The organism is Mesorhizobium sp. LMG 17147, assembly GCF_024297145.1.
In the GTDB taxonomy this organism is placed as follows: domain Bacteria; phylum Pseudomonadota; class Alphaproteobacteria; order Rhizobiales; family Rhizobiaceae; genus Mesorhizobium.
Map to the genome: position 1 here is coordinate 1 of NZ_JANCTC010000008.1, position 57,671 is coordinate 57,671.

A 57,671-nucleotide genomic window follows, 5' to 3' on the forward strand; every position below is an offset into this window, starting at 1 on the left:
TAGCTCTCAAGGCAGGAAATGGCAGTCGCTCCTTCGCTCAACTGCCTCTCCAAAGAATCCTTTCTCAGCCTAAACTCAACCCCAAAATCGCCATATGCGATTCCCCTGCCCTTGAGGGGGAGATGTCCGGCAGGACAGAGGGGGGCGAACCGCGATGACGCATAATCCAGTACCCGCCAACAATCGCCGCAATGCGCGAAGGATGCGCAAGGTGATGACCGATGCCGAACCGAAGCTCTGGAACGAGATCAGGGCGCACAGGCTGATGGGACTGGGGTTTCGGCGCCAGATGCCTATCGCCGGCTATATCGTCGACTTTGCATGCCCGAACAAAAAGCTGATCGTCGAGCTCGACGGTTCCCAGCACGCGGAGGCCGAAGCGTCGGAATTAGACGCTGCAAGAACCGCAAGGCTCGAAGCGCTGGGCTGGACCAGCCTTCGCTTCTGGAATGATGACGTTGTCCGCGATATCGACAATGTCTGCCAGCATATCGTGATTGTGGCTGGTCTGGCTGGCGCACCGTGAGTCTCGCCCAAGCGATGGGCTGACATAACGGCAAGGCCGGCGCTCCACGGCGCCCCCCTCTGCCCTGCCGGGCATCTCCCCCTCTTCGGGGGAGATTGGCAGCTTGAATGGGCAGCGCCAACATCAGCAGGAAAAAACTCAATCCGGCCCAAAGCCTGGGCTTGTAGGGCTGCCATCATCCAATTTCGACAGCCATTCGACCAAGGTCGGCCGATAACGCGTCAGGCCCTTGTAATTGGCGAGTTCGTCGGGCAGGTCGCGGATGACGCGGTGCAGGCGGCGTGCCCATTTCGGCTGCGTCACCAGTTCGTCCATCTTGATCAGGTAACAGCGGATCGGAAAGACGATCGCATTCGAGCGCGGCAGCCGCCAGAAACTCTGCAGTTCGACGCGCAGATGCACTTTTTCGCCAACGTTTTCCGGCGTCACCGTGGCGCGGTCCGGACCCCATTTGTGGTAATTTTCCGGGCTGGTGTCGAGGCGCGGATTGATGGTCATCGTCCAGTTCAGCCGGCGCGCCGGCTTACCCTGCTGGATGTTGGTGAGGAATTTCAGCGCCCGGACGAAGATCCCCTTCTCGTGCGCCAGCGGCACCGGCGCGTGCCATTCGAAGAAGTTCATGCCGATGTCGAAATCGAGCGACCAGTCGGCCTGGGTGGTGACCATGCCGGCATCCATCCACAGATTGCCGTCGCGCTGGTCGAGAATGCAGAAATCGCCCTGGCTCTGGCGGGTGATATATTCCATCGGCCCATAGGGCAGCGTCGAGACGTCGCCGAAGGTGAAGCTGTCGTCGATGCCGAGCGGCCGGTTGATCCAGCGCCAGCGGTCGCCGTCGCGGATCAGCGTGAAATGCTCGGGATAGCCCAGCGCCTGCTGCTCCATCAGGAGTTCGAGCAGGTCCCAGCCGGCCAGCGTCATGTGCGGCAGCGACTGGCAGCGCAGCGGATCTTCGGCCAGCACCAAAGCGCGGTCCTGCATCTCGGCGACATAGTGCTCGTCGACGTCGATCAAATTCTCCAGCACGCTGCCCTTCGGCCCGACGACATGCGGCTCGATGTTGACCGCATACATGTAGCTGTCTTCATGGAACGGGAACGGGAACCGCCTGATGTGCTCGGGGCTGTTCCTGAAGGTGAAGTCGTCACGGAACGTTTCCTTGCGAAAGGTGATGCCCAAGCTCGCCTCCTATCTTTCCAGCACCAGCGACCTGCCCTCAAAGCGCGAGACGCAAGGCATGATCTTGCAGCCCGAACGGTGGTCTTCCTCGCTCAGCCAGTGGTCGTTGTGGATGAATTTGCCGTCATGCGAAATCACGTTGGTCTCGCATTGGCCGCAGACGCCGCCGCGGCACAGATAGGGCGGATCGACGCCGGCCGCCTCGATCGCCTCGAGCAGGCTCTGCTGCTCGTCGACACGGATCGTCTTGCCGCTGAGCGCCAGCGTCACGTCGAACGGCGCGCCCGGCTGGGGTGCGGCGAAATGCTCGAAATGCACGGTCTCTGGCGGCCAGCCGAGGGCAGCGGCGCGGTCGCGCACCCAGCCGATCATGCCGGACGGCCCGCAGACATAGAGATGCGTGCCGAGCGGCTGCGACGACAACAGCCGGTCGAGATCGACGCGCTCGTCGCGGTCGTCGTGATAGAGCCTGACCCGGCGGTCGTAGCGCTCTCTCAGCAGGTCCGCATAGGTGCCGAGCGAGGCGGTGCGGCAGGTGTAATGCAATTCGAAATTGCCGCCTTGCGCCGCCAGCTGCGCGGTCTGCGCCATAAACGGGGTGATGCCGATGCCACCGGCCAGCATCAGATGCTTCCTGGCCCGAAGATCGAGCGAGAACAGATTGACGGGGTAGCTCACCACCATCTCCGTGCCCGGCCTGACCTGCCTGTGCATGAACAGCGAGCCGCCGCGGCCGGCGTCGTCGCGGCGCACCGAGATGGTGTATTCGCGGGTGTCGAGCGGCGAGCCCATCAGCGAATAGGGATTGAGCCTGGTGCGTTCGCCATCGCGCATCTCGACGACGACATGGGCGCCGCCGGAAAAGGTCGGCAAAAGCTGGCCGTCGCGCCTGCGGAAATGAAAGCGCGTCACCAGCTCGTTGACCGGGACGACATCGCTGACGACGACATCGAGTTTGGTGGTGCCGGTGCTCATCGAAAGACCTCCTCGATCGGAGGAATTTCGCTGCGGTCCTCGGCGTTGATGCAGACGCCCTGGAAGGCGGCGAGGCGCCGCGAATAGTGGTCGCGCACCAGAAGCAGCAGGCCGCAATGCGAACAGGTTGCCGGCTGCGTCGTGACGTTCTCGGTGATGCCCTTGCAATGGACGCACTGCATGCGGCGCGCCAGCGAGCCGCTATGCTCGGTCTGGATCGAGGTGTGGTCGATGCCGGCTTCGAGCGCCGCCTGCATGGCCTGGCCGATCAGCCCTTCGGTGCCGGCAAGGTAGAGCCTGAGGCCCATATGGGCGTTGGCCAGCGTCTGCTTCAGCCGCGGCAGGGCACTGGCGAAGGAATGGCCGAGGTAGAGCTGCGCCGGCTTCAGTGCTTCGAGCGCCTCGGCATATTTACCGTCGCGGCCGGGAATGAAGATGATGTGGGCGCCGCCGAAGAAATCCGTCGGTGCCTTGGCGGCCAGATCGGCAATCGCCAGCGCTCCCTCTGCGTCCGCTACGAAAAGATGGTGCTTGCCGGGCTGCGGAGACAGGGTCCCATAGACCGGGCGGCTGATGATGCTTTTCGCTGCCATACCCGCAGTATGCCTCAGCCTTTCGCCGTGCGCTTGGTCTTCTTCGGATCGTCGAACGGAAGCGGCTCGGCGGTTGCGCTGATGGCGCCCCTCTTGTTGCGGATCTCGAGCCTGGTGCCCTGGACCGCGCAGTCGACGTCGAGCCGGGCGATGCCCATCGATTTCCTGACCAGCGGCGAATACATGGCGCAGGTCACCACGCCGACCTTCTTGCCGTCGCGATAGACCGGTGCGCCCTCGTCGGCCGGCTCCCTGCCTTCGAGCAGCACACCGAATATCTTGAAGCGCTCCTTGCCCTTCAGGCGGTAGTGCTCCTCGGCACCGCGAAAGCCCGTCTTGCCCGGGCTGACAGTGAAGTCGAGACCAAGCTCCCACAGCGTGTCGCCCGGGCCTTCGTTCTCAAACGGATATTTCTGCGAATTGTCGTAGGGATAAAACAGCAGGTAGCTCTCGACGCGCAGCATGTCGAGCGTGGTGAAGCGGCACGGGATGATGCCGGCGCTCTTGCCCTCGTCGAGGATCCTGTCCCAGATCGTTCCGGCGTCCTGGCCACGGCAGAAGATCTCGTAGCCGCGCTCGCCGGTGTAGCCGGTGCGCGAGATCATCACCGGAAAGCCGAACAACTGCGTCTGCATGTGGTGGAAATAGTTGAGGTCGCGAATGCCGGGCACATGCTTTGCCAGATAATCCACGGCTAGCGGCCCCTGCAGCGAAAGGTCGTGCAGATTGTCGTCGAAGCGCAGCGACACGTCGCGACCGACGGAAGCGCGCTGCAGCTCTTCATGGCCGGTGCCCGAGCCATGCACGACCATCCAGGAATTCGGGCCGGTGCGGTAGAGGATGCAGTCGTCGGTGAACTTGCCGGCCTCGTTGAGCATGCAGGCATAGGCCGACTTGCCGGGATAGATCTTTTCGACGTCGCGCGTCGTCGCCAGGTCGATCAGGTGAGAGGCGTGCGGCCCGGTGATGTGGATCTTCTTTAGGCCCGACACATCCATCAGGCCGGCCTTGGTGCGGATGGCGATATACTCTTCGTCGGCGTCCTTGTCGTAGGTCCAGGCGGTGCCCATGCCGCTCCAGTCCTCGAGCTTCGAGCCGAGCGCGCGATGGCGGTCCGCAAGCGTCGAAAATCTCCAGGATGCCGTCATCCGCTGTCCTCCGTTTCGAAAAACGTTTGCTTTCCCCTGCTCCCTGCACACAGGCGGGAGCGTTGCCTTGAATATTGATCGCAAACGCCGGGAGCCTGCAATACCCGTAAGCAAATAATTTCATTGTCAGGCAAATCCGGCGAGCCCGAACAAACGGTTAACGTCGCGTAAAATCGTCTTGACAATTCCAGAATTCGGCCGGATTTTATGAAAAAAATTTCACTCTCTTGAAAGAGAGCGATGGAGGGGAACCGATGTCCGACATGCAGCAGCGCATTGAAGCCCTGTACCGTTCCGACCTTCGTGGATCGGTGCTCCTGATCGTCTGCCTATGGGCGACGATCCTTTTCGTCCTGTTCATGACATGGCCATACATCCCCGATGCCGGCATCAAGCTCGTGGTCGCGGTCGCCGCGGCCGCCGTGCTGATCTTCAACACGGCCGCGATCCTGGCGATGGTCAACCACTACAAGGAAGACAAGGACTTCATTTACGGCCTCGACATCAAGAATGCCGACGCCTACCGCAACCGCAAGTCCTGAGGGGGAGACGCATGGCCCGCTATACACCGCCCGAACAGAGCAAGGCCGGACAGGTTTTCGATATCGCCGTCGTCGTGGTCGCGATTTTCGTCGCGCTGTGGCTGCCGCTGAAACTAGGCCTGGCAGGGGCGGCAAAATCCATCGACGCGCTCGACGCCAAGACGTGGGAGGCGCTCGGCCAGAACCCGACCATGGCCTCGATCTGGGAAAAGCTCGGTTACACGCCGGAAACCGCGCACGACATCATCCAGAACCGGTTCCACTACATCATCGACTGGCCGACGCTGATCATCATGGCTGCGGTGCTGATCGGCTATTTCATTTTTCTGTTCCGCGCATCGGACCGCGAATACCGCGACGTCATCAACGAAAAATTCGACGACAAATAAATCAGGGAAGCATCGTCATGTGGGTGGCACTCTCTTACGCATGCTGGGGCATCTCGATCGTGCTCGCGCTGTGGATGCTCTACGACTGGTTCAAGATCGACACGACCTATTCCGAAGAGATGCTGACCTCGTCCAGGGAAGGCGAGCTTGAAGCCGTGTCCGAAAAACACCGGATCTGAGTGGGGGATTGAACGATGACGATCGCGGCTGAACCAGCGGTGCAAGTGCAAGGCGACAGGGTTTCACTGCTCAGGGTGCTCGGCCCCGCCCATGTCTGGGCGCTCGGTGTCGGCATCGTTCTGGTCGGCGAATTCACCGGCTGGAATTTCGCGGCGGACAAGGGCGGCGCGCTGGCGGCGCTGATCGTCTGCTGGATCGTCGGACTGCTCTACACGTCGGTCGCGATGATCGATTCCGAAGTCACCTCGACGGTTGCCGCCGCCGGCGGCCAATATGCCCAGGCCAAGCACATTGTCGGGCCGCTGATGGCCTTCAACGTCGCGCTTTTCCTGGTCTTTGCCTATACCATGCTCGAAGTGTCGGACGCTATCCTGCTCGGCGACACCATTGTCGCCAAGGCCGGCGTCGAGGGCCTCAACCACAATTCCTTCATCGCCGCGACAATCGTCGTGCTGGCATGGCTGAACTATCGCGGCGTGCTGATGACGCTCAACGTCAATTTCGTCATCACCGCCATCGCCTATGTGTCGATCGTCATCCTGTTCCTCTCAGTCAGCCCGTGGACGCAAGGCGCCGTGCTGAAGCTGAACGAACTGGTCACCCCCGGCAACGCCCTGCCCTATGGCTGGATCGGCGTCATCGCCGCCTTCCAGTTCGGCATCTGGTACTATCTCGGCATCGAGGGCACCACGCAGGCCGCCGAGGAAGTACGCTCGCCGGCGCGCTCGCTGCCTTACGGCACGATGGCCGGCATGATCACGCTTCTGATCGCGGCCGCGATGACCTGGTATGTCTGCGCCTCGCTGATGCCTTGGGAATATCTCGGCATCACCTATTATCCGCTGTGGGACGCAGGCAAACTGACCGGCAGTGCGCTGCTGGAGAATCTGTTGTTCATCGCGACGCTGCTTGCCGCACTTGCTTCCGCCAATGGCTGCATCAACGATGCCGCGCGCGCCTGGTTCTCGCTCGGCCGCGACCGCTATCTGCCGACCTGGTTCTCGGCGGTGCATCCGAAATACCGCACACCCTACCGCTCGATCCTGTTCCTGCTGCCGATCGCGCTCGCCTTTGCCTTCATCGCCGACCTCAACCAGGCGATCACCTTCTCGATCCTGTCGGGCGTGCTGCAATACACCTTCATGAGCATCAACATCATCATGTTCAGGAAGAAGTGGCCGCTCGGCTCGATCCGCCGCGGCTACACCCATCCGTTCCATCCGCTGCCGGCGATCGTCTTGTTCTGCCTTTGCGTGGTGACCTTCTTTGCGATCTTCCTCGGCTTTGGTTCGCAGCTGATCGCCATGGTCGCCTTCTACTTCCTGATCTCGCTGTGGTTCCACTTCTACCGCTACAAATTCGTACGCCGTGGTGCCCAGTTCACCATGCCGTGGCCGAAACCACAGGGGTACTGACGGCGCGCCCGGTCTGGGCAGGCATTTGCGTGACGAGGTGCGTTAGGTGATCTCAGCATTGCTCGCCGGGGCGGTTGCCCTGGCTCTCGTCCTCCACATAACCTGGCTTGCGCGGGCCAGCCGCGCCAAGGCTTCGACCGGGCTTGCCGCCGACGAAGCCGACGTCCGCGCCGTCATCCCCGACGCGGCCAACGTCTCGGACGGCACCACCGGCGTCGTCACCTTCGCCGGCTCGTGGAACGGCCGGCGGGTGCAGGTGCGGACCATCGTCGACACGCTGGCGATAAGGAAGCTGCCGGCGCGCTGGCTGAGCGTTTCGATCACCGAAAAGGTCGTGATACCAGGCACTTTCGACATGATGATGCGGCCGGGATCGCCGACGACTTTTTCCAATTTCGATCATCTCGTCCATACACTGCCGAAGGCCGCCGGATTTCCAGCCGAGGCGGTGCTGCGGAGCGACCGCAAGGGCGTGCGCTTCCCCGAAGCCGTCATCGCCGATCACCTCGATGTCTTTGCCGAGGAGCGCGCCAAGGAACTGCTGATCACACCGAACGGCGTGCGCATCGTCTGGCTGCTGGCCGAGGCCGAGCGGGCGCGCTACGGCGTATTCCGGCAAGCCGAATTCGGCACGGTCAGGCTCGATCCGGGGCTGATCGAGCGGCTGCTGTCGTCGGCTTCGGCGCTGCGCGATGCCATCAATCAAAGTGAACGGCAGGCGGCATGACCAGCCAGATCAGCACCTCCCCCGCACCACCGAGCCCCTATCTGGTTCTCGGCGCTGCGATCGTCTTGCCGGCGAGCGGGCATGTCGTGCTCGGCGTGCCGGTGCGCGGCCTGCAATTCCTGTTCTTCATGGTGGTCCTGGCCTGGGTCACCGCCAAGATCGCGCCGCCCGATGCCAGCTTCATCGGCCGCCATGCCGGCGGCGTCCTGATCTATGCCCTGTCGATCCTGGATGCCTACAAGATCGCCCGCATCCGCTATGCCAAATGGGTTCACAATGGCGGCCAGCGTAGCGATAGTGCGGCCGACGGCGCCTCAACCGATATATAACGACAGGAAAATTTTTTTCATACCAATTGAATTCCCGGGACTCATTCGATACATCTCGGAGGAACAAACTCGCGGAGCCTGACATGTGCGGAATCGTCGGACTGTTTTTGAAGGACAAGTCGCTCGAGCCCCAGCTTGGCGCGATGCTGTCGGAGATGCTGATCTCGCTCAGCGATCGCGGTCCCGACAGCGCCGGCATCGCCATCTATGGCGCGCCCTCCAGTGAAGCCAAGATCACCATCCAGTCGGCCAAGCCGGAGCGCGATTTCCGCGGCCTCGACGCCGAACTCGCCAAGGCAATCGGCGCGCCGGTGAGCATTGCTGCGAAGTCGACGCATGCCGTGGTCCGGACGATGCCTGCCAAGATCGACGAAGCGCGCGAGGCGGTCCAGACGCTGCGCCCCGACGTCCGCATCATGGGTGCCGGCGACGTCGTCGAAATCTACAAGGAAGTCGGCTTGCCGGAAGCAGTCGTCGACCGTTTCGGCGTCCGCGAGATGACCGGCACGCACGGCATCGGCCATACCCGCATGGCGACCGAATCGGCGGTGACGACGATGGGCGCGCATCCGTTCTCGACCGGCGCCGACCAGTGCCTGGTGCATAATGGCTCGCTATCCAACCACAACAATGTCCGCCGCGAACTGATCCGTGAAGGCATGACGTTCGAGACCGAGAACGACACCGAGGTCGCTGCCGCCTATCTCTCCTCGCAGATGGCGCATGGCAAGAACCTCGGCGAGGCGCTGGAAGGCACGCTGAGCGATCTCGACGGCTTTTTCACCTTCGTCGTCGGCACCAAGAACGGCTTCGGCGTGGTGCGCGACCCCATCGCCTGCAAACCCGCCGTGATGGCCGAAACCGACCAGTATGTCGCCTTCGGCTCGGAATATCGTGCGCTCACCAAACTGCCCGGGATAGACAATGCGAAAGTCTGGGAACCCGAGCCCGCAACTGTCTATTTCTGGGAGCATTGAGCTGATGCCGGCAATCAACCTTTCCAAGGCGGCGCGTGAGCCGGGCCAGGCATCGCGGGTCTTCGACCTGGCCGAAATGTCGCTGCGCGAGCTCAACCAGGCGCTGCACGATCTGGCGCCCGGTTCGAACGAGACCGCCTGGGAGGTGCTCCACCCGCGAGGCAGCCATTCGGTCGCCGTCGGCGTCGACCAACCGGTCGCCATCGATGTGCGCGGCAGCGTCGGCTATTATTGCGGCGGCATGAACGACGGCGGCACCATCACCGTGCATGGCTCGGCCGGGCCCGGCGTCGGCGAAAACATGATGTCCGGCCAGATCGTCGTCAAAGGCGATGCCAGCCAGTATGCCGGCGCCACCGGCCGCGGCGGGCTGCTGGTCATCCAAGGCAACGCGTCATCGCGTTGCGGCATTTCGATGAAAGGCATCGACATCGTCGTCCATGGCAATATCGGCCACATGTCGGCCTTCATGGCGCAGTCCGGCAATCTGGTGGTGCTGGGCGATGCCGGCGATGCGCTCGGCGATTCCATCTACGAGGCGCGGCTTTTCGTGCGCGGCAAGGTCGAAAGCCTCGGCGCCGACTGCATCGCCAAGGAGATGCGGCCCGAGCATCTCGAATTGCTGCAAGGCTTACTCGACCGCGCCGGCGTGACCGGCGTCAAGGCGGCGGAGTTCAAGCGTTATGGCTCGGCTCGTACCCTCTACAATTTCAATATTGACAACGCCGACGCGTATTGAGGCTCAATGACCTATCGCAACCCGCCGACGACGCCGCGCAAATCCGCGACCTTCGACGACTACACGCTTTCCGAGATCCGCCGCGCCGCGGCCACCGGCATCTATGACATCCGCGGCGCCGGCGCCAAGCGCAAGCTGCCGCATTTCGACGACCTTCTGTTCCTCGGTGCTTCGATCTCGCGCTATCCGCTCGAAGGCTATCGCGAGCGCTGCGACACCAGCGTCGTGCTCGGCTCGCGCTATGCAAAAAAACCGATCGAATTGAAAATCCCGATCACCATTGCCGGCATGAGCTTCGGCTCGCTGTCCGGGCCGGCGAAGGAAGCGCTCGGCCGCGGCGCGACGCTGTCCGGCACCTCGACGACGACCGGCGACGGCGGCATGACCGAGGAGGAGCGCGGCCATTCGAAGACGCTGGTCTACCAGTATTTGCCGTCGCGCTACGGCATGAACCCGCGCGATCTGCGCCGTGCCGACGCGATCGAGGTTGTCGTCGGCCAGGGCGCCAAGCCAGGCGGCGGCGGCATGCTGCTCGGCCAGAAGATCTCCGACCGCGTCGCCGAAATGCGCACGCTGCCGAAAGGCATCGACCAGCGCTCGGCCTCGCGCCACCCCGACTGGACCGGGCCGGACGATCTCGAGATCAAGATCCTGGAACTCCGCGAAATCACCGACTGGGAAAAGCCGATCTACGTCAAGGTCGGCGGCGCCCGGCCCTATTACGACACAGCCCTTGCGGTAAAGGCCGGCGCCGACGTCGTCGTCGTCGACGGCATGCAGGGCGGCACCGCGGCAACCCAGGAAGTGTTCATCGAGAACGTCGGCCAGCCGACGCTTGCCTGCATCAGGCCGGCGGTGCAGGCGCTGCAGGACCTCGGCATGCACCGCAAGGTGCAGCTGATCGTCTCGGGCGGCATACGCAACGGCGCCGACGTCGCCAAGGCGCTGGCGCTCGGCGTCGACGCGGTGTCGATCGGCACGGCAGCGCTTGTCGCGCTCGGTGACAATGATCCGCGCTGGGAGGCGGAATACAACGAGCTCGGCACCACCGCCGGCGCCTATGACGACTGGCATGAGGGACGCGACCCGGCCGGCATCACCACGCAGGATCCCGAGCTAATGAAACGGGTCGATCCGATTGCGGCCGGACGACGGCTGGCGAATTATCTTAAGGTGATGACACTTGAGGCTCAGACAATCGCCCGCGCCTGCGGCAAGAATAGCCTGCACAATCTCGAGCCCGAGGATCTTGTGGCCTTGACGATCGAAGCCGCAGCCATGGCCGGCGTGCCGCTGGCCGGCACCAATTGGATACCGGGCAAGAACGGCTTCTAAAACAAACCAAATGCCAGTAAGCGAGGAACTATAATGGGGAACGATCTCGCCGCCTTCGCCAAGGAAAAGGGCGTCAAATATTTCATGATATCCTACACCGACCTGTTCGGTGGGCAACGCGCCAAGCTGGTGCCGGCGCAGGCGATCGCCGACATGCAGCGGGACGGTGCCGGCTTTGCCGGCTTTGCCACCTGGCTCGACCTGACGCCGGCGCATCCCGACATGCTGGCGGTGCCGGATCCGGCCTCGGTGATCCAGTTGCCTTGGAAGCCGGAGGTCGCCTGGGTCGCCGCCAACTGCATCATGGATGACAAATCGGTCGAGCAGGCGCCGCGCAACACGCTGAAGCGGTTGATCGCTGAGGCCGCTGGCGACGGCATGCACATCAAGACCGGCGTCGAGGCCGAATTCTTCCTGATCTCGCCGGATGGCAAGACGATTTCCGACGAATATGATACGGCGTCGAAGCCCTGCTACGACCAGCAGGCGGTGATGCGCCGCTACGACGTGATCGCCGAGATCTGCGACCACATGCTGGCGCTCGGCTGGGGCGCCTACCAGAACGACCACGAGGACGCCAACGGCCAGTTCGAGATGAACTGGGCCTTCGACGATGCGCTGGCGACCGCCGACAAGCATTCCTTCTTCAAATTCATGGTGAAATCGGTCGCCGAAAAGCACGGCCTGCGCGCAACCTTCATGCCTAAACCCTTCCAGGGCCTGACCGGCAATGGCTGCCATGCGCATATCTCGGTGTGGGACAAAGACGGCAAGACAAATGTCTTTGCCGACAATGCGATGGAGCTCGGCCTGTCGGCAAAGGGCCGGAATTTCCTCGGCGGCATCATGAAACATGCTTCCGCCCTTGCCGCGATCACCAACCCGACGGTCAATTCCTACAAGCGCATCAACGCACCGCGCACCATCTCCGGCGCCACCTGGGCGCCGAACACCGTGACCTGGACCGGCAACAACCGCACCCACATGGTGCGCGTGCCTGGGCCAGGCCGGTTCGAGCTGCGCCTGCCCGACGGCGCGGCAAACCCCTATCTGCTGCAGGCCGTCATCATCGCCGCCGGCCTTGACGGTGTCCGCTCGAAGGCCGACCCCGGCAGGCGCTACGATATCGACATGTACCAGTTCGGCCATACGGTGGAGGGCGCGCCGAAGCTGCCGCTCAACCTGCTCGACGCGTTGCGCGAGTTCGACAACGACAAATCGCTCAAGGCGGCGCTGGGTGAGGAATTCTCGTCGGCCTATCTAAAGCTCAAGCAGCAGGAATGGAATTCCTATGCTTCCCACTTCACCCAGTGGGAGCGCGACCACACGCTCGACATCTGATCCGGATTGTTGCACGCCCGGCGCGAAACAGGTTCATGAAATACTCGATCTTCTCCCTCGCCCGGGCGGCATTTTCCGGCCATAAGAACTGGCAGCGCGCCTGGCGCGACGCCACCCCGAAGAGCCACTACGACGTGGTGGTCATCGGCGGCGGCGGCCATGGCCTGGCGACGGCATGGTTCCTCGCCAGCGAATACGGCATCAGAAATGTCGCCGTGCTGGAAAAAGGCTGGATCGGCTCCGGCAATGCCGGCCGCAACACCACCATCATCCGCTCCAACTACGGGCTGCCCGGCAATACAGGCTTCTACGAGCTTTCGATGAAGCTCTGGGAGCGCATGGAGCAGGACCTCAATTACAACACCATGGTCAGCCAGCGCGGCGTCATCAACCTCTACCACTCCGACGCGCAGCGCGACGCCTATGCGCGGCGCGGCAACACCATGCGCATCAACGGCATCGATGCCGAACTGCTCGACCTCGCCGCGGTCAGGAAGATGATGCCGTTCCTGAACTTCGACAATGCGCGCTTTCCGGTGCAGGGCGGGCTTTTGCAGCGACGCGGCGGCACGGCACGGCACGACGCCGTGGTCTGGGGCTATGCGCATGCGGCGAGCGCGCTCGGCGTCGACATCATCCAGAATTGCGAGGTGACCGGCTTTGTTCGCGACGGCAGCGGCAAGGTGACCGGCGTCGAGACATCGCGCGGCAGGATCGGTGCCGCCAAGGTCGGCATGGCGGTCGCCGGCTCCTCGTCGCGCGTCGCGGCGATGGCCGGCATGCGGCTGCCGATCGAAAGCCATGTGCTGCAGGCCTTCGTCTCCGAGGCGATCAAGCCGCTGATCCCCAATGTCATGACCTTCGGCGCCGGCCATTTCTACGTCAGCCAGTCCGACAAGGGCGGGCTGGTCTTCGGCGGCGATATAGACGGCTACAATTCCTACGCCCAGCGCGGCAATCTGCCTGTCATGGAAGATGTCTGCGAAGGCGGCATGGCGCTGATGCCGATGATCGGCCGGATACGGCTTCTGCGTCAGTGGGGCGGCATCATGGACATGTCGATGGATGGCTCGCCGATCATCGACAAGACACCGGTCGACGGGCTCTATCTCAACGCCGGCTGGTGCTATGGCGGATTCAAGGCGACGCCCGGCTCCGGCCTGGTTTTTGCCCATCTGCTGGCGCGCGACGAGCCGCACAAGGAGGCTGCCCGCTTCCGCCTCGACCGCTTTCGGCGAGGTGCCATGATCGACGAAAAGGGCCAGGGCGCCCAACCGAACCTGCATTGAAGGCTGGCTGAAGAAGCATGCGCATTGTCTGTCCCTTCTGCGGCGAACGCGAACTCGGCGAGTTCACCTATCTCGGCGACGCCAAGTCGGCGCGCCCGGCAGCCGGCGCCTCCGAAGACGAGGTGTTCGACTATGTCTACATGCGTGACAATGTCGCCGGGCCGATGAGCGAATACTGGTACCATGGCGGCGGCTGCCGGGCCTGGCTGAAGGTCGCCCGCAACACGCTTACGCATGAGATTTCCTCCGTCGAGCCGGCGGCCGGCGTTGGTGCGAAGCAGGCTGCAAGATGAATTCTGTCCAGGTCAGCGCTCATCAGGCCACAGCGACGGAAGGCGGGCGATCGTGACCTCCAGCCAGCCCTATCGTCTCGTATCAGGCGGTCTCATCGATCGCGCCGCGCCACTGGGCTTCCGCTTCGACGGCAAGAGCTTTGCCGGCTTCCAAGGCGACACGCTGGCCTCGGCGCTGATCGCCAATGGCGTCAAGCTGGTCGGCCGCTCGTTCAAATACCATCGCCCACGCGGCATCCTGACCGCTGGTTCGGAGGAGCCCAACGCGCTGGTCGAACTGCGCAGCGGAGCGCGACGCGAGCCCAACACCAAGGCGACCACGGCCGAGCTTTATGACGGTCTGGAAGCGGCCAGCCAGAACCGCTGGCCGTCGCTGCGCCATGATCTGATGGCGGTCAACCAGCTGTTTGCGCCGATCTTCGTCGCCGGCTTTTACTACAAGACCTTCATGTGGCCGGCGAGATTCTGGGAAGCGGTCTACGAGCCGGCGATCCGCCGCGCCGCCGGCCTCGGTCGCGCTGCAGGCGTCGCCGATCCCGACCATTACGACAAGGCGTGGGCGCATTGCGACGTGCTGATCGCCGGGTCCGGCCCGGCCGGGCTGGCTGCGGCACTGGCGGCCGGGCGCGGCGGCGCCCGCGTCATCCTGTGCGAGGAAGATTTCGCGCTTGGCGGCCGCCTGCTTGCCGACGGCGGCATGATCGACGGCGCGCCGGCGGCCGAATGGATTACGCGCACGCTGGCCGAACTCGCCGCACTGCCCGATGTCCGCATCATGACCCGCACGACATTGTTCGGCGTCTATGATGGCGGCACATATGGCGCCCTCGAGCGGGTCAACGACCACCTGCTCTCGCCGCCCGAGCACCAGGTGCGCCAGCGGCTGTGGCGGATCGTGGCCAAGCGCTGCGTGGTCGCCGCCGGCGCCATCGAGCGGCCGATTGTCTTTGCCGGCAACGACACGCCCGGCGTGATGATGGCTTCGGCGATGCGGACCTATGTCGCGCGCTACGCGGTTACCCCTGCAAAGAGGATCGCGCTGTTCACCAATAATGAGGATGGCTGGCGTACGGTCGAGACCGCGCTTGGCGCCGGATTGCAGATCGCAGCGGTGATCGATGCGCGCCCGGACGTGTCCGCCGAACGTCGCGCGCTTGCCGCCAAAGCCGGCTTTGCCGTGCTCAACGGGTCGGTCAGCGGGGTCGAAGGCGGCAAGGACGGGGTCCGGAAAATCGCGGTATCGCTCACCGGTGGGGCGCGCGCCGAGGTCGAGGCCGACGGGCTAGCTGTCTCGGGCGGCTGGAATCCGGCGGTCGGGCTGACTTCCTATCATCGCGGCCGGCCGAAATGGCAGGACGATATCGCAGCCTTCGTGCCGGATGGTGCGCCGCCCGGCATGGTGGCCGTCGGCGCCGCCAACGGCGCCTTCGGCCTAGGCGACTGCCTGCGCCAGGGATTTGCCGCGGGTGCTGCGGCAGCGCAGAGCGCCGGACGAAGCGGCAATGCCGGCACATCGCCGACCGCCGACGAAGAAGCCTTTTCGCTGACCCCGCTCTGGCACGTCGCCGGCAAGGGCAAGGCCTTTGTCGACTACCAGCACGATGTCACCGCGTCCGACATCGAACTGGCGCAGCGCGAAGGTTTTGAATCGGTCGAGCATCTCAAGCGCTACACGACGCTCGGCATGGCCACCGACCAGGGCAAGACCTCGAATGTCGCCGGCCTCGCCATCATGGCTGCGTTGTCAGGCAAGTCCATTCCCGAGACCGGCACGACGATCTACCGCCCGCCCTATGTGCCGGTCGCCATCGGCGCCTTCGCCGGCCATCATCGCGACGAAAACTTCCACGCGACACGACTGACGCCGTCGCATCACTGGGCAGCCGAACAGGGCGCGGTGTTCGTCGACACCGGCCTGTGGAAGCGGGCGCAATGGTATCCGCGCGCCGGCGAAAAGGACTGGCTGGAATCGGTGACGCGCGAGGTCAAGGCGGTGCGCTCCGGCGTCGGCTTCTGCGACGTCTCGACGCTCGGCAAGATCGACGTGCACGGCCCGGATGCCGGCGCCTTCCTCGACCGCGTCTACATCAACACTTTCTCCAATCTTGCCGTCGGAAAAGCCCGCTACGGGCTGATGCTACGCGAGGACGGCATCGTCTATGACGACGGCACGACGTCGCGGCTCGCCGAGGACCATTATTTCCTAACCACCACCACCGCCAAGGCCGGGCTGGTGATGCAGCATCTCGAATTCTGCCGGCAGGTGCTGTTCCCGGAATTCGACGTGCAGTTGACCTCGGTTTCCGACCAGTGGGCGCAATTCTCGATCGCCGGGCCGAGCGCGCGGGAGTTGCTGAAACAGGTCGTTGATGAATCCGAGGATTTGTCGAACGAAGGTTTTCCGTTCATGGGGGCGCGGGAAGTCGCGCTGCACGGTGGCATCAGAGCGCGGCTGTTCCGCATCTCCTTCTCCGGCGAAATGGCGTTCGAGATTTCGGTTCCCGCGCGCTATGGCGACGCGCTGGTGCGCAATTTGATGCTGGCCGGCAAGCCATTCGGGGTTACGCCCTACGGCACCGAGGCGCTCGGCGTCATGCGCATCGAAAAGGGCCATGTCGCCGGACCGGAGCTGAACGGCACGACGACCGCCGCCGACCTCGGCCTCGGCAAGATGATGTCGACCAAGAAAGACTTCATCGGCCGCGTCATGGCCGGGCGCGAGGCGCTGGTCGCGCCGGACCGTCAGGTCGTCGTCGGCATCAAGCCGGTCGACAAGACGCGCCGCCTGCGTTCCGGCGCGCATATCATCCCGAAGGGCGAGACGCCCGGTCCCGACAATGACCAGGGCTATGTCACCTCGGTCTGCTTTTCGCCGGTGCTCGACCAGTGGATCGGGCTTGGGCTGGTCGAGCGCGGCCGCGAGCGCATCGGCGAGATCGTCCATGCGCACGATCCGCTGCGCGGCGAAGATTACGATGTCGAGCTGTGCAGTCCCGTCTTCTACGATCCGGATGGAGGGCGCCAGCGTGGCTGAGTTTTCCTGGATTGCCCGCAGTCCGCTGGAGAAAGCGCTTGTTGTCGGCGGCTATGGCGCGCGCGGCACGACGGCCGGCGTATCGCTCACCGAGATCCGCAATTTCGACCTGATCCAGGTGATGGCGCGGCGCGGCAAGGCGGCAGAACTGGCGAAGGCTGCCGAAACCCGCTTCGGCGTTACCGCCCCGAATGCGCCCAACGCGGTCCGAGTTCCCGACGCCACGCTGATCTGGTCGGGACCGGATCAGTTCCTCGTCTTGTCGAAGGGCGGCATTCACGCGATGGAGAAGCTGAGCCAGGCGTTCTCGCAGTCCGCCTCGCTTTCCGATCAGTCGCATGCGCGCGCCCTGATCAGCGTCTCGGGAGGCAAGGCGCGCTCGATGTTGGCGAAATTGTCGTCGCTAGACCTGCACCCGGCGGCGTTCCCGGCCGGCACCGCTGCCGCGACCGCGGTCGATCACACCAGCATCAATCTCTGGCGCGGCAGTGACCGGCCGGATGGGCAGGCGGTGTTCAATCTTCTGGTGTTCGCCACCTTCGCCGAAAGCCTGTGGCACACGATGCTTGACGCTGCCGCCGAGTATAGCGTCGAGATCAGCCACAGCGAGGCGTTGGCATAGCCTTGGCGCGCCTTCCCTTCTCCCCTTGTGAGAGAAGGTGGATCGGCGCGCAGCGCCGAGACGGATGAGGGGTGTTCCAGCGGAGTGAGAGGCTGGCGTTCCCTGGAACACCCCTCATCCGTCGCCTTCGGCGACACCTTCTTCCACAAGGGGAGAAGGGAGCTTGTGCCACCTCCACCTTGCCAAACCCGATCCCCCTGCTATTCTTCCCGATAAAATAATTTCACGCACAGGCAAACTTGTTTCTCGAAACCAGGGTTGAGATGAGCCAGTCCCCCTACCCCGCCGTCGTCGCCGGACCGCCGCGGCCGAGCCTGATCCTGCGGCCAGGCCAGATCGCGCTGCCGGCCGGGATGGAGCGCTACACCGTCCACGGCAACGGCGCGGTGCTGATCGAGGTCGAGGCCGGCGATACGATCAGCGTGCGCAATGTCGAGGGCGGGCAGGCTTGCGAGCTGCTGGCATGGGACAGCAGCGGCGCGACCGATCCCGGCATTCTCGGAGAGAAATCGAACAGCAATGCCGCCGGCATCAAGGCGATGCTGGCCGAGGGCGACGATAGCCTCGCTTCCTTGCGCCGAGGCCTCGAGCGGCGCGAGGTGCAGCTCGATCAGGCAAAGGCGGTTCGCGTTTTCGGCGGCGCCACCCCTGCCGGTACCGAACAGGCTTTTGCCGTCGCCCGCGACGGTTCAATGCTGATTGCCGCGCCCGGCGGGCCGATGCTGGTCGACGGCCACGATACCGCGACGCCGCTTAGCGTCGTCGTCCGGCGCGCCACCATCCGCCCGGCGGAGAAATCCAGGCTCGCCGACCCGCTGGCCGATCCCGTGCTCGATCTGCGCGTCCATTCGGCGACGGCGGAGGCCTACTTCGTCAAGGCGGGCGACTATCTGCAGATCATCGATGTCGACGGGCGCCAATGCACGGATTTCCAGTGCTTTTCGGCGCGCAAGCTGGACAAGGGCCGCGATCATCCGCTCGACGTGACGACGACGCGCACGCTGATGGGTTCGAGCTATCCGATGCCCGGCCTGCATTCGAAATACTACGACCAGGACATGGAGCCGCTGGTCGAGGTGGTGCAGGACACTTGCGGCCGGCACGATGCGTTCGCGCTCGCCTGCGCCGCCAAATATTACGACGACATCGGCTATCCCGGCCATCCCAACTGCTCGGAGAATTTCAACCGCGCGCTGGCCGACAAGGGCGTCACGCCCCGCGCCGGCTGGATGGCGATCAACTTCTTCTTTAACACGGCGATCGACGCGTATGGCGTCGTGGTTTCGGACGAGCCGTGGTCGCGGCCGGGCGACTATGTGCTGCTGCGCGCCTTGACCGACATCGTCTGCGTCTCGTCCGCCTGCCCCGACGACACCACGCCGGCCAATGGCTGGAACCTGACCGACATCCATGTGCGAACCTATTCCGGCCAGCACAAATTCTCGCGAGCGATCGCCAGACGCATGACGCCCGATTCGGAACCGAAAATGACCCGCGAGACCGCCTTTCATTCGAGCTTTGCCAAGCACACCCGCAACTTCGTCGAGTACAAGGGTTATTGGCTGGCCAATTCCTTCGCCAGGCAAGGCCCGATCGACGAATACTGGGCCTGCCGGCAGGACGCCGTGATCATGGACCTGTCGCCGCTGCGCAAGTTCGAGGTCACCGGCCCCGACTCCGAAGCGCTGCTGCAATATACGCTGACCCGCGACATCAAGAAGCTCGGCGTCGGTCAGGTGGTCTACTCCGCCATGTGCTACGAGCACGGCGGCATGATCGACGACGGCACGCTGCTTCGGCTCGGCAAAGATAATTTCCGCTGGGTTGGCGGCGACGACCTATCCGGCGAATGGCTGCGGGAAACGGCGCAAAAACTCGGCCTCACCGTGCTGGTGCGCTCGTCGACCGACCAGATGCACAATGTCGCCGTGCAGGGACCGAAAAGCCGCGACATCCTGCGGCAGATCGTCTGGACCTCGCCGCTGCAGCCGTCGATCGACGAGCTTGAATGGTTCCGTTTCGCGGTCGCCCGCATCGGCGGCGGCAATGGCATTCCCGTCATTGTCTCGCGCACCGGCTACACTGGCGAGCTCGGCTACGAGATCTGGTGCCACCCGCGCGACGCCGAAAAGGTGTTCGAGGCGATCTGGCAGGCCGGCCAGCCGCACGGCCTGAAGCCGATGGGGCTGCAGGCGCTCGATATGGTGCGCATCGAGGCCGGGCTGATCTTTGCCGGTTACGAATTTTCCGACCAAACAGATCCGTTCGAGGCCGGCATCGGCTTCACCGTACCGCTGAAGACCAAGAGCGACGATTTCATCGGCCGCGAGGCGCTGATCCGGCGCAAGGAAAATCCGCAGAGGAAGCTGGTCGGCCTCGACATCGACGCCAATGTCGCCGTCGGCCACGGCGATTGCGTACATGTCGGCCGCGCCCAGATCGGCGTGGTCACCTCCGGCATGCGCTCGCCGCTGCTAAACAAGACCATCGCGCTGGCCAGGCTCGACGTCGCGCATTCGGCGGTCGGCACCGAGGTCGAGATCGGCAAGCTCGACGGCCACAGCAAGCGGCTGCCGGCGCGCGTTGTCGCCTTTGCCCATTACGACCCGCAAAAGACCAGGCCGCGCTCCTGATCGACGCTGCCCTGGTTCTTCCCTTCTCCGTTGCTGTCGTGGGAGAAGGAAGACCGCACCCGTTGGCAGCGCCGACGAAGCTCGACTGTTCACAAACGCAATGTGCACAGCGTCACAAAGCGCTTGACGTGAAAGCGCGTTGGGTCAATCTTCACTGCTAAGAAAAAAATACTACTGAGCGGAAAACGCCTGGGGCCGTTCAACGTGAGCGTCGATGACGCCTCGCGAGATTGCGGCTGTTGCCGATGGGAACATCAAAAATGGGGAATCCACGTAAATGAGCACGATAGTCACCACCTTGGTGCCGCCTGCCGAAGGGCAGCTGCACCGGAACATCGATTGGCGCGGCGCCTTCTGGGTCGCAAGCGGCGTTCCGGCCCTTGTCCTGTTTTCGATCGGCGGCATCGCAGGCACTACCGGAACGCTGGCCTTCCTGATCTGGACGGTATCCATGGTCATGGGCTTCCTGCAGTCCTTCACCTATGCGGAAATCGCCGGGCTGTTCCCGAATAAATCCGGCGGCGCCTCGATCTATGGCGCCACCGCATGGCTGCGCTATTCGAAATTCATCGCGCCGCTTTCGGTGTGGTGCAACTGGTTCGCCTGGTCGCCGGTGCTGTCGCTCGGCTGCTCGATCGCCGCCGCCTACATCCTCAACGCACTGGCGCCGGTGCCGCTGTTCACCGACACTTCGCCGGAAGTCGCCGCCTATATTGCGGCCCATGCCGGAACCAGCGCCGCCGACGCCATCACCGCGGTCACCGCGGCGGCGACGCCGGCGATCCGTAACTGGACGCTCTACGGTCACACGCTGGGCCCGGTTTCCTTTACCTTCAACGCCACCTTCTTCATCGGCGCGGTGCTGATGCTGATCATCTTCTCGATCCAGCATCGCGGCATCCTGGGCACGGCCAACGTGCAGAAATATATCGGCCTGCTGGTCATCATCCCGATGCTGATCGTCGGCGTGGTGCCGATCGTCACCGGCCAGATCAACTGGGCAAACTTCTCGCCGCTGGTGCCGCTCGCGGCAGCATATGCGCCGGAGCCCGGCGCATGGAACATCGCCGGCTGGACGCTGGTGCTCGGCGGCATGTTCATCGCGGCATGGTCGACCTACGGTTTCGAGACCGCCGTCTGCTACACCTCCGAATTCAAGAACCCCGGCACCGATACCTTCAAGGCGATCTTCTACTCCGGCCTGTTGTGCATGCTGCTGTTCATCCTGGTGCCGTTCACCTTTCAGGGCGTGCTCGGCTTGAACGGCATGCTGGCGACGCCGATTGTCGACGGCTCCGGCGTTGCCGATGCGCTGGCCGGCATGGTCGGCGGCGGACAGCTGATCCACAGCCTGCTGGTCATGCTGATGATCCTGGCGCTGGTGCTCTGCATCATGACGGCGATGGCCGGCTCTTCGCGCACGCTCTACCAAGGTTCGGTCGACGGCTGGCTGCCGCGCTACCTCAGCCATGTCAACGAGCATGGCGCACCGACGCGGGCGATGTGGACCGACCTGGTCTTCAACCTGATCGTGCTGGCCATCGCCTCGGCCGACGCGACAAGCTTCTTCTTCATCCTCGCGGTGTCGAATTGCGGCTACATCATCTTCAACTTCCTCAATCTCAATGCCGGCTGGATCCACCGCATCGACAATGGCCACATCGCGCGGCCCTGGAAGGCGCCGAGCTGGCTGCTCGGCCTCGGCGCGATCTTTGCCTACGTCAACGCTGTCTTCATGGGCGCCGGAGCCAAGGTCTGGAACCCGATGGCATTGTGGGCAGGGCTGATCACGGCAGCCTTGATCATCCCGGTGTTCTGCTTCCGGCATTACATCCAGGACAAGGGCAAATTCCCCGACCACATGCTGGCCGATCTCGGCATGAACTCGTCCGACCTTACGGTGCGAAAGGCGGGGATGCTGCCCTATCTGACGCTGGTCGCCGGCGTCGCGGTTATGCTGCTCGCCAACTGGCTGTTCGTCATCTGAGGCTTGCCTTGAGGGATCGGACGCGCGATGCGCCCGGTCCCTGCATTTTGTTCTTGCTTTGTGCCGGCAGCTATGCTACTAAATTGGGTATAGTGCTAATTGGCTCCAAAGACCCGCCTCCCGAGGCGGGTTTTTCGTTTCTGACCCTGTTGGCGCCAGGCTCAATCGATCTTGATGAACACGCCCTTGGTGTTGAGATATTCGTCGAGGTGTTCGGCGCCGCCCTCGCGGCCGTAGCCGCTCATCTTGTAGCCGCCAAAGGGCACGGCCGGATCGATGGCGTGATAGGTGTTGACCCAGACCGAGCCGGCGCGGATCTTGCGCGACAGCTGGTGGGCGGTGGCGAGATTTTGGGTGAAGACCCCTGCCGCCAGGCCGTAGGGCGTGTTGTTGGCCCGCTCGACCGCCTCGTCCAGCGAATCGAACGGCAATGCCGAAATCACCGGCCCGAAGATCTCCTCACGGGCGATCTTCATGTCGTCCGAGACGCCGGCAAAGACGGTCGGCGCGACGAAATTGCCGGCGGCAAGCGCGCCTTCCACAAGCCGGGTGCCTCCGGTGACGAGTTTCGCCCCTTCCGCAGTGCCGGCCTCAAGGTAACCGGTGACCCGTTGCAACTGCTTTTCGGAGACGAGCGGACCGATTTCGGTCGCCGGGTCGATGCCGTCGCCGACCTTGAGACCCTTGGCATATGCCGCCAGCCGCTCGACGAACTCGTCATGGACGGCGCGTTCGACGAAAAGGCGCGAGCCGGCGATGCAGATCTGGCCGGAATTGGCGAACACCGACATCGCCGCCACCGGCACCGCTTTGTCGAGATCGGCATCGGTGCAGACGATGACCGGGGACTTGCCGCCGAGCTCCAGCGAGACGCGCTTGAGGTTGCCGGCCGAGGCGCGCACGATCGACTGGCCGGTTGCCGTCGAGCCGGTGAAGACGATCTTGTCGACGCCCATGTGCTCGGCGAGTGCCGCGCCTGCCTCGTCGCCGGTGCCGGTGACGATGTTGACGACGCCTTCCGGAACGCCGGCTTCGTTCATGATGTCAGCGATCAAAAGCGGCGTCAGCGGCGCCTCTTCCGATGGTTTCAGCACGATGGTGCAGCCGGTCGCCAGCGCCGGGCCGATCTTCCAGATCGACGCCGCCGTTGGCGCGTTCCAGGGAATGATGGCGCCGACGACGCCGACCGGCTCCTTGCGGGTGAAAGAGACGATTTCGCCGGGCAGCGAGTTGTCGATGGTCTCGCCGTGCAGCGCCGTCGCCATGCCGGCATAGTAGCGCAGCATGCCGATGACGCGGTTGCGGTTGGCGCGGGTGCGCACGATTGGCATGCCCATGTCGGTGGTGTCGGAGCGGCTGATCTCTTCCCAGTGCTTTTCGAAGAGGTCGGCGATCCTTAGCAGCAGCACCTGCCGCTCATAAGGCTTGAACCGGCTCCATGGCCCCTCGAACGCCTTGCGGGCGGCAGTCACCGCGACGTCGATGTCCTGGCGGTCGGCGCGCGGCACCGTGGCGATGACCGCGCCGGTGGCGGGGTTGCGGCTCTCCATGGTCCGACCGGAGCGGGCATCAACCCACCCACCGCCGATGAACATCCGGCGATGGCGCCCGTCGATCGGCAGCCGCAGCGCCGCCGCTGTCTGAGCCATGGTCATAACATCCTCCTCCGGCGCCTACGCCCGGTGAGCGGATTAAACCGCCGGAGGTCACATTTGCCAACAGCTCTATTCGGCCGCCAGGGCCAGTTGCGGCCTTTCGTTCTTTTCTTCCGTCTCGGCCGGCTGCTCCACCACCTTCTTGGGCTCCCTGCCGAAGAACAGCGCATAGGCTGCCGGCAGGACAAGGATGGTCAGCACCGTGGCGACGAGAATGCCGCCCATCATGGCGTAGGCGAGCGGCCCCCAGAAGACGCCGCGCGAGATCGGGATCAGCGCCAGCACCGCCGTCAGCGCGGTCAGCACGATCGGCCGGAACCGGCGCACCGCCGAGCCGATGATGGCCTCGGAACGCTCCACGCCGGCGGCAATGTCCTGGTCGATCTGATCGACCAGGATGATCGAGTTGCGCATGATGATGCCGAGCAGGGCGATGACACCGAGGATGGCGACGAACCCGAACGGCGCGCCGCTGATCAAAAGTGCCGCGGCCGCGCCGATAATGCCGAGCGGACCGGTCGCCAGCACCAGCATCGCCTTGCCGAAATGCTGCAGCTGGATCATCAGCAGCACGACGATAACGGCCAGCATGATCGGTGCTTTCGCCGCAATCGAGGCCTGGCTTTCGGCCGCATCCTCGGCGCCGCCCTGGATCTCGATCTTGTAGCCGGGGGCGAGGCTGGCGCGCAGGCCCTGCATCTCGCTGTACATTTTCATGGCAACATCGTTCGGCTGCACGCCATCCGGAAGCGTGGCGCGTACACTGATGGTCGGCAGGCGGTCGCGCCGCCATTCGACGCCTTGCTCCAGCACCGGGACGATCTTGGCGACCTGCGACAGCGGCACGGAGCCACCGAAATCGGTCGGGATGTAGACGGAGTCGACCGCCGACAGCAGGTGACGGCTTGCCTCCGGCTCACGGGCGACGATCGAAACCGTCTCCTCGCCGTCGCGGAAGTCATCGAGCGGCGCTCCCGACATGCTCGCCTGCAGCATCTGGCGGATGCGCTGCGAGGTGACGCCGAGCGCACGGGCACGATCCTGGTCGATCACCAGCTTCATCGCCGGCACCGGCTCCAGCCAGTCGTCGTGGATGGCGCCGAGCAGCGGATTTGCCTGGAACTTCGCCTTCACCTCGTCGGCGATGCGGCGCACCTCCTGGCGATCCGGACCCATGACGCGCATCTGCACCGGCCAGCCGGTCGGCGGACCGAGGAACAGGCGATCGACCTTGGCGCGGATCGACGGGAAATCCTCAGCCAGGATGGTGCGCAGCTTAACGATCAGCCGCTCGCGGGCCGGCTCGTCATTGGCCATCACCAGAAGCTGGGCGAAGTTCGGGTTGCGAAGCTGCTGGTCGAGCGGCAGGAAGAAGCGCGGCGCGCCTTCGCCGATATAGGTGGCGATGAAGCGCTTGTCCTTGTCGTCCATCATCCTGGCTTCGAGCGCCTTGGCCTGGGTCTCGACTTCCTTGATGCTGGTGCCTTCCGGCAGCCAGAGATCGACGAGGATTTCCGGACGCGACGATTGCGGGAAGAAATTCTGCGGAATGAACTGGAACGCCCACAGGCTGGTGGCAAAGGTCATCAGCGTCATCACCAGGACGATGATGCGATGGCGCACTGCCCATGCCACGGTCGAGCGAAGACGGCGGTAGAAGCGCGTGTCGAAGACATCGTGATGGTTGCCGGCGTGCTTGCGCTGCTTCAGGATCATGTGGCCGAGCCACGGCGTGAAATAGACCGCCGCAAACCAGGACACGACCAGCGCGATGCCGACGACGTAAAACAGGGTGCGCACATATTCGCCGGCGGTCGAGGCAGCGAACCCGACGGGAATGAAGCCGGCCGTCGTGATCAGCGTGCCGGTCAGCATCGGGAAGGCGGTCGAGGAGTAGGCGAAGCTCGCCGCCTCGACCTTGACCAAGCCTTCCTCGAGCTTTCGCTCCATCATTTCGACGACGATCATCGCGTCGTCGACCAACAGCCCAAGGGCGATGATCAGCGCGCCGAGCGAAATGCGCTGCAGGTCGATGCCGAGCTCGTACATGATGGCGAAGGTGGCGGCCAGGACCAGCGGAATGACAATTGCGATCACCAGGCCCGAGCGCCAGCCGATCGACAGGAACGATACGAAAAGCACGATCAGGAGCGCTTCGCCGAGCGCTTCCATGAACTCGCTCACCGCCTCCTTCACGACATGCGGCTGGTCGGAAATCTGATCGACCGAAACGCCATAGGGCAGCGCCTCTTCGAAGCGCTTGTAGGTCGCTTCGACGTCCTTGCCGACGTCGGTGACGTTGAAGCCCTTGGCCATGACGACGCCGAGCTGGACGCTGTCGTGACCGTTGAAACGATATTTGCGCTGGTACGGATCCTCGAGGCCCGAGGTCACGGTGGCGATGTCGCCGAGGCGCGTCACCTGGTTGCCGGCGCGCAGGCGAAGCTCGCGGATGTCGGCCGCCCTGGTGACATCGCCCTCGACCGAAATGCGCACCGAACGCTGGCCGGTGTCGACAGAACCTGCCGGGTCGACGTTGTTCTGGCCTCGGATCGCATTCTGCAGGTCGGTCAACGTCAGGCCACGTTCGGCAAGCGCCTTAGATGAAACGTCGATGTAGAGTTTCTCCGGCTGGTCGCCGATGATCACGGCCTTCTCGACACCGGGCGTCGTCAGCAGCATGTCACGCGCCTGGATGGCGAATTTCTTCAGCTCGGGATAGCTGTAGCCGTCGCCGCTGATCGAATGCAGGGTGATGAACGTGTCGCCGAATTCGTCGTTGAAGTAGGGCCCGAGCAGCCCCTGCGGCAGTTCGTCGGCGATATCGCCGACCTTCTTGCGCACCTGATAGAAAGCATCGGCGACCTGCGCCGGATTGGTGTCGCCCTTGACCTGCAAGGTGATGATGGCGCTGCCGGCGCGGGTGTAGGAGCGGACAAAATCGAGGTGCGGCGTCTCCTGCAGCTTGCGCTCGATCTTGTTGACGACCTGGTCCTCCATCTCCTTGATCGAGGAGCCTGGCCAGATCGCCTGGACGACCATGACGCGGAAGGTGAAATCGGGGTCTTCCTTCTGGCCCATGCGCATCAGGCCGAGCGCACCGGCGACGATGATCAGCCCGAACAGGAAGCGGGCAATGCTCGGATGGCCGATTGCCCAGCGCGACAGATTGAAAGACCGCTTTTCGTTGGTGTCGATGGTCATCGGCGTCAGTCCGTTTCAATTTGATCAACAGAGCACGCGCTTTCGCATGCCCAAGGAACTTCCGATGTGGGCTTCCGGGCGGCGTGGCTTTCCGAGTGAGAGATCTACATCGCGGTGGGACACGAGGATCGACGTGGGGGTTACATCGACCTGAGATCTCGAAAATCGGGGCGCCTGCCGCCCGGAAACCGTGAATTGCCTGGCCGTCAGCGCAAGCGCCTTGCAGCGTCATCGGCAGACGCCGACTGTTGCGCTGCATCACCGGTCAGCTTGACTTTCAGATTCTCGGTCATGAACTGCGTGCCGGCGGCGACGACCACGTCACCCGGCTTCAGCCCATCGGCGACACTGACGCCGTCGGGGGTGAAGGCGGCGACCTTGACCGGATGCGCATGGACGGTCCCGCCATTGCGGTCGACGGTCCAGACGATCGATTGGCTGTCCTTTTGCGCCAACGCGGCCAGCGGGATCGACACCAGCTGCTGCCGGTTGTCCGCCGCGGCTTCGATGGAGGCGGTCATGCCTAGCAGCACGCGAGGATCGTTGGGCAGGCTGACGCGAACGGCAAAGGTGCGCGACTGCGGATCGGCGCTGCCGGCGACTTCGCGGACCTTGCCGTCGAGCGTCAGCGCCTCATCGGACCAGAAGCCAGCCTTGACAGTCTTGCCCGGCTTGAATTCGGCGATATCGGTTTCGGGAACAGCGATCAGGACTTCCTTCTCGCCGTCGATGGCAACGGTCACCACCGGCGTGCCGGAGCCGACCACCTGGCCGACATCGGCGGCAACGGCGGTGACGATGCCGTTCTTGTCCGCCTTGAGATCGGTATAGCGGACCTGGTTCTGCGCCTGGGCAAGCTGCGAGCGGGCGGAGTCTCGCGTGGCGACCGCCTGATTATAGGCGAGCGTCGCCTGCTCGAGCTGCGACTTCGGCGCGAAATTCTTGGCGTAGAGCTGTTCGGCGCGCTTGCGCGTAAGCTCGACTGTCTCGACCTGACGGTCGGCGGCATCGAGGCTGGCCTGAGCGCTTCTCACCGAAAGCTCGTAGTCGGTGGGATCGATGCGGGCGAGAACGTCGCCGGGCTTGACGCGGTCACCGATGTCGACAAGGCGCTCGGTGATCTTGCCGTTGATGCGAAAGCCGAGATTCATCTCGGTGCGGGCACGCACCGATCCGGAATAGGAAAGCTGACGAGTATCGCTCGCCTTGGCGATCTCGACCACCTTGACCGGGCGGATGATCTCGGTGACCTCGGCTTTCTCCTGCGAGCAGCCGGCGAGGCCGAGAGCGGCAACGACAATCAGTGCCAGGCCTGCGGCCGGTCGCCTGTAGGTGATGGACTTGGACAAAGACACTTTTCGTACTCCCGAACTGTGGGGATGAATTGCCGACGTCACCGCCCGACGGGCGGCAGCGGTCATTTCTTCAAGGCTCTGATGGCGAACTCGGTAAGCTCGTCCGGCGTCGCCCGGTTCTTCTTGGCGAGGCATTGGGCCATCATCTGCGGATGGCAGAGGCTGATAATGGCAGCGCCGAAGCACCGGGACGCGATCACCGGATCCTGATCGACGAACTCGCCGGTGGCGATGCCCTCGCGGATCACTTCCGCGACCAGTTCGTGGATGCTGTCGATGTGCTTTTCGATGACGTGCCAGTCGCGCTCGATGGCGACGATGACCATCTCGTGCACCTTCTCCTGGTCGATCATGGTCTCGAGCGTCCACTGATAGTGCGTATGCACATAGCGGCGGAGCTTTTCGCTGGCGGTGCCGGGGCTATGGCAGGCTTCGTAGGTCAACCGGTAGCAGGTCTCGAGCATACGGCCGCAAACCGCCTGGTGGATTTCCACCTTGGAGGCGAAGAAGCGATAGATGTTGGCGGTCGACATGCCGAGTTCGCGCGCTATGTCGGCGACGTTGGTCTTGCCGTAGCCGTAGTGGCGGAACAATCGCTCCGCGCAATCCAGGATGCGCGTGACATTTTCCTGGCGGGCGGAATCGGCGGTGGCGTCTAGGGTTTCAAGCATCTCGTTGGCCAAATTTACGACTGACGAATTTAGAATTTCGTCACTCGTAAATTGAAAACCGTCACCTGTCAAGGCACGATTTTGGTCGCTGATGACAGATGGTGACATCTCTGGACGGAGTTGGCCCATCAAACGCATGTGGTTCACGCCGGGCGCCTGCAACGCCGCCCCGTGTTTTTTGACGCAAAGGAATTTGAAATGATGCTTTCCGAAAAACGGTTCTGTTTCGGATCGGGCGTTAAGGCTGCTTTGCCATCTCCCGCAGCCGGAACTTCTGGATCTTGCCTGTCGAAGTCTTCGGGATCTCCGCGAAGATCACCGCTTTCGGCACTTTGAAGCGGGCGAGCAGCGCGCGGCAGTGCTCGATGATTTCGGCCTCAGTCGCCGCCTTGCCCGGCTTCAGCTCGACATAGGCGACGGGCACCTCGCCCCATTTGTCGTCGGATCGGGCGACAACGCCGCAGGAAGCCACGGCGGGATGCTTGTAGAGCGCCTCCTCGACCTCGATCGAGGAGATGTTCTCGCCGCCGGAGATGATGATGTCCTTGGAACGGTCCTTGAGCTGGATGTAGCCGTCCGGATGCATGACGCCGAGGTCGCCCGAATGGAACCAGCCGCCGGCAAAGGCCTCGTCGCTCGCCTTGCGGTTCTTGAGATAGCCTTTCATGACGATGTTGCCGCGGAACATCACCTCGCCGATGGTCTCGCCGTCGGCCGGCGTCTCTTGCATCGTCTGCGGGTCCATCACCGTCAGGCCTTCGAGCGCGGCGTAGCGCACGCCCTGCCTCGCCTTCTTCGCCGCCCTCGCCCCCTTCTCCAGCCGGTCCCACTCGCCATGCCATTCGTTGACGACGGCCGGGCCGTAGGTCTCGGTCAGGCCGTAGAGATGGGTGACGGCAAAGCCCGCATCGGCCATGCCCGACAGCACCGCCTCAGGCGGCGGCGCCGCGGCGGTGTTGAAGGTGACGGTCTGCGGAAACTGCCGCTTGTCCTCGTCCCTGGCGTTGATCAGCACCGACATCACCACCGGCGCGCCACACAGATGGGTGACGCCGTGATCGGCGATGGCGTCGTAGATCGGCTTCGGCCGCACCCAGCGCAGGCAGACATGGGTGCCAGCCTGCACGGCAAGCGTCCAGGGAAAGCACCAGCCGTTGCAATGGAACATCGGCAGCGTCCACAGATAGACCGGGTGCTTGCCCATGCCGGCATGGATGGTGTTGGCATAGGCCATCAGTGCCGCGCCGCGATGGTGACAGACGACGCCCTTCGGATTGCCTGTCGTGCCGGAGGTGTAGTTGAGCGAGATGGCATCCCATTCGTCGTCCGGCATCGACCAGGCGAAATCCTCGTCGCCGTCGGCGACAAACGCCTCATAGTCCAGCGTGCCGATCCGTTCCCCCTTGGGATAGGGCGCATCGGCGGCATAGTCGGGATCGTCGTAATCGATCAGCAGCGGCCTGACCTTGGCCAGCGTCAGCGCTTTCCGGACCACGCCGGCGAATTCGCGGTCGACGATCAGCACCTTGCTTTCGGCGTGATCGAGCTGGAAGGCAATGACGGCGGCGTCGAGGCGGGTGTTGAGCGAGTGCAGCACCGCCTTGGTCATCGGCACGCCGAAATGCGCTTCCAGCATCGGCGGTGTGTTGGACAACATGACGGTAACGGTGTCGCCCTTGCCGATGCCGCGCTTAGAAAGGGCCGAGGCAAGCCTCAGCGAGCGTTTCCAGAAATCGCGATAAGTCGTGCGCCGGCGGCCATGAATGATGGCGACCTGGTCGGGAAAGGTTTTTGCCGCCCGCTCGAAATAGGTGAGCGGCGTCAGCGGCTGATGGTTGGCCGGGTTCCTGTCGAGATCCTGTTCGTAGGGATTGCCCATCCCGTCCTCCGAATGTCTGGTCGCGCCTTCTTACCACCAGATCCTGTGCGCGTAGTGGATTCGTGCACCGCCGTCACACACTTCGCCTATTAGTTGGGACGCCCTCCCCGCCCTCACCCTCCGGCCATAAAGCATCGATGTCCCGATGCCCTTCCACGATATTCGCCACTTCGAAAAAGTCGCCATTATAGCGGAAGAAAATCACGTATCCCCTGAAAGCGAAACTTCGGACGTCCGGCCGGAGTTCGGGACGAGCACGACCGATCGTCGCCGGCAAGCTCGCCAGATCACGGCATTTCTGGCGCAGAGCATCCACAAAACGCCCGCCAATCGACAGGCTGCCGCTTTCACAAGTGATGTATTCAAGGATGTTGACCAAATCTGCTTGTACCGACGGCAACATGCGCAGCCTTGGCACTCCTAAAAGCCTTCCCTTGCAAGCTGCTTGGCCTTGGCTTCCAGGGCGGCGTCAATATCCTGCTCTGTGGCTTCGCCGCCTTCAGCAAACGACGTGTCCACCATGGCACGGAGGGCCTTCAGCTTTTCCTCACGCTCTTCGACAAGGCGCAGGCCCTCGCGCACGACTTCGCTGGCAGAACCGTAGCGGCCGTGCTTGACGATGTTGGAAACAAAGGTTTCCCAACGCTCTCCCAATGATACGTTCATTGTCAGACCTCCTGATCGGTTTATTGTACCGAGATAACAATAAATGCGCAATTACTGGCATGCAGAATGCTAGGTGTCGAACTAGGTGCGCAGCCTGAGTTTGACTTTTGTCGAGAGCCGTGAATAATGTCAGCGAGGAGATGGCATGGCGATCCGACCGGCAGAACAGCTTATCCACAAGGCCGCCTGGCTTTACTACGCACACGGCTTGCGCCAGGACCAGGTGGCCAGCCAGCTCAAGATTTCGCGTGCCTCGGTGGCGATGTATCTGCGCAAGGCGCGCGAGACCGGCATCGTCAACATCTCGACCTCGACCCAGCTTTTCACCGACGACGTGCTGGCGCGCGAGCTGGAAGACGCGCTGAAGCTCGACGCCGTCTGGATCGCGCCGGAAAACGGCTATGTCGCCGACCCGTCCACCGACATCGCGGTACTTGCGGCAAGCGTCTTTCTCGAGCTGGTCAGGAAGGGCGACCGCATCGGCGTCGCCTGGGGGCGGACCATCTACACCATCGCCGACATCATGTCCTATGCCGATCTGCAGGACGTCACCGTGGTGCAGCTCTGCGGCAATCTGGGCGCCCCCTATTCGTACCGGCCGGACCAATGCACCATGGAGATCGCCCGCCGGCTCAACGCCAAGGGACTGAATTTTTACGCGCCGCTGGTGCTGACGACAGAAGAACTGGCACGCGGCCTGCGCGCCGAGCCGGTGATCCGCGAGCAGTTGTCGGGCATCGGTGACTGCAACCTGGCGCTATACTCGGTCGGCTCAGTGGATACCGACAGCCATCTGGTCAAATGCGGCGCGCTGACGCCAAGCGAAATGGCTGCATTGCGCAAGGCGGGTGCGGCCGGCGTCATTGCCGGGCAAATCATCGACGCCCAGGGCCAGGCGCTCGACTGCAGCTACAACCGCCGGCTGATTTCGGCGGAGCTGTCATCGCTGCGCCAGATCGAAAAGCGCCTTGTGGTGGTGCAGGAGGAGAGCAAGTTCGAACCGCTCGTCGCGGCGATCGCCGGCGGGCTCTGCACTCATCTCGTCGTCGGCGCGCGCATGGCACGACGGCTGCTCGACCATGCCGGAGCGGCAGCAGAAAAGGTCGCCTGATAGTTAATTCCAGCCGGTGCGTTGTCATCAAAGCGTCGCGGCATTCCTGTTCACAACAAAGAGAAATCGGACGAAGCTGACATGAAGAACCTGTGGAATGACGGCGAGGCGGAGAAGCTGGTCGCCGACTATGCAAAGAAGGGTGTGGCCCGCGACCTGGCGTTGCGCGTCTACACGACCAGGCTGCTGGGCAGCGAGCCGCGGCTCGTCCTGCATGGCGGCGGCAACACCTCGTGCAAGACCAAGGCCACCGATCTTGTCGGTGACGAGTGGGACGTGCTCTGCGTCAAGGGCAGCGGCTGGGACATGGGCGTCATCGAGCCGCAGGGCCTGCCGGCGGTCAAGCTCGGCGCGCTGTTGAAGGCGCGGTCGCTGAAGAAGCTCTCCGACGAGGACATGGTCGCGCTGCAGCGGGCGAACCTCATCGATCCGTCCTCGCCAAATCCATCGGTCGAGACGCTGCTGCACGCCTTTCTGCCGCACAAATTCGTCGACCACACGCATTCGACCGCAATCCTCGCCATCGTCGACCAGGAGGACAGCGAGGCGCTGAGCCGCAAGGTGTTCGGCGAAAAGATGGGCTTTGTGCCTTACATCATGCCGGGCTTCGATTTGGCGAAGGCGGCCGCCGATGTTTTCGACGCCGATCCGACGGTCGAAGGCCTGATCCTCGACAAGCATGGCATTTTCACCTTCGGCGACGATGCCAAACAGGCCTATGACCGGATGATCCATTATGTGAACGTCGCCGAGGATTTCATCGCCAGCCACGGCAAGCCGCGCACCGAAAAAGTGGCACTGCCGGCCAGGCTGGCCAAGCCCGCGGAGATTGCGCCGATGCTGCGCGGCGCGGTGGCGGTGGCGCGCGGCGAAGGCCGCTTCGACCGCATGATCAGCGATTTCCGCACCTCGGATGCGATCGTCGACTTCATCAATTCGGCAAAGATCGCCGACTACGCCGGGCGGGGCGTGTCGACACCCGACCTGTCGATCCGCATCAAGACCGGACCGATGGCACTACCGGCGCCCGACGCTGACAAGGTCGGTGACTACAAGTCCGTCATCCGCCAGCACGTCGAGAAATTCGCCAAGGACTATCGCGCCTATTTCGAAACCAATGATGCGCTCGACGACGTGAAGCGCACCATGCTCGACCCGATGCCGCGGCTGACGCTGGTGCCCGGCCTCGGCATGTTCGGCCACGGCCGCACGCTCAAGGACGCGAAGATCGCCTCCGACGTCGGCGAAATGTGGATCGAGGCGGTGCGCGGCGCCGAAGCCGTCGGTGACTTCCGCCCGCTCTCCAAAGCCGACCTGTTCCCGCTCGAATACTGGTCGCTGGAACAGGCCAAACTCGCCTCCAACAAGCCGAAGCCGCTGACCGGCCAGGTGATGCTGGTCACCGGCGGCGCCGGCGCGATCGGTGCTGCCACGGCAAAGCTGTTCGCCGATAACGGTGCCCATGCCGTCGTCGTTGATCTCGATGCGTCAAGGGCTGCCGAGGCGGCAAAAAAAGCCGGCAACAATTCGATCGGCATTGGGGCCGACATCACCGATCCGGCGCAGATGCGCGCTGCGTTCGACAAGGCGGTCGACATCTACGGCGGCCTCGACATTCTCGTCTCGAATGCCGGTGCCGCCTGGGAGGGCCGGATCGGCGAGCTCGACGACGCCACCTTGCGCAAGAGTTTCGAACTCAATTTCTTCGCCCACCAGTCGGCGGCGCAGAATGCCGTGCGCATCATGCTCGAACAGGGCACCGGCGGCGTGCTGTTGTTCAATACCTCCAAGCAGGCGGTCAATCCGGGGCCGAAGTTCGGCGCTTACGGCATTCCCAAGGCGGCAACGCTGTTTTTGTCCAGGCAATATGCGCTCGACTACGGCGTGCATGGCATCCGCTCCAATGCCGTCAACGCCGACCGCATCCGTTCGGGGCTGTTGACCGACGCCATGATCGCCAGCCGCTCGGGCGCACGCGGCGTGTCGGAGAAGGAGTATATGTCCGGCAACCTGCTCGGGCAGGAAGTGACGGCCGAAGACGTCGCCCAGGCCTTTCTGCATCAAGCGCTGGCCGAGCGGACAACCGCCGATGTGACGACGGTCGACGGCGGCAACATCGCGGCGGCGTTGAGGTAGATCTAAACACCGGGCCAACAAAAAAGAGCGGCCCGCGAGCCGCTCTTTTCCTTTGCCGATAGCGAAAGACTACTTCGCGTTCGGGTTCGGCATCCAGGCCGGCATCGCGACATCGGCATGGGCGAATTGCGGCAGCTTGGCCGAGAGGTCCTCCATGTTCTTGATGTCCTTGTCGATCAGATCCTTCTGAGTGATCAGCGTCGGCGGCACGATGACGTTGTGGCCGGGATCTTCACCGGCCAACAGCTGCGCCAGGGCACGCACCGAGACCTGGCCGACGACGGCCGGGTTGGTGGCGGCGGTTGCCGCCCAGGCGCTGTCCGGCTCGCGCATCGCGGCGATGTCCGAGGTAGAGATGTCGGCCGAATAGATCTTGATGTCCTTGTTCAACCCGGCCTCGTCGACGGCGATCTTCACGCCTTTGGCGAATTCGTCATAGGGCGCGAACATCACCTTGATGTCGGGATGAGCCGACAACACCGAGCGAGCCTGGTTGGCGACCGAATTGGCGATCGGATTGTCGAGCGTGCCGAACACGGCGACTTCGTTGATGCCCGAATATTTCTTCTTGAATTCGACCCAGGTCTCGTTGCGGCGGTCGAGTGGGGCGATGCCGGCGACATAGACATAGCCGGCCTTCCAGCTCTCGCCATTGTCTTTGACCGCCTGTTCGAGCGCCAGGCGCGCGAGGTCGCGGTCGGATTGCTCGATCTGCGGGATCTTGGGGTTTTCGACATTGACGTCGAAGGCGACGACCTTGATGCCGGCATCGACCGCGCGCTGGGCGGCGTCCTTCATCGATTCCGTCAGTCCGTGCTGGATGATGATGCCCTGGACGCCGAGCGCGATAGCCTGGTCGACCATGTCGGCCTGAAGCGCTGCGTCCTGGCGACTGTCGAGCACGCGCAGGTCGACGCCGAGCGCCTTGGCCTGCGCCTCGACGCCGGACAAATACGCCTGGAAGAAGTCGCCGGTCGAGAGATAGCGGACCAGCGCTATCTTGACGGCGCCCGGCTTGTCGAACGGCGCTGGCCGATCCTGCGCCATCGCTGGCAACTGCATCAGCAATGTTGCGCCGGCAAGCCCGAGCGCTGCCTTCCCCAAAAGTCTTCTTGTGATGTTCACGTCGCTTCCTCCACTTGTTGAATCCAAAATGTAACCGGTCGAAACCTATCTCCTGCCCCTGCCGGACAGGGCGAAGGTGAAGACAAGGGCGACCACGAGAACCACGCCCTTGACGAAATCCTGCGTGTAGTAAGGCGCGTTCATCATCGTCAGGCCCTGCAGCAGCACGCCGACAAACACCGCGCCGACAGCCGTGCCGAAGGCGTTCGGCTTGGCGGCGCCGAGAACCGCGTAACCGATGAGTGCCGCAGCCACCGCGTCGAGCAACAGATTATTACCCGAGGCGATGTCGCCACGTCCAAGCCGGGCGGCGAGCAAAATGCCGCCGATCGAGGCAAAAACCCCAGAAATAACGTAGGCCCAGATTTTGTATGCCTTGACAGGCGCGCCGGCGAGTTCGGCAGCGCGTTCGTTGCTGCCGACCGCATACATCATGCGCCCGAAACGCGTGTATTCTAGAAAGAACCAGATCAGTACGGCCAGCACGAGCAGGACGACGACCGACACCGGGATGAGGTTCGGGATGAAGAAGTCGAAGCGATGGCGGCCAAGCGCCAGGAACGCGGCGCCGAAGGTGCCGTTGGCGACCGAGCCGTCGGGCATGGTCATGCCGGTGGCGATCGAACGGCCCTCGGTAGGTATGCGCTGCAGGCCGACAAGCAGGAACATCATGCCGAGCGTCGCCAAAAGGTCCGGCACCCGCATATAGACGATCAGCCAGCCATTGATGAGGCCGACGACGGCGCCGATCACAAGGCAGACGACGACCGCCACGACGGCGTTCTGTTCCAGCACCACCATGACGTAGGCAGCCGCCATCATGGCGCTGGTGGCGACCGAGCCGATCGACAGGTCGAAGCCGCCGACGACCAGCGTAGCGGTGACGCCGAGCGCCAGAACGCCGGTGATGGCGACCGACTGGAAGATGAAGACGGCGCTTTGCGGCGAGACGAAACCATCGGCGGCGACGGCGAAATAGGCGATCAGCCCGAACAACAGAACGATGAAGCCGTAGCGAATAGCATGGTCGCGCAGGATCATTCAGCGCTCCCCCACGCTGGCATCGTCTTTATCCGACCCGAATTCATGCCCTCTCCATTCCAATTCTCATCGTGTTCCCGCTGTCAGGCTGCGCTGTGCAACGGCCCGCCCGCCACTTCGGCCAATAGCCGCTCGAGATCGACATCGGTATTGCGGTGCTCGCCGACGATCGTCTGCTCCGACATCACCAGGATGCGATCGGCCGTCTCCAGGGCTTCGTCGAGTTCGGTGACGAACAGAAGCGTCGCGCGGCCGTGGGCGCTCGCCCGCAGCTTTGCGGCGATATCGCGTCTGGCCGAGATGTCCACACCTTGAAACGGCTCGTCGAGGATGAAAAGCCTCGCCGCCTGCGACATCCAGCGGGCGACCATCACCTTCTGCTGATTGCCACCGGAAAGCGACGCCATCTCGTCCCTCTCGGAGCGGCAGACGATGCCCAACTCCTGGATCTGCTGGCGGGCAACAGCGCGTTCGATACCGCGTTTGAGAACACCGAGACGCGACATGCGACTGTGGAACGGCAGGCTGATGTTTTCCTGGATGTTGAAGTCGCCGATGATGCCGTTTTCGCCCCGGTCCTTGGCGACGAGAAACACGCCGGCGGCAATCGCTTCGCCGGTCGACGCCGGCGCATAGGGTTTCCCGTTCAGCACCATGGTCCCGGACAGCGGCTTGCGCAAACCGAACAGCGTCTCGGCGAGTGCGGTCTTGCCGACACCGACGAGGCCGGTGATGGCGACGACCTCGCCGTCGCCGAGGGTCAGCCAAATCGGCCTGGCGCCTTCAGCAATCCGCAACGCATCGGCAGTGAAAATTGCTTTGGCCGAATTCCTGGCGACGATCCGCTCGAGCTGGATCTTACGGCCGAGCATGGCGTTGACCGCACCTTCGTAATCCAGCGGCTTCTTGTCGAAGATACCTGAGATAACCCCATCGCGCATTGAAATGATGCGATCGGCAAGCCGTCTGATATCCGACATTCGGTGCGAGATGTAGAGGATCGCCACGCCTTGCTGGCGGAGCCGGTCGAGCAATGCGAACAGCCGGTCGGCTTCGGCGCTGGACAGCGAGGAGGTCGGCTCGTCGAGGATCAGCACTTTCGGCCGGTGCGCCATGGCGCGGGCGATCGCCACCATCTGGCGGTCGGCCAGAGAGAGATCGCTGATCCGGGCCTTGAGGTCGATGGCCAGTCCCATGCGGTCGGCCACCGCCTTTGCCTCGCGACGCACCCGGCCCGGATTGAACAGCGTCGGCACGCCGCTGCCGCTCAGCCTGTCGAGGGTAAGGTTGGTTGCGACGTCGAGGTCGGCGACGACACCGTCATTGATGTTCTGGTGAACGGTAACGACGCCGGCGCGGATCGCCTCGGCCGGCGTTTTCGGGGCGAAGTCCTGACCGGCAAGCGACATCGAGCCGCCGCCATGGTCGTAAACACCGCTGATGATCTTGACGAGGGTGGATTTGCCGGCGCCGTTGGCGCCCATCAGCACGGTCAGTTCGCCGGCATGCAATTCGAGCGAGACGCCGCCAAGCACCTCGATATGGCCAAAGGATTTCCTCAGGCCGCCGACGCGGAACACGGCATCATTGCCCATTCGTTCCTCCCTGACCGTGACGCTATGGGCTATATCGGCAATTGTCAACACGATTGACAATTGCCAGAAGGCTTCCTAGCTTGGCCCGGCCGCCATGGCTCCGCTATTATCGGAGCACATAAGCGGGAGGTGAGGATGACTGGGAAATCGCCGTTCGAAGCACTGTCGGTCGAGACACTGGCGGGCCGTCTCGGTGCCAACGAGGCCCTTTGTTCGCAGATCGGCAAGGATACGAGCCAGTGGAAGGTTCGTGAAGTCGGCGACGGCAATCTGAACCTTGTGTTCATCGTCGAAGGTGCTGAGGGTGCGGCCGTCGTCAAGCAGGCCCTGCCCTACGTCCGGCTGGTCGGCGACAGCTGGCCGCTGCCGTTAAAACGCTCCTTTTTCGAATACCATGCGCTGACGCGGCAACAGGCACGGGCGCCGGGTTCGGTGCCTGAGATCTACCACTTCGATGAAGGCCAGGCGCTGATCATCATGGAGTATCTGTCGCCGCACATCATCCTGCGGCGGGCGCTGATCGAAGGCCGGCAACTGCCCAACATCGCGAAAGACATTGGCTTGTTCATGGCCCGCACGTTGTTTCGCGGCTCCGACCTGCATATGGCGACCAGGGATCGCAAGGCCGATCTGGCGCTGTTCGCCGACAATGTCGAACTCTGCGACATCACCGAGAACCTGGTTTTCTCGGATCCATATTTCGATGCCAAGATGAACCGGCACACCAGCCCACAGCTCGATGGCGTTGTCGCCGAGCTGCGCGCCGACCGCGACCTCAAGGTCGAGGCGCAGCGCATGAAGCACATCTTCGCTGCCAATGCCGAGACGCTGCTGCATGGCGACCTGCATTCCGGCTCGATCATGGTCACCGACACCGAAACGCGGATGATCGATCCCGAATTCGCCTTCTACGGCCCGATCGCCTTCGACGTCGGCATGCTGCTCGCCAATTTCTGGATGGCGTTCTTCTCGCAGCGCGGCCATGAACAGGGCGGAAGCCGCGATGCCATGCGCGACTATCTGCTCGGCGTTACGGTCGAGACATGGTCGGTATTCCGCGTCGAGTTCTCTCATCTGTGGCGAACCGAGCGTACCGGCATGCTCTACCACAAGAGTCTGTTCGAGGATCAGGGCGACAGGCTTGGCGCCGAGCAGGCGCTAGACCACATGCTGCAGTCGATCTGGACCGATCTGCTCGGCTTTGCCGGCGTCGAGGTTCACCGGCGCATTCTCGGCCTTGCCCATAATGCCGATTTCGAGACCATTGCCGATCCTGATCTGCGCGCCAGATGTGAGGCAAAGGCGCTGAAATTCGGCCGTCACCTCGCCGTCAACCGGCGCCAGATCCACAGCATCGACGAGGTCAACCGGTTGGCCGCGCTGATCGAACGGGAGAGCAGGATTTGAACGTCGGCGACCGCCACTACCGCACCATCTGGCCGAGTGACGACGGGCGTTCGGTGGAGATCATCGACCAGCGCTGGCTGCCGCATGAGTTCCGCATCGAAAAGATCGATACCGTCGCCGGCATCGCCACGGCAATCCGCGACATGTGGGTGCGCGGGGCGCCGCTGATCGGCGTCACCGCGGCCTATGGCGTCGCCATGCAGATGGCCGACGACCCGTCGGATGCAGCACTCGACGCCGTCTGGGCAACCTTGCACGAAACGCGCCCGACGGCGATCAATTTGCGCTGGGCGCTGAACGAAATGCAGCGCTTCCTGCTGACGCTTCCCCTGGCAGAACGTGCCGCGGCTGCGTATCGGCGTGCCGGCGAGATCGCCGACGAGGATGTCGGCCTCAACCGCGCCATCGGCGCCCATGGGCTCGAAATCATCAAGGCGATCGCGGCGCGCAAGCAGCCGGGCGAACCAGTCAACATCCTGACCCACTGCAATGCCGGCTGGCTGGCCACCGTCGACTACGGCACCGCCACCGCGCCGATCTATCTGGCGATGGAAGCCGGCATTCCAGTCCATGTCTATGTCGATGAAACGCGACCCCGCAACCAGGGTGCCCAATTGACCGCCTGGGAGATGGCCGGCCACGGCGTGCCGCATACGCTCATTGTCGACAACGCCGGCGGCCATCTGATGCAGCGTGGCCAGATCGACATGGTCGTCGTCGGCACCGACAGGACCACCGCCGACGGCGATGTGTGCAACAAGATCGGTACCTATCTCAAGGCACTGGCCGCCGCCGACAACGACGTGCCGTTCTATGTCGCGCTGCCGTCGCCGACGATCGACTGGACCGTGGGCGACGGGCTGGCCGAAATCCCGATCGAACAGCGCTCGCCCGACGAGGTCTCGCTGGTCTGGGGCAAGACCGCGTCCGGCGAGATCGCCCAGGTCCGCGTGTCGCCGGAAGCCACGCCGGCGGCCAATCCGGCCTTCGACGTGACGCCGGCGCGGCTGGTCACCGGTTTGATCACCGAACGCGGTGTCGCTACGGCCTCGCGCGAAGGCCTGAAGACGATGTTTCCCGAGCGCGGATGATCCGCGGTCGGCGCCGCGATTGACAGTACAGCCCTGCCCTCCCATACATCTGCCGTCAATGTTCTCAGGGCGGGGTGAAAGTCCCCACCGGCGGTGAAGGGTTTCGGCCCAAGCCCGCGAGCGCCTTCCAGATGATCGGAAGGGTCAGCAGATCCGGTGTGATTCCGGAGCCGACGGTCAAAGTCCGGATGGAAGAGAACGAATGGAAGACGGTCCGCTCTCGCGGTTCGGATTCCGTATCGTGCGTCCTGATTCTGGTTCGAAACGGAAGGATGGACCCATGAATCAGCATTCCCGGAAAAACTATGAAACGATCCGCGTTGCCGTCATTCGGGCGCGCTGGCACGCCGACATCGTCGACCAATGCGTTGAAGCGTTCGAGGCGGAACTGGCGGTTCTCGGGGAGAAACGCTTTGCCGTCGATGTCTTCGACGTGCCAGGTGCCTATGAGATTCCCCTGCATGCAAAGACCTTGGCCCAGACCGGTCGCTATGCGGCGATCCTCGGCGCGGCGTTTGTCGTCAATGGCGGCATCTACCGCCATGAATTCGTGGCAAGCGCTGTCATCGACGGCATGATGAACGTGCAATTGTCGACTGGCGTGCCCGTGCTTTCGGCGGTGCTGACGCCGCACAACTACCATGACAGCGCGGACCATCACCGCTTCTTCTTCGAGCATTTCAAGGTCAAGGGCAAAGAGGCGGCCAGTGCCTGCGTGCAACTGCTGGCGGCACGCGAACGCATCGCGGCATGAAATCTCCGTCGCGGGTGGAAATCCCGGTAAGGCGCTGTAGTATCTCACGAAAACCAGGGAGGATGCCGGTGCAAACCAAGAAGATCATCAATGACGGTAACCGCTCCGTCGACGAGATGCTGGAGGGCATCCTGGCTGCGCATCCGCACCATCTCAGAAGTGCGGAGGGAAGTCCGCGCTCCATCATCGCCCGCGACGGCCCACGCCCCGGCAAGGTGGGTCTCGTCATCGGTGGCGGCTCGGGCCACGAGCCGACCTTCCTCGGCTTCGTCGGCAAGGGGCTGGCCGACGCCGCCGCAATCGGCAATGTCTTCGCCTCGCCGCCGCCGGACCCGATCCTTGAATGCGCCAAGGCGGCCAGCGGCGGCGCCGGCGTGCTGTTCATGTACGGCAACTATGCCGGCGACGTGATGAACTTCGACATGGCCGCCGAAATGGCGGCAATGGACGACATCGAGGTGCGCACCGTGCTGACCACCGACGACGTCGCCTCGGCGCCGCGCGACCAGCGGCAGAAGCGGCGCGGCGTCGCCGGCAATTTCTTCATCTTCAAGGCCGCTGGTGCAGCCTGCGACCGGATGCTGTCATTCGATGAATGCGAACGCATTGCCAGGAAGGCCAACGATCACACCTTTACCATGGGCGTGGCACTGTCGCCCTGCTCGCTGCCGCAGACCCGCCGGCCCAATTTCGAGATCGGGCCGGACGAGATGGAGATCGGCATGGGCATTCATGGCGAACCGGGCATCGCGCGCGGAAAATTGAAAACCGCCGACGAGATCACCGACGAGATGCTGGAGAAGATCCTCGACGAGATGGCGCCGGCGCGCGGCGATAAGGTCGCCGTGCTCGTCAATTCGCTCGGCTCAACGCCGCTGATGGAGCTCTACATCATGAACCGGCGGATCAAGCAGAGGCTCGATGACATCGGCGTTTCCGTCCACGCGACCTGGGTCGGCAATTATTGCACCTCGCTCGAAATGGCCGGCGCCTCGGTGACGCTGATGCATCTCGACGGCGAATTGCAGGAGATGCTCGACCATCCCTGCGACTGCGCCATGTTCCGCGCCGGCTGAGAGAGCATCATGACGTCCACCGATACGGCCAAATTGAAAAGAATGTTCGATGCGATCGCCGCGGCGATCGACGCCGACAAGGACAGGCTCTGCCGGCTCGACGGCGTCATCGGCGACGCCGACCATGGCATCGCCATGGCACTAGGCTTCGGCGCTGTGCGCGACGCGCTGGACCAGATCGATGCGTCGACCGAGCCGACGGCATTGCTCAACACCGCGGCAAAGTCGTTTCTCAACGCAGTCGGCGCCTCGTCGGGCCCGCTCTATGCGACCGCCTTCATGCGCGGTGCCGCCGCCGTCAAAGGCAAGGCAATTCTGGAGGACGCTGACGTCATCGCCATGTTCCGGGCGATGGCACAAGGCATCCAGGATCGCGGCAAGGCCGAGCTCGGCGAAAAGACCATGGTCGACGCCTGGCTGCCGGCAGCGCAGGCAGCGGGTGTCGCGCAGCAAGCCGGCAAGAGCCTGTCCGAGAGCCTGGATGCGGCACTTGCCGCGGCCGAAAGCGGCGCCGAGGCGACCAAGGACATGATCGCCACCAAGGGCCGCTCTTCGCGTCTCGGCGAGCGCTCGATCGGCCATCTCGATCCTGGCGCCGCATCGGCCGTGACGATCATCAGGGCAATGCGGAACAGTCTGGCTTAACCCCGCTTCGCCGCGTCGAGCCTGTCGATGGCCTGGACATTGCCGGCCGATGGTCCCTTCTCATCGAATTCCGATGCGAGCCAGGCGTCGACGATCGACTTGGCCAGTTCCGGGCCGATGACGCGCGCGCCCATGGTGATGATCTGGGCGTTGTTGGATTTCGCGGCGCGCTCTGCCGAATAGGTGTCGTGGGTCAGTGCGGCCCGAATGCCGGGCACCTTGTTGGCGGAAATGGATACGCCGATGCCGGTACCGCAAAACAGGATGCCGCGATCGTTCTCGCCGTCCAGGATGGTCTGGGCGAGCTTCTGCGACAGGTCGGCATAGTAGCCCGCCTGGCTGAGGTCGCTGACCGTGAGGCCGGGCTTGGTGGCGAGGTGAGCAGCAATGACGTCGAGCAGCGGCTTGCCGGCGCTGTCGGCTCCAATGGCTATTTTCATGTTCGGTTTCCTTCCTGTTCGATGCTTCAGATCGCCGCCGAGGCGCGTTTGAGGATGTCGATATAGCCTTCCGCCTGCCAGGCGGAACGGCCGATAAACAAGCCGTCTATATTGGGCTGGCCGACCAGTTCGGCGGCATTTTGCGGATTGACGCTGCCGCCATAAAGCACCGGCGGCACCACCGGCAGCAGGTCGCGGGCGATTTTCTTGATCAGCGCCTGCTGCCTGTCGGCATAATCAGAACTGGCCGGCACGCCCTTGTCGCCGATCGCCCAGACCGGCTCATAGGCAAACAGGATCGTCGCCGCCTTCGCCGCCCCTTCGAGAAACTGCAGTGCGCCGTGCACCTGCAGGGCCAGTACCGCAGCGGCCTGCCCGCTGTTGCGTTGAGCCAAGGTCTCGCCGACGCAGATGAGTGGCACGAGACCGTGCTTCACCGCCGCTGCAGTCTTCAGCCCGACAGCCTTGTCGGTCTCGCCGAAATGCTCGCGCCGTTCGCTGTGGCCCAACTCTACCATATCAAGTTCGCAGTCTTTCAGCATGACCGGCGAGATCTCGCCGGTCCAGGCACCGGCGTCGGCCCAATGCATGTTCTGCGCGCCAACCTTGATGCGTGTCGGCGACAGCGCTTTCTTGACCTCGCGGACCGCCGTGAAGGGCGGGATGACGAAAGGCTGAATGCGCTCGTCGAAACCGGGGACGAACTCCACCAGCGCCTCGGCGAAGGCCATCGCCTCGGCGAGCGTCTTGTTCATTTTCCAGCTGGTGCCGACCCAATAAGCCATACGCGCCCTCCTACTCTGCGATCACCGTCAGCGAAACGCCAGCGCCATCCAGCGCGGCGCGCACCTGCGGCTGCGGCTCGCGGCCGGTGAAGACCATGTCGAAGGCCTTAAGATCGGTCAGGAAGTGCAAGGCGGTGCGGCCAAACTTGCCGTGATCGGCCAGCAGATATTTGCGCGCTGCTGCAGCCATCATCAGCCGTTTGGTCTGGACCACTTCCTGATCTTGGTGAAAGGCTGAGGCACCATGGATGGCCGATGAAGACAGGAAGGCGACATCTGCGCGCAAAGATTTCAGCGTGTCTTCGGCGAGCAGGCCGAAGAAGCCGTGGAACTTCTTGCTGTATTGGCCGCCAAGCGCAATCAGGTTGATGCCGGCAACGCCCGCCAAATCCTGGATGACAGCCAGGTTGTTCGAGATCACCGTCAGCGGACGCAGATCGGCAAGGTGCCGAGCAACGCCGCCCGCAGTCGAGCCGTCGTCGATAATCACCGTCTGGCCCGGTTCGATCATCCTCACGGCGGCGACGGCGATGCGCTTTTTCTCGTCGCCAGCCAATCTCTGGCGGTAACGGAAATCGCTCTCGAAAAGGCTGCTCGGCTGGATCGAGGCGCCGCCGCGCACCTTGCGCAGAAAGCCGCTTTCCTCGAGCTCGTCGAGGTCGCGGTGGACGGTCATCTTCGACACGCCGAAACGTGAGGCAAGATCGTCGACACTAGCGGTGCCGATGTCCATCAGAAAATCCATGATGCCTTGCCGACGGCCGTCGCTCTTCATTTCCGCGGTTTCCTCGTACACCCCGGTTCCGAGATATAACGGCAAACGTCGCACAAGCCACCAAATTTTTTGTGATAATGTTATATCTCTATGGGATATCATGACGCTTCTGGTCGCGTGCTGTAACAAGAATTGCTGCCGGCCGAGCGCCCAGCGGTTGCGGTGCCGCGGAAATCCGGCCAGAAGCATCAGGGGCTCGACGACAACCGAACAGCCCGCAAACACTGGCTCGAAACCGGATACGGGAGACTACTGAGTGGCTCGCATCACACTGAGACAATTGCTCGATCATGCCGCCGAATACGGCTATGGCGTGCCTGCCTTCAACATGAACAATATGGAACAGGGCCTCGCCATCATGGAGGCAGCCGAGGAGACCAAATCGCCGGTTATCCTGCAGGCGAGCCGCGGCGCGCGAGCCTACGCCAACGATGTGGTGCTGGCCAAGCTGATCGACGCGCTGGTCGAAATCCATCCCGATATCCCGGTCTGCATGCATCTCGACCATGGCAACAACGAAGCGACCTGCGTCACCGCTATCCAGCACGGCTTCACTTCGGTGATGATGGACGGATCGCTGAAGGAAGACGGCAAGACACCGGCCGACTACGCCTATAATTCCGGCATCACCCGCCGCGTCGTCGACATGGCGCATTGGGGCGGCGTCTCGGTGGAAGGCGAGATCGGCGTTCTCGGATCGTTGGAGATGGGCGGCGGCGAGCAGGAGGACGGCCATGGCGTCGAGGGCGTCATCAGCCACGACCAGCTGCTGACCGATCCCGTGCAGGCCGAACAGTTCGTGCGCGACACCCGTGTCGATGCACTGGCCGTCGCCATGGGCACCAGCCATGGCGCCTACAAGTTCAGCCGCAAGCCGGACGGCGCTGTGCTGGCCATGAACGTCATCGAGGAAATTCACCGCCGCCTGCCGAACATGCATCTCGTCATGCACGGCTCGTCCTCGGTGCCGGAGGAGCTGCAGGAGATCATCAACAAATATGGCGGCCAGATGAAGCCGACATGGGGGGTGCCGGTCGAGGAGATCCAGCGCGGCATCAAGCACGGCGTGCGCAAGATCAACATCGATACCGATAACCGCATGGCGCTGACCGGCGCCATTCGCAAGGTGCTGACCGAGAACCCGAGCGAATTCGACCCGCGCAAATATCTGACGCCGGCGATGGCCGCCATGCGAAAGCTCTGCAAGGAGCGTTTCGAGCAATTCGGCACCGCTGGCAACGCACCGAAGATCAAGCCGCTGCCGCTATCGGAAATGGCCAGGCGCTATAAATCCGGCAGCCTCGACCCTAAATTCGGCTGATGTGTTCTTGATGAGCAGGGGCCGCATCGGCTCCTGCTCATCCATCATCCTCGTGGCAAAAGATCGGCCCTGCCAGTCTCGATGAAGGGCGCCCAATAGTCGACCGACTCGCGGATCATGGCGATGACCTGGTGGTCGACGGGCTCGCGCTCGCGGAACGACAATTCGAGGCAGATCTCGTTGTCGACGCCGCCGCCACGGCGAACCGTCTCCAGCAGCTTTTCCGGCGTGATGCGGCCGTCCTTGTTGTGGGCGGCAATGAACGGCCAATGGCCACCCTTGTTCATCGACGACTGCTTGACGTGGATGATCGGTGATTGCTTTGGAAAGGCTTCGGCCCAGGCATAAGGGTCGATGTCGTCCGGATTGCTCGACGTCACGTCGCCATGGTCGATGTCGACCATCATGTTGAGCGGGATCGCCATGCCGGCGGCATCGATCTCGCGCTGCAGCGTCCGGCAGCTCTCGATCGTATGGCCGAACTCGCGGCCGACCGACATCGGCTCCCAGAACAGGTAGATCAAGCCGGCGGCCCGGGCATGCTCGGCAACCTCGCGCCAGCACGCCAGCGCGATGTCGAAAAGCCGCGCGCGACGTTCAGGATCGTCGTAATCCCGGTGGGTGAAGATCGCGAACTGCGTACCCATGCCGCCGGCGCCGAGCTCGGCCGAAATTTCGGCAAAGGTCTTGAACCAGTCGACGTAGTAGCGCCGCACGTCGGCATCGGGATGGCCGAAATGATTGAGCCGACCGTAAGGGCCGGTCATCGCCGAGGTCACGCGCACCCCGGTGCGGTTGAGAGCGGAGCGGAACAGGCGGGTGAATTTGGCGATCGTTGCCGCCGGCCAGCCGGGATTGATGAACTCATGCGTGAGCTGCACGTCGCGGATGCCGACGTCGTAAGCGATCCTATCGATCAGGTCATCCGGCTCGGCAAAACGGTTGACCAGCGGATTGGTGTTGAGGGACAGCGTAAAGGCCATCAGCCCGCCTTCGCCAGCCGATTCGAACACCAGTCCTCGAACGCTTCTCTTTCCGCGCTGGACAGATGCAGGCCGTGCTTGGTGCGTCGTTCGAGAATATCGGCCGCGGTCTCGGCCCATTCGTGCTCGAGCAGGTAGTTGGCTTCGCGCTCGAAAAAATCCTTGCCGAAGCGCCGGCCCAGTTCGGCGAGCGAACCGGCCGCGCCGACCAGATCACGCGTCCTTGTGCCATAGAGCCGGCCATAGTGCTTGACCAGGGAGGCGGGCATCCAGGGATATTCGTGGCCGAGGTCACCGAGGAACTGCTCGAAATCGGCATTGGCGATATCGCCGCCCGGCAGATGCCCTTTCGAGGTCCACGGCTTGCCCATCTTCGGAAAGAACGGGGCGATGCGGTCCAGCGCGTGCTCGGCCAACTTGCGGAAGGTGGTGATCTTGCCGCCGAAGACGGAAAGCAGCGGCGCCTGCCCTGCCGAAGCGTCGAGTTCGAAAATATAATCGCGGGTCACCGCACTCGGATTGTCGGCATTGTCGTCATAGAGCGGCCTGACGCCGGAAAACGAATGAACGACGTCGCTGCGCGCAAGCTGGCGCTTGAAGTAGCGGTTGACCACCTTGATCAGATAATCGATCTCGCCGGCATCCGCGGTCACGTCTTCCGGCCGCCCGTCATAGGGGATGTCGGTGGTGCCGATCAGCGCCAGATCGTTCTGGTAGGGATTGATGAAGATCACGCGCTTGTCGCTGTTTTGGACGAGATAGGCCTGTCGCCCTTCCCAGAATTTTGGCACGACAATGTGGCTGCCCTTGACCAGGCGCACGTTCCGCTTGGAGTTCTGGCCGGCCACGCGGTTGACGATGTCGTTGACCCAGGGACCGCCGGCGTTGATCAGCGCCCGTGCCCGGACTGTGGTCCTGACGCCGGTTCGACCGTCGCGCATCTCCACCGACCACAGGCCGTGTTCGCGACGGGCGGCAATGCAGGCGGTGCGGGTGAATATCCTGGCCCCACGCTCCGCGGCGTCGAGCGCGTTGATGACGACCAGGCGGGCGTCGTCGACCCAGCAGTCGGAATATTCGAAGCCGCGCTTGAAGGCGTCTTTGATCGGCGCGCCTTCGGGTGCGGTGCGCAAGTCCAGCGTGCGGGTGGCCGGCAGCCGCTTGCGGCCGCCAAGATGATCGTAGAGGAACAGGCCGAGCCGGACCAGCCAGGCCGGCCGGTCATCGGGGCTATGCGGCAGCACGAAGCGCATAGGCCAGATGATGTGCGGCGCGGATTCGAGCAGCACCTCGCGCTCGATCAGCGCCTCCCGCACCAGACGGAACTCGTAATATTCGAGATAGCGCAAACCGCCATGAACGAGCTTTCCCGATCGCGAACTGGTGCCCTCCGCGAGATCGTCTTTTTCGCAAAGAATGACCGACAGGCCCCGGCCCGCCGCATCGCGCGCGATTCCGGCGCCATTGACGCCGCCGCCGATGACGAAGAGGTCGACGATTTCGGTTTCACCGTTCATCTCGCTCGATGCCCTGTCGTCAGCATGGATTGACCGGAGGCAGACCGGCGATGAAGCGGCGCACTTCCTCGGCCGCCTGCTCGGCCGCATAAGTCACCGTGCGCACCGACGCGCCGGCGATATGCGGCGTCAGTGTCACGTTCGGCAGCTGCAGCAAGGGCCAGTCGGCAGGCACCGGCTCGACGGCGAACGTCTCCAACATGGCACTGCCGATCTGTCCCGAGACGAGCGCCTCGTAGAGTGCATCGTAGTCGACCAGCGGTCCGCGCGCGGTATTGACGAAGATTACGCCTGGCTTCATCCGGGCAATAGCGTCCTTGCCGATGAGACCGCGCGTCTCTTCGGTGACCCGGGAATGCAGCGTGACCACATCGGAGCGCGACAGCAGATCGTCCAGCGCTACCAGCTCGACGCCGGCATTGCGGTCCTCGACGCTCAACTGCACATAGGGATCGCAGACCAGGATGCGACAGCCGAAAGCACGCAGCAGCCGAACCAGCCTGGTGCCGATATTGCCATAGCCGATAACGCCAACGGTCATTTCGTTGAGCTCGCGGCCGGTGCGGTCGGCGCGGTAGAGATCGCCGCGCCACTCGCCCTTGCGCAAGGCTTCGTGGCCGACGCGGATCAGCCGCGTTTCGGCGAGAATGGCACCGATGGTGAACTCGGCCACCGCGCTGGCGTTGCGGCCGGGCACATTGACCACCGTGATGCCATGGGCCTTGGCGGCAGCCATGTCGATGTTGATAGGCCCGCCGCGCGACACCGCAACCAGCTTGAGTGTGGGCAGGCGCTGCATCATAGCTTCGGAGAGCGGCGCAAGCTGGGTAACAAAAATTTCGGCATCGCCGATAAAATCGACCACCTCGTCCGGATCGCCGAAATACTCCTTGACCTTGTCGAGGCCGAGCGCCGCATTGCCGAATTGCATCGGCTCGTCGGGCCAAGCGGTTTCAACGGTGCGGATGTCGAGATTGTCGCCGCAGGCCGCCTCGATTTTCTCGCGAAACACGTCCGGAAGCATGAAGCGGTCGCCGATGATCGCAATTTTCTTGGGCATGCTCTTCTCAATTCACGTCGGTTTGTCTGGACGCGGCCATCGAACGCCAGACCGGCCGCAGCGCCTCGTGCGCCAATGTGTAGGACGGAGTCATCGCCTCATAGGCAGCGGCAAGTTTTCGGTCGCTGGGCTCGGCCGCACGGAGCAAAGGTGTGACCCATTCACTGACGCAATCGTCCATCGATGCGTATTGGCCGACGCAGACCGCAGCAATCATTGCGGCGCCCGCCGCACCGGCCTCCTCGCGCTCGCTGGTGCGAATGTCGGCGCCGATCGCAGCACCCAGGATATTGCGCAGCGCCGGGCTCCTGGCCGCTCCGCCGGTCAGGCGGATTTCCTTGGGCAGCGGCCCCATGGCGGCGTAGCAATCGCGTGCCGCGAAAGCCAGTCCCTCGAACACCGCACGAACCATGTCGGCATAGCCGTGCCTGGATGAAATGCCGATGAAGCCGGCCCGGGCATTGGCATCGACGAACGGGCCGCGCTCGCCGGCCTCCGAGACATAAGGCTGGTAGAGCAACGAGCCTGGCTCGGACGACGATATCCACTGGTCGACCAGCGCGATCATCTCGCCATTGGTCCGTGTGATACCTTGCGAGGCGAGAATGCCGGAGGCGAGGCCAAGGACCCAGTCAATATTGAGCGTTGCCGCCATGTTCGACTGCATCTGCGCAAAGACGCCCGGCGCCGGCATCGTCATCGTGTAGCCGGTTGCAGCCTCGTTGAGCAGCACCTCCTCCGGCGTTTCGGCAAGCCGCATATGCATTCCGGTGGACCCAATGATAGAGCATCCCGGCTTGCGCTCGCGATCGAACAGGCCGGCGCCAAGCGCGGTGCAGGCGACATCGACATAGGCCAGAACGACCGGTGTGCCGGCGAGCAGACCGGTCGCTTTGGCTGCTGCCGCCGACAGCGAGGTGCTTTGCCTGGTGCCATCGACGATGGGCGGCAGCAGATGCCGGAGATCGGTGACTCCGAGTACCTCGAGCACATCATCTGAATAGCCGCGCGTGCGGAAGTCGCCGAAGGTAAAGGTGCCCTCGGACGGGTCGGTGGCGCGTTGGCCCGTCAATTTGAAATAGAGCCAGTCCTTGCAGTGGAAGGCCGTCGCTGCATTGGCAAGCATCGCGGGCATGTGGCGCTTCATGAAGACGAACTGCGATCCCTGCTGGCAGGCAGCGAGCCCGCTGCCGGTCTTTTCGAAGCGCAGCCGGTCCTCGGGCCGCGCGCGTATCTCCTCGACGACCGCGGCAGCGCGCGCGTCGAGCCACAGCCAGCCCTTGGCCACCGGCTCACCATCCTTGTCGATCAGCCAGGTGCCGTCGCCCTGCCCGGTCACGGCGATGGCAATGGTCCGGCTGGCGAGATCCGGCACCTTGTTGGCAAGCTCGCGCAAGGTCGTCGCGGTATCGGCCCAGGTGCGTGTCAGGTCCTGCTCGGCGCCGCCGCCCGGCAGTGTCTCGTACTTGTTGGGCAGCGAGGCGGCCGCGATCTGCCTGCCCGCCGTGTCGAAGGCGACGGATTTGATGACAGACGTGCCGGCGTCGACGCCGATCAGCACATCCCGCATCAGGCAAGCTCCGTGCCGTGCGAAATGGCGTCACCGCGCGCCTGATCGAAGACGTGCAGGTTTTTTGGATCGATGCTGACCTTGATCGGCGCCCCAAGTTCCAGGCGAGTCCGGTCATGCTCGACCAGAACCAGCGAACCGCCGGCGAAATCGGCGGCGATATGGGTCTGATCGCCGAGCCATTGATTGGCCGAAACCGTGGCCGGCACGCCGTCCTTGGAGCGGCGGACAGCATAAGGCCTGACGCCGATGACGACGCGCTGCCGGTTGAGCAATTCGTCGCGAACCGGACCGCTGAAGGCATCCTTGTCGTAGTCGAGCGAAAGCCCGTCGGGCAGCTTGAGACTGATCTTGCCGTCAGTCGTGCCGACATAGGCTTCGAAGACATTCATTGGCGGCTCGCCAACGAAGGTGCCGGTGAACAGGTTTGCCGGCCGCTCCTTGATCCTGTCAGGCGTATCGAACTGCTGCAGCACGCCGCCTTCCATGACGGCGATACGGTCGGCCAGCGCATTGGCCTCCGTCTGATCGTGGGTGACCAGGATCGCGGTCAGGCCGCGCTCCTTGATGAAGTGCTTGATGCGGCCGCGCAGCACAGCGCGAAGCTGCGGCTCGAGTTGGCCCATCGGCTCGTCCAGCAGGTGCAGGTTGGCTTCGCGGATCAGCGCCCGGCCGAGGCTGGCGCGCTGCTGCTGGCCGCCGGAGATCGAGCTCGGATAGCGCTCGAGAATGTCCTCTATCTCAAGCAGCTTGGCGATATGAGCAACCTTTGCATCGACCGCGCTCTTAGCCAGCCTGGCAGCCTTGAGGGCGAAGGCCATGTTCTCGCGCACGGTCAGCGGCGGGTAGAGCGAATAGCCCTCGAAGGCCATCGCGACGTTGCGCCTGACCGGCGGCAACGTGTGCACCTTGCGGCCGGCAACCGAGATTGTGCCGCGCGAGACCTCTTCGAAGCCTGCGATCATGCGCAATGTCGAGGTCTTGCCGCAGCCGGATGAGCCGAGCAGTGCCACGATCTCGCCCTTGGCGATTTCCATCGTCAGGTTCTTGACGGCGTGCACGCCGCGGTCGATCGGACCGTAGAACTTGTCGACGCCCGAAATGGTGATTGCGCTCGGGCTCATGCCGCTTCTCCACTGCGCAAATTGACGACATTTTTCGAGCCGATGCGCTCGCCGCTTGCACGATCGAACAGCAGGGCGCTTTTGCTGTCGACAGCGATATGCGCCCTGCCCTCGGATTGACCCGGTATCCCGGACGGACGCGAGACCAGGATTTCACGGCCTCGCACGGTGCGCACCAGTGTGACGATCTTCTCGTTGAGCGGCGTCTCGGCCTCGACCGTCACCGGGATGGCGCCGGACGTGCCTTCGTCAACAAAGGCCAGCGCCTCCGGCCGCAAGCCTATCACGCAGTCACGGCCGACCGCCGCCTCATGCGCGCCGGCCAGATGGACCTGGACATTGGACAGGCCGACATAGACGCCCTTGGCATCCCGGGACGGCTTGACGTCGAGCAGGTTGATGGTCGGGTCGCCGAACAGCCGGGCGATCTCGACGTTGGCCGGCTCGCGATAGATCTGTTCGGGTGTGCCTAGCTGTTTCACGACGCCTTGCGACATCACTGCGATGCGATCGCCAAGCGCCATCGCTTCCTTGTAGTCCTGGGTGACGTAGACAACAGTTGCGCCACGATCGGCGAGCAGTCTTGGCAGTTCGAGCCGCATTTCGAAGCGCAATTTGGCATCGACGTTGCGCAAGGGATCATCGAGCAGCAGAAGCGGCGGCGAGCCGACCAGGGCGCGGGCAAGCGCGGTGCGCTGCTTCTGGCCGTTGGACAGCGCCCGCGGCTTGTGGCTGAGCACATGGCCGATCTTCAACAGCTTGCCGACGCTCTCGACGCCGGCCTTGATCGTGCCCTGCGACGAATGCTTCGCCTGCAACGGCGTGGCGATGTTGTCGAACGCCGTCATATGCGGGAACAGCGCGAAGTTCTGGAATGCCATGCCGACGCCGCGGAACTCGGCGTCGACGTCGGTCATGTCCTCGCCGCCGATGAGGATCTTTCCCTCGTCGGGGTCGATGACGCCGGCGACCAGCCGCAATAGCACCGTCTTGCCGGCGCCGGACGGCCCGAACAGGACCAGCGTTTCGCCGTCGGCGACGGTCAGCGACAGATTGTCGAGAACGGTCTGGCTTTTGTAGCGCTTGACGATGTTTCGCAGTTCGAGGCTTGCCATCGGACTATCCTTTCACTGCGCCAAGCGACAGGCCTTCGACGAGATAGCGCTGCGCATAAAGCGCGAGCGCCAGCGTCGGCGTGATCGACAGCACGATCGCAGCTGAGATCTGGCCGTACTGAATGCCGGAGGAGGTGATGAAGGCCAGCGCGCCGACCGTCACCGGCTGCTTGTCGGCCGAAGCGAGCACCAGCGCAAAGACGAAATTGTTCCAGGCGAAGATGAAGGCGAGCAGGCCGGCAGCGGCAATGCCCGGCCCGGCGAGCGGCAGCGCGATCTTGCGGAAGGTGGCAAACCAGGAATGGCCGGCAATGCGGTAGGCGTATTCGATGTCGGCCGGAATATCCTCGAAATAGCCGCGCACGATCCACAGGATCAGCGGCAGGCAGATCAGCTGGTAGACCCAGATCAGCCCGATATAGGTGTTGGCCAGCCCGAGCTTCTGGAAATAGAGGGTGAGCGGCAAAAGCACCAGCAGCGCCGGCGCGAACCGGAACGACAGGAGCGTGAAGGCGATGTCCTCCGAGCCACGGAATTTGTGCCGTGCAAAGGCATAGGCTGCGGGAACGCCGAGCAGCAGCGCGACGGCAACCGAGGTGACCGACAGGAAGACGGAATTCCAGAGATTGCGCATGAAGGCGATGTCGAGGGTGCCGGCTGCCGTCATCAGCTTGCCTGTGATCAAGGCGGTGTAGTTGGCGAGCGTCGGCTCGAAGACAAGCTGCGGCGGGATCCGCAGGATTGTCTCGTTGGTCTGGAACGACATCATCAGGATCCAGACGATCGGGAACATGAAGAAGATCACGACCAGCGCCAGGGCTATGCCACGCAGGATGCGTTCGAGAAGGGAGGTGTGTTCCATGCCAGCCTCCTATGCATGGCCGCGGGCGCGTTCGCGCAGCCGCAGCCAGTTCTTGATGAAAATGTTCGAGAGGAAATAGGTGATCGCCCACAGGATGATCATCAGTGCTGCCGAGCGGCCGACATTGGTCGACTGGAAGAAGTTGAGATAGGCCTCCACCTGGAAGACGGTCAGCGTATCGCCCGGCCCGCCTTGGGTCATGGCGTAGATGATGTCGAACTGCTGGATTGAATCGAGCAGGCGGAACAGCGTCGCTGTCAGGATATAGGGGGTCAGCATCGGCAGGGTGATGCGGAAGAAGACGAAGCTGCGCGGCACGCCGTCGAGTGCTGCCGCCTCAAAGGGCTGCGTCGGCAGGCTGCGCAGCCCGGCAAGCAGCAGGATCATGATGAAAGGCGTGTAGACCCAGATGTCGACAAGGACGACGGTGAGCAATGCCGTCGACGGAGACGAGGCCCAGCGGAAATCCTGCAGCCCGATCAGGCTGGCGAGATAGCTGAGCACACCGAAGCCGGGATTGGTCATCAGCTTCCACATCAGCGCGGCGAGCGCCGGCGCCGTCATCAGCGGCATCAACAGCATGATCGAGATGAAGTTGTTTAGCGTCGAGCGCTTCTGCAGCAGCATGGCGATGCCGAGACCGAGAAGCAGCTCGAGCACGACGGTGATGCCGGCGTAGAGCAGCGAAATCTCCAGCGTATTCCAGAACTTCGGGTCGGTGAAGAAGGAGATATAGTTGTCGCCCCAGTTGAACTGCCGCGCCCAGGGTTGGCTCAACCGGTAGCGCTGGAACGAATAGACCACCGAGGTCAGGAACGGGATCAGGATTCCGATGCAGACCAGCAGGGCCGGCAGGCTGAGGAGGTAAGGCAGCACTCGCTTGCTGATCCTGAAGCCCGACGGCCTGTTTCTTTGTATTGTCGCCGCAGTCATCTGCTGCTCCGTCATCCTGTTGCTTCGCCGTCCCGGCCGCCCAAGGGAGCAAGGCGGCCGGTCGGGCGAGCAGGCGGCACCTTTCGGGACCGCGTCGCAAACGATCACATCTCAAAGGCTGGCCCGCGACGGGCCAGCCTTTGCCGCGCCTTAGCCGAGCCCGGCTTCCTTGAGCTGGCCGTTGATGCTCTCGGCCAGCTTGTCGAGGCCCTCGTCGACCGGCACTTCCTTGGCCACCATCTTCTGCAGCGTCGCCGCCCATTCGGTGGTGAGATCGAAGAACAGCGGCTGCGGAGTGAACTTGATGCTGGCGCCCGGTGCCGAGACGTCGAACATCTCGACATAACCGGGATAACTCTTGTTCAACTTGTCCCGGAACATCTGGTCGTTCCAGACCGACTGGCGGACCGGATTGACGAAGTCCATCTTGGTCGCACCGAACAGTGCATGCTCGGGTCCGGATGCCCATTGCATGAAGTACCAGGTGGCGTCCTTGTCCTTGGAGAAGTTGGACATCGACAGCGACCAGATCCAGATATTGGGCGTCGGTGCCTTGGCGGCGGGATTGGCCTTGAACGCCGCGAAGGCGAGCTTGCCGGCCATCTTGTTATCGCCGCCATTCATGAAGTAGCCGAGAATGTCGGCATCGTAGATCATCGCCGAGGCGCCTGCACCGAGATCGGTGCCGACCTGGTACCAGGTGTAGGTCGACCAGTCCTTCGGGCCGCTCTCCTGAATCATCTGGACCCACTGTTTGTGGAAAGCCTTGGATTCGGCGGTGCTCATCGCGGCCGACAGCTTGCCGTCAGCCGAGACGTTCAGGTCCTTCTGGTCGAAATTGGCGTAGGCCGACAGGAAGCCCGGGTGGATCGTTGCCCAGGAGCGCGAGCCGCGCACGCCGATGCCGTAGACGCCACCGCCGACGTCCTTGGTGAGCTTCGCCGCCGTAGCGACCATCTCATCCATATTGCCGGGAACGCTGACGCCGACCTTGTCGAACATGCCCTTGTTGTAGGTGATGTTGTTCTGTTCGAAACCCCACGGAATGCACCACTGCTTGGCGTCGTCGGAACCGAGCACTCCGCCAGGCTGGCCGTTCCAGGCGCAGGACTTCCTGACGCCGGGCAGGAAGTCGTCCCAGGCATATTTCGGGTTGGTCTTGGCCGGATCCTTGATCCATTCGTTGAGGTCGGTGATCCAGCCGGCCGGGCCGTAGGTCCAGGTCATGTAGGCGCCCGTCATGAAAGCATCGTATTCGGGCGAGCTGGCCGACAGCGCGGCGGTAACCTTGTCGAAATAGACGTCTTCGGGGAACACGTCATAGACGACATTCATGCCGGTCAACTGCTTGAAATTGTCGAGGTTGGCGATCATCGCATCGGCGTAAGGATGCTTGTTGAGCAACAGCTTGATGGTCTTGCCCTTATGCGCCTGCCAGTCGAAATCAGCCGCCAGGGCGCGGGTCTGCCCGAAATTGAGCAGTGTGCCGGCGGTGCTGGCGGCAAGGCCCATTGCACCGAGG

General features: G+C 63.3%; 51 protein-coding genes and 1 riboswitch (1 of these 52 running past the window's edge). Of the genes, 25 read left to right on the plus strand and 26 right to left on the minus strand.

Annotated features, from left to right (window positions below):
• The first annotated feature begins 154 nt into the window (after positions 1-154).
• Complete coding sequence (locus NMG46_RS16360) at positions 155-526, plus strand: endonuclease domain-containing protein (protein ID WP_254818681.1); 372 nt, start codon at positions 155-157, stop codon at positions 524-526.
• Positions 527-664: 138 nt separating this feature from the next.
• On the opposite strand, the gene NMG46_RS16365 is transcribed toward NMG46_RS16360, so the two are convergent.
• From NMG46_RS16365 to NMG46_RS16380, 4 genes are read right to left on the minus strand one after another with little or no spacing between them, the layout of a single operon-like run.
• Positions 665-1,705: a DUF3445 domain-containing protein gene (locus NMG46_RS16365; protein ID WP_254818682.1), complete on the minus strand. Its 1,041-nt coding sequence runs from the start codon at positions 1,703-1,705 to the stop codon at positions 665-667.
• Between the two features lie 9 nt (positions 1,706-1,714).
• A complete protein-coding gene (locus NMG46_RS16370) occupies positions 1,715-2,680 on the minus strand; it encodes a PDR/VanB family oxidoreductase (RefSeq protein WP_254818683.1) in 966 nt (321 codons plus the stop codon).
• Complete coding sequence (locus tag NMG46_RS16375) at positions 2,677-3,273, minus strand: dimethylamine monooxygenase subunit DmmA family protein (protein ID WP_254818684.1); 597 nt, start codon at positions 3,271-3,273, stop codon at positions 2,677-2,679. Before NMG46_RS16375 ends, NMG46_RS16370 begins: the two co-directional genes overlap by 4 nt.
• 14 nt (positions 3,274-3,287) lie before the next feature.
• Positions 3,288-4,421, minus strand: coding sequence for an aminomethyltransferase family protein (locus tag NMG46_RS16380; protein ID WP_254818685.1), 1,134 nt, complete (start codon positions 4,419-4,421; stop codon positions 3,288-3,290).
• Between the two features lie 254 nt (positions 4,422-4,675).
• Between NMG46_RS16380 and NMG46_RS16385 the strand changes: the two genes are divergently transcribed.
• The 16 genes from NMG46_RS16385 to NMG46_RS16460 all read left to right on the plus strand — a co-directional run bounded on the left by NMG46_RS16385 (position 4,676) and on the right by NMG46_RS16460 (position 22,253).
• Positions 4,676-4,963: a hypothetical protein gene (locus NMG46_RS16385; RefSeq protein ID WP_023716771.1), complete on the plus strand. Its 288-nt coding sequence runs from the start codon at positions 4,676-4,678 to the stop codon at positions 4,961-4,963.
• An 11-nt stretch (positions 4,964-4,974) separates the two neighbouring features.
• On the plus strand, positions 4,975-5,352 hold the full coding sequence (locus tag NMG46_RS16390) for a hypothetical protein (RefSeq protein WP_023716770.1): 378 nt from the start codon (positions 4,975-4,977) through the stop codon (positions 5,350-5,352).
• 17 nt (positions 5,353-5,369) lie between these two features.
• On the plus strand, positions 5,370-5,531 hold the full coding sequence (locus tag NMG46_RS16395) for a hypothetical protein (protein ID WP_023673991.1): 162 nt from the start codon (positions 5,370-5,372) through the stop codon (positions 5,529-5,531).
• A 15-nt stretch (positions 5,532-5,546) separates the two neighbouring features.
• Positions 5,547-6,947, plus strand: a complete 1,401-nt coding sequence (locus NMG46_RS16400; protein ID WP_254818686.1) for an APC family permease — start codon at positions 5,547-5,549, stop codon at positions 6,945-6,947.
• A 46-nt stretch (positions 6,948-6,993) separates the two neighbouring features.
• Complete coding sequence (locus NMG46_RS16405; RefSeq protein ID WP_254818687.1) at positions 6,994-7,674, plus strand: hypothetical protein; 681 nt, start codon at positions 6,994-6,996, stop codon at positions 7,672-7,674.
• The gene (locus tag NMG46_RS16410; RefSeq protein WP_254818688.1) at positions 7,671-8,003 is read left to right on the plus strand and encodes a hypothetical protein; all 333 of its coding nucleotides are present in this window, start codon (positions 7,671-7,673) and stop codon (positions 8,001-8,003) included. Before NMG46_RS16405 ends, NMG46_RS16410 begins: the two co-directional genes overlap by 4 nt.
• 83 nt (positions 8,004-8,086) lie before the next feature.
• A complete protein-coding gene (locus tag NMG46_RS16415) occupies positions 8,087-8,980 on the plus strand; it encodes a glutamine amidotransferase family protein (RefSeq protein WP_254818689.1) in 894 nt (297 codons plus the stop codon).
• Positions 8,981-8,984: 4 nt separating this feature from the next.
• Positions 8,985-9,719 carry a GXGXG domain-containing protein gene (locus NMG46_RS16420; RefSeq protein WP_254818690.1) on the plus strand — a complete coding sequence of 245 codons (735 nt, stop codon included), beginning with the start codon at positions 8,985-8,987 and terminating at the stop codon, positions 9,717-9,719.
• Positions 9,720-9,725: 6 nt separating this feature from the next.
• Positions 9,726-11,054, plus strand: coding sequence for an FMN-binding glutamate synthase family protein (locus NMG46_RS16425; RefSeq protein ID WP_254818691.1), 1,329 nt, complete (start codon positions 9,726-9,728; stop codon positions 11,052-11,054).
• Positions 11,055-11,087: 33 nt separating this feature from the next.
• Entirely contained in the window at positions 11,088-12,395 is a 1,308-nt protein-coding gene (glnT, locus tag NMG46_RS16430; protein ID WP_023673983.1) for a type III glutamate--ammonia ligase, read from the plus strand.
• A 35-nt stretch (positions 12,396-12,430) separates the two neighbouring features.
• Positions 12,431-13,684 (plus strand): sarcosine oxidase subunit beta family protein, encoded by a 1,254-nt coding sequence (locus NMG46_RS16435; protein ID WP_254818692.1) that lies wholly within the window; start codon positions 12,431-12,433, stop codon positions 13,682-13,684.
• 17 nt (positions 13,685-13,701) lie between these two features.
• Entirely contained in the window at positions 13,702-13,977 is a 276-nt protein-coding gene (locus NMG46_RS16440) for a sarcosine oxidase subunit delta (protein WP_254818693.1), read from the plus strand.
• A 52-nt stretch (positions 13,978-14,029) separates the two neighbouring features.
• Positions 14,030-17,011, plus strand: coding sequence for a sarcosine oxidase subunit alpha (locus NMG46_RS16445; protein WP_254818694.1), 2,982 nt, complete (start codon positions 14,030-14,032; stop codon positions 17,009-17,011).
• A complete protein-coding gene (locus NMG46_RS16450) occupies positions 17,004-17,633 on the plus strand; it encodes a sarcosine oxidase subunit gamma family protein (protein WP_254818695.1) in 630 nt (209 codons plus the stop codon). The genes NMG46_RS16445 and NMG46_RS16450 overlap by 8 nt, the downstream gene beginning before the upstream one ends.
• Before the next feature lie 263 nt (positions 17,634-17,896).
• Positions 17,897-20,266 (plus strand): DUF1989 domain-containing protein, encoded by a 2,370-nt coding sequence (locus NMG46_RS16455; protein ID WP_254818696.1) that lies wholly within the window; start codon positions 17,897-17,899, stop codon positions 20,264-20,266.
• Between the two features lie 277 nt (positions 20,267-20,543).
• Complete coding sequence (locus tag NMG46_RS16460; protein ID WP_254818697.1) at positions 20,544-22,253, plus strand: APC family permease; 1,710 nt, start codon at positions 20,544-20,546, stop codon at positions 22,251-22,253.
• A gap of 161 nt (positions 22,254-22,414) precedes the next feature.
• On the opposite strand, the gene NMG46_RS16465 is transcribed toward NMG46_RS16460, so the two are convergent.
• The 7 genes from NMG46_RS16465 to NMG46_RS16495 all read right to left on the minus strand — a co-directional run bounded on the left by NMG46_RS16465 (position 22,415) and on the right by NMG46_RS16495 (position 31,683).
• A complete protein-coding gene (locus NMG46_RS16465; RefSeq protein WP_254818698.1) occupies positions 22,415-23,908 on the minus strand; it encodes an aldehyde dehydrogenase in 1,494 nt (497 codons plus the stop codon).
• 69 nt (positions 23,909-23,977) lie between these two features.
• Complete coding sequence (locus tag NMG46_RS16470) at positions 23,978-27,112, minus strand: efflux RND transporter permease subunit (protein WP_254818699.1); 3,135 nt, start codon at positions 27,110-27,112, stop codon at positions 23,978-23,980.
• Between the two features lie 206 nt (positions 27,113-27,318).
• The gene (locus tag NMG46_RS16475; protein WP_254818700.1) at positions 27,319-28,467 is read right to left on the minus strand and encodes an efflux RND transporter periplasmic adaptor subunit; all 1,149 of its coding nucleotides are present in this window, start codon (positions 28,465-28,467) and stop codon (positions 27,319-27,321) included.
• A gap of 62 nt (positions 28,468-28,529) precedes the next feature.
• A complete protein-coding gene (locus NMG46_RS16480) occupies positions 28,530-29,138 on the minus strand; it encodes a TetR family transcriptional regulator (protein WP_254818701.1) in 609 nt (202 codons plus the stop codon).
• Between the two features lie 238 nt (positions 29,139-29,376).
• A complete protein-coding gene (locus tag NMG46_RS16485) occupies positions 29,377-31,017 on the minus strand; it encodes an acyl-CoA synthetase (RefSeq protein ID WP_254818702.1) in 1,641 nt (546 codons plus the stop codon).
• Between the two features lie 73 nt (positions 31,018-31,090).
• Complete coding sequence (locus NMG46_RS16490) at positions 31,091-31,420, minus strand: type II toxin-antitoxin system RelE/ParE family toxin (RefSeq protein ID WP_254818703.1); 330 nt, start codon at positions 31,418-31,420, stop codon at positions 31,091-31,093.
• Between the two features lie 17 nt (positions 31,421-31,437).
• Positions 31,438-31,683 carry a type II toxin-antitoxin system ParD family antitoxin gene (locus NMG46_RS16495; protein ID WP_254818704.1) on the minus strand — a complete coding sequence of 82 codons (246 nt, stop codon included), beginning with the start codon at positions 31,681-31,683 and terminating at the stop codon, positions 31,438-31,440.
• Between the two features lie 145 nt (positions 31,684-31,828).
• On the opposite strand from NMG46_RS16495, the gene NMG46_RS16500 reads away from it, so the two are divergent.
• A complete protein-coding gene (locus NMG46_RS16500) occupies positions 31,829-32,794 on the plus strand; it encodes a sugar-binding transcriptional regulator (RefSeq protein WP_254818705.1) in 966 nt (321 codons plus the stop codon).
• Between the two features lie 81 nt (positions 32,795-32,875).
• Positions 32,876-34,930 (plus strand): bifunctional aldolase/short-chain dehydrogenase, encoded by a 2,055-nt coding sequence (locus tag NMG46_RS16505; RefSeq protein ID WP_254818706.1) that lies wholly within the window; start codon positions 32,876-32,878, stop codon positions 34,928-34,930.
• A 69-nt stretch (positions 34,931-34,999) separates the two neighbouring features.
• Here the strand turns inward: NMG46_RS16505 and NMG46_RS16510 are convergent, their stop codons facing one another.
• The 3 genes from NMG46_RS16510 to NMG46_RS16520 all read right to left on the minus strand — a co-directional run bounded on the left by NMG46_RS16510 (position 35,000) and on the right by NMG46_RS16520 (position 38,691).
• The gene (locus NMG46_RS16510; RefSeq protein ID WP_254818707.1) at positions 35,000-36,055 is read right to left on the minus strand and encodes a substrate-binding domain-containing protein; all 1,056 of its coding nucleotides are present in this window, start codon (positions 36,053-36,055) and stop codon (positions 35,000-35,002) included.
• A 45-nt stretch (positions 36,056-36,100) separates the two neighbouring features.
• Positions 36,101-37,096, minus strand: a complete 996-nt coding sequence (locus tag NMG46_RS16515) for an ABC transporter permease (RefSeq protein WP_254818708.1) — start codon at positions 37,094-37,096, stop codon at positions 36,101-36,103.
• Positions 37,097-37,179: 83 nt separating this feature from the next.
• The gene (locus NMG46_RS16520; protein ID WP_254818709.1) at positions 37,180-38,691 is read right to left on the minus strand and encodes a sugar ABC transporter ATP-binding protein; all 1,512 of its coding nucleotides are present in this window, start codon (positions 38,689-38,691) and stop codon (positions 37,180-37,182) included.
• A 135-nt stretch (positions 38,692-38,826) separates the two neighbouring features.
• Here NMG46_RS16520 and mtnK point away from each other — a divergent pair, with 135 nt between their 5' ends.
• The 5 genes from mtnK (at position 38,827) to dhaL (ending at position 43,664) form a co-directional block, all read left to right on the plus strand.
• Positions 38,827-40,098 carry an S-methyl-5-thioribose kinase gene (gene mtnK, locus NMG46_RS16525; RefSeq protein WP_254818710.1) on the plus strand — a complete coding sequence of 424 codons (1,272 nt, stop codon included), beginning with the start codon at positions 38,827-38,829 and terminating at the stop codon, positions 40,096-40,098.
• Positions 40,095-41,189 carry an S-methyl-5-thioribose-1-phosphate isomerase gene (gene mtnA, locus NMG46_RS16530; RefSeq protein WP_254818711.1) on the plus strand — a complete coding sequence of 365 codons (1,095 nt, stop codon included), beginning with the start codon at positions 40,095-40,097 and terminating at the stop codon, positions 41,187-41,189. The genes mtnK and mtnA overlap by 4 nt, the downstream gene beginning before the upstream one ends.
• A gap of 56 nt (positions 41,190-41,245) precedes the next feature.
• A riboswitch (FMN riboswitch) is annotated at positions 41,246-41,393 on the plus strand.
• A gap of 76 nt (positions 41,394-41,469) precedes the next feature.
• Positions 41,470-41,943 carry a 6,7-dimethyl-8-ribityllumazine synthase gene (locus tag NMG46_RS16535; RefSeq protein WP_254818712.1) on the plus strand — a complete coding sequence of 158 codons (474 nt, stop codon included), beginning with the start codon at positions 41,470-41,472 and terminating at the stop codon, positions 41,941-41,943.
• 68 nt (positions 41,944-42,011) lie between these two features.
• A complete protein-coding gene (locus NMG46_RS16540; RefSeq protein WP_254818713.1) occupies positions 42,012-43,019 on the plus strand; it encodes a dihydroxyacetone kinase subunit DhaK in 1,008 nt (335 codons plus the stop codon).
• A gap of 9 nt (positions 43,020-43,028) precedes the next feature.
• Positions 43,029-43,664 carry a dihydroxyacetone kinase subunit DhaL gene (gene dhaL, locus NMG46_RS16545; protein WP_254818714.1) on the plus strand — a complete coding sequence of 212 codons (636 nt, stop codon included), beginning with the start codon at positions 43,029-43,031 and terminating at the stop codon, positions 43,662-43,664.
• Here the strand turns inward: dhaL and NMG46_RS16550 are convergent.
• Genes NMG46_RS16550 through NMG46_RS16560 form a run of 3 tightly spaced genes read right to left on the minus strand, consistent with a single transcriptional unit; the run spans position 43,661 to position 45,664 of the window.
• Entirely contained in the window at positions 43,661-44,104 is a 444-nt protein-coding gene (locus tag NMG46_RS16550) for an RpiB/LacA/LacB family sugar-phosphate isomerase (protein WP_254818715.1), read from the minus strand. The genes dhaL and NMG46_RS16550 overlap by 4 nt on opposite strands.
• A gap of 26 nt (positions 44,105-44,130) precedes the next feature.
• On the minus strand, positions 44,131-44,889 hold the full coding sequence (locus NMG46_RS16555; protein WP_254818716.1) for a triose-phosphate isomerase: 759 nt from the start codon (positions 44,887-44,889) through the stop codon (positions 44,131-44,133).
• Between the two features lie 10 nt (positions 44,890-44,899).
• Positions 44,900-45,664, minus strand: coding sequence for a DeoR/GlpR family DNA-binding transcription regulator (locus NMG46_RS16560; RefSeq protein ID WP_254818717.1), 765 nt, complete (start codon positions 45,662-45,664; stop codon positions 44,900-44,902).
• Between the two features lie 256 nt (positions 45,665-45,920).
• Between NMG46_RS16560 and fba the strand changes: the two genes are divergently transcribed.
• Positions 45,921-46,985, plus strand: coding sequence for a class II fructose-bisphosphate aldolase (gene fba / locus NMG46_RS16565; RefSeq protein ID WP_254818718.1), 1,065 nt, complete (start codon positions 45,921-45,923; stop codon positions 46,983-46,985).
• 44 nt (positions 46,986-47,029) lie between these two features.
• Here fba and NMG46_RS16570 read toward each other — a convergent pair whose 3' ends face one another.
• From NMG46_RS16570 to NMG46_RS16610, 9 genes are all read right to left on the minus strand, one after another.
• Positions 47,030-47,968 carry a sugar phosphate isomerase/epimerase gene (locus NMG46_RS16570; protein WP_254818903.1) on the minus strand — a complete coding sequence of 313 codons (939 nt, stop codon included), beginning with the start codon at positions 47,966-47,968 and terminating at the stop codon, positions 47,030-47,032.
• Positions 47,968-49,485 (minus strand): glycerol-3-phosphate dehydrogenase, encoded by a 1,518-nt coding sequence (locus NMG46_RS16575; RefSeq protein ID WP_254818719.1) that lies wholly within the window; start codon positions 49,483-49,485, stop codon positions 47,968-47,970. Before NMG46_RS16575 ends, NMG46_RS16570 begins: the two co-directional genes overlap by 1 nt.
• A 19-nt stretch (positions 49,486-49,504) precedes the next feature.
• A complete protein-coding gene (locus NMG46_RS16580) occupies positions 49,505-50,545 on the minus strand; it encodes a 2-hydroxyacid dehydrogenase (protein ID WP_254818720.1) in 1,041 nt (346 codons plus the stop codon).
• 7 nt (positions 50,546-50,552) lie between these two features.
• Positions 50,553-52,115, minus strand: a complete 1,563-nt coding sequence (locus tag NMG46_RS16585) for an FGGY-family carbohydrate kinase (RefSeq protein ID WP_254818721.1) — start codon at positions 52,113-52,115, stop codon at positions 50,553-50,555.
• The gene (locus NMG46_RS16590; protein WP_254818722.1) at positions 52,115-53,239 is read right to left on the minus strand and encodes an ABC transporter ATP-binding protein; all 1,125 of its coding nucleotides are present in this window, start codon (positions 53,237-53,239) and stop codon (positions 52,115-52,117) included. The genes NMG46_RS16585 and NMG46_RS16590 overlap by 1 nt, the downstream gene beginning before the upstream one ends.
• Complete coding sequence (locus NMG46_RS16595; protein WP_254818723.1) at positions 53,236-54,354, minus strand: ABC transporter ATP-binding protein; 1,119 nt, start codon at positions 54,352-54,354, stop codon at positions 53,236-53,238. The genes NMG46_RS16590 and NMG46_RS16595 overlap by 4 nt, the downstream gene beginning before the upstream one ends.
• A 4-nt stretch (positions 54,355-54,358) precedes the next feature.
• Positions 54,359-55,216, minus strand: coding sequence for a carbohydrate ABC transporter permease (locus tag NMG46_RS16600; protein ID WP_023676025.1), 858 nt, complete (start codon positions 55,214-55,216; stop codon positions 54,359-54,361).
• Positions 55,217-55,225: 9 nt separating this feature from the next.
• Positions 55,226-56,149, minus strand: a complete 924-nt coding sequence (locus tag NMG46_RS16605; protein WP_254818724.1) for a carbohydrate ABC transporter permease — start codon at positions 56,147-56,149, stop codon at positions 55,226-55,228.
• 150 nt (positions 56,150-56,299) lie between these two features.
• A protein-coding gene (locus tag NMG46_RS16610; RefSeq protein ID WP_254818725.1) for an ABC transporter substrate-binding protein crosses the window boundary here: on the minus strand, positions 56,300-57,671 show its 3' portion. It continues 74 nt past the right edge of the window; 1,372 of the gene's 1,446 nt are visible here — the last part of the coding sequence; its start codon lies beyond the right edge, outside the window; its stop codon occupies positions 56,300-56,302.

Excerpts from the sequence above, each read along its gene's own strand:
- NMG46_RS16470 (WP_254818699.1), bottom strand. The coding sequence starts at position 27,112 with ATGACCATCGACACCAACGAAAAGCGGTCTTTCAATCTGTCGCGCTGG.
- NMG46_RS16435 (WP_254818692.1), top strand. The coding sequence starts at position 12,431 with ATGAAATACTCGATCTTCTCCCTCGCCCGGGCGGCATTTTCCGGCCAT.
- NMG46_RS16380 (WP_254818685.1), bottom strand. The coding sequence starts at position 4,421 with ATGACGGCATCCTGGAGATTTTCGACGCTTGCGGACCGCCATCGCGCG.
- NMG46_RS16515 (WP_254818708.1), bottom strand. The coding sequence starts at position 37,096 with ATGATCCTGCGCGACCATGCTATTCGCTACGGCTTCATCGTTCTGTTG.
- NMG46_RS16460 (WP_254818697.1), top strand. The coding sequence starts at position 20,544 with ATGAGCACGATAGTCACCACCTTGGTGCCGCCTGCCGAAGGGCAGCTG.
- NMG46_RS16605 (WP_254818724.1), bottom strand. The coding sequence starts at position 56,149 with ATGACTGCGGCGACAATACAAAGAAACAGGCCGTCGGGCTTCAGGATC.
- NMG46_RS16560 (WP_254818717.1), bottom strand. The coding sequence starts at position 45,664 with ATGAAGAGCGACGGCCGTCGGCAAGGCATCATGGATTTTCTGATGGAC.
- NMG46_RS16440 (WP_254818693.1), top strand. The coding sequence starts at position 13,702 with ATGCGCATTGTCTGTCCCTTCTGCGGCGAACGCGAACTCGGCGAGTTC.
- NMG46_RS16360 (WP_254818681.1), top strand. The coding sequence starts at position 155 with ATGACGCATAATCCAGTACCCGCCAACAATCGCCGCAATGCGCGAAGG.
- NMG46_RS16590 (WP_254818722.1), bottom strand. The coding sequence starts at position 53,239 with ATGAGCCCGAGCGCAATCACCATTTCGGGCGTCGACAAGTTCTACGGT.
- NMG46_RS16420 (WP_254818690.1), top strand. The coding sequence starts at position 8,985 with ATGCCGGCAATCAACCTTTCCAAGGCGGCGCGTGAGCCGGGCCAGGCA.
- NMG46_RS16550 (WP_254818715.1), bottom strand. The coding sequence starts at position 44,104 with ATGAAAATAGCCATTGGAGCCGACAGCGCCGGCAAGCCGCTGCTCGAC.
- NMG46_RS16585 (WP_254818721.1), bottom strand. The coding sequence starts at position 52,115 with ATGCGGGATGTGCTGATCGGCGTCGACGCCGGCACGTCTGTCATCAAA.
- NMG46_RS16580 (WP_254818720.1), bottom strand. The coding sequence starts at position 50,545 with ATGCCCAAGAAAATTGCGATCATCGGCGACCGCTTCATGCTTCCGGAC.
- NMG46_RS16395 (WP_023673991.1), top strand. The coding sequence starts at position 5,370 with ATGTGGGTGGCACTCTCTTACGCATGCTGGGGCATCTCGATCGTGCTC.
- NMG46_RS16570 (WP_254818903.1), bottom strand. The coding sequence starts at position 47,968 with ATGGCCTTTACGCTGTCCCTCAACACCAATCCGCTGGTCAACCGTTTT.
- NMG46_RS16455 (WP_254818696.1), top strand. The coding sequence starts at position 17,897 with ATGAGCCAGTCCCCCTACCCCGCCGTCGTCGCCGGACCGCCGCGGCCG.
- NMG46_RS16465 (WP_254818698.1), bottom strand. The coding sequence starts at position 23,908 with ATGACCATGGCTCAGACAGCGGCGGCGCTGCGGCTGCCGATCGACGGG.
- dhaL (WP_254818714.1), top strand. The coding sequence starts at position 43,029 with ATGACGTCCACCGATACGGCCAAATTGAAAAGAATGTTCGATGCGATC.
- NMG46_RS16415 (WP_254818689.1), top strand. The coding sequence starts at position 8,087 with ATGTGCGGAATCGTCGGACTGTTTTTGAAGGACAAGTCGCTCGAGCCC.
- NMG46_RS16490 (WP_254818703.1), bottom strand. The coding sequence starts at position 31,420 with ATGTTGCCGTCGGTACAAGCAGATTTGGTCAACATCCTTGAATACATC.
- NMG46_RS16410 (WP_254818688.1), top strand. The coding sequence starts at position 7,671 with ATGACCAGCCAGATCAGCACCTCCCCCGCACCACCGAGCCCCTATCTG.
- NMG46_RS16500 (WP_254818705.1), top strand. The coding sequence starts at position 31,829 with ATGGCGATCCGACCGGCAGAACAGCTTATCCACAAGGCCGCCTGGCTT.
- NMG46_RS16385 (WP_023716771.1), top strand. The coding sequence starts at position 4,676 with ATGTCCGACATGCAGCAGCGCATTGAAGCCCTGTACCGTTCCGACCTT.
- NMG46_RS16425 (WP_254818691.1), top strand. The coding sequence starts at position 9,726 with ATGACCTATCGCAACCCGCCGACGACGCCGCGCAAATCCGCGACCTTC.
- NMG46_RS16555 (WP_254818716.1), bottom strand. The coding sequence starts at position 44,889 with ATGGCTTATTGGGTCGGCACCAGCTGGAAAATGAACAAGACGCTCGCC.
- NMG46_RS16575 (WP_254818719.1), bottom strand. The coding sequence starts at position 49,485 with ATGAACGGTGAAACCGAAATCGTCGACCTCTTCGTCATCGGCGGCGGC.
- NMG46_RS16370 (WP_254818683.1), bottom strand. The coding sequence starts at position 2,680 with ATGAGCACCGGCACCACCAAACTCGATGTCGTCGTCAGCGATGTCGTC.
- NMG46_RS16535 (WP_254818712.1), top strand. The coding sequence starts at position 41,470 with ATGAATCAGCATTCCCGGAAAAACTATGAAACGATCCGCGTTGCCGTC.
- NMG46_RS16375 (WP_254818684.1), bottom strand. The coding sequence starts at position 3,273 with ATGGCAGCGAAAAGCATCATCAGCCGCCCGGTCTATGGGACCCTGTCT.
- NMG46_RS16595 (WP_254818723.1), bottom strand. The coding sequence starts at position 54,354 with ATGGCAAGCCTCGAACTGCGAAACATCGTCAAGCGCTACAAAAGCCAG.
- NMG46_RS16480 (WP_254818701.1), bottom strand. The coding sequence starts at position 29,138 with ATGCTTGAAACCCTAGACGCCACCGCCGATTCCGCCCGCCAGGAAAAT.
- NMG46_RS16390 (WP_023716770.1), top strand. The coding sequence starts at position 4,975 with ATGGCCCGCTATACACCGCCCGAACAGAGCAAGGCCGGACAGGTTTTC.
- NMG46_RS16485 (WP_254818702.1), bottom strand. The coding sequence starts at position 31,017 with ATGGGCAATCCCTACGAACAGGATCTCGACAGGAACCCGGCCAACCAT.
- NMG46_RS16505 (WP_254818706.1), top strand. The coding sequence starts at position 32,876 with ATGAAGAACCTGTGGAATGACGGCGAGGCGGAGAAGCTGGTCGCCGAC.
- NMG46_RS16400 (WP_254818686.1), top strand. The coding sequence starts at position 5,547 with ATGACGATCGCGGCTGAACCAGCGGTGCAAGTGCAAGGCGACAGGGTT.
- NMG46_RS16520 (WP_254818709.1), bottom strand. The coding sequence starts at position 38,691 with ATGGGCAATGATGCCGTGTTCCGCGTCGGCGGCCTGAGGAAATCCTTT.
- NMG46_RS16600 (WP_023676025.1), bottom strand. The coding sequence starts at position 55,216 with ATGGAACACACCTCCCTTCTCGAACGCATCCTGCGTGGCATAGCCCTG.
- mtnK (WP_254818710.1), top strand. The coding sequence starts at position 38,827 with ATGACTGGGAAATCGCCGTTCGAAGCACTGTCGGTCGAGACACTGGCG.
- glnT (WP_023673983.1), top strand. The coding sequence starts at position 11,088 with ATGGGGAACGATCTCGCCGCCTTCGCCAAGGAAAAGGGCGTCAAATAT.
- NMG46_RS16495 (WP_254818704.1), bottom strand. The coding sequence starts at position 31,683 with ATGAACGTATCATTGGGAGAGCGTTGGGAAACCTTTGTTTCCAACATC.